The sequence below is a fragment of the Donghicola sp. genome, from assembly GCF_025210255.1.
Lineage (GTDB): Bacteria > Pseudomonadota > Alphaproteobacteria > Rhodobacterales > Rhodobacteraceae > Donghicola > Donghicola eburneus.
Genome location: NZ_JAOARZ010000030.1, coordinates 1 through 52,031, shown reverse-complemented (window position 1 = coordinate 52,031; position 52,031 = coordinate 1). Strand labels below are relative to the sequence as shown.

The 52,031-nt window shown below is 59.5% G+C and carries 44 protein-coding genes, 3 tRNA genes, 1 pseudogene and 1 riboswitch; of the genes and pseudogenes, 16 read left to right on the top strand and 32 right to left on the bottom strand.

Annotation, left to right across the window (positions count from 1 at the left end; genetic code table 11):
* Window positions 1–142 precede the first annotated feature (142 nt).
* Together N4A58_RS15105 and N4A58_RS15100 are read left to right on the top strand one after the other, a co-directional pair.
* Window positions 143–1,474, top strand: a complete 1,332-nt coding sequence (locus N4A58_RS15105) for a hypothetical protein (protein ID WP_293711002.1) — start codon at window positions 143–145, stop codon at window positions 1,472–1,474.
* Window positions 1,475–1,854: 380 nt separating this feature from the next.
* A complete protein-coding gene (locus tag N4A58_RS15100) occupies window positions 1,855–2,415 on the top strand; it encodes a recombinase family protein (RefSeq protein WP_293711000.1) in 561 nt (186 codons plus the stop codon).
* A gap of 15 nt (window positions 2,416–2,430) precedes the next feature.
* On the opposite strand, the gene N4A58_RS15095 is transcribed toward N4A58_RS15100, so the two are convergent.
* The 3 genes from N4A58_RS15095 to N4A58_RS15085 form a co-directional block, all read right to left on the bottom strand.
* A complete protein-coding gene (locus N4A58_RS15095) occupies window positions 2,431–2,979 on the bottom strand; it encodes a hypothetical protein (protein ID WP_293710999.1) in 549 nt (182 codons plus the stop codon).
* Window positions 2,972–3,250, bottom strand: a complete 279-nt coding sequence (locus N4A58_RS15090) for a hypothetical protein (protein WP_293710997.1) — start codon at window positions 3,248–3,250, stop codon at window positions 2,972–2,974. The genes N4A58_RS15095 and N4A58_RS15090 overlap by 8 nt, the downstream gene beginning before the upstream one ends.
* 868 nt (window positions 3,251–4,118) lie before the next feature.
* A tRNA-Arg gene (locus N4A58_RS15085) sits at window positions 4,119–4,195 on the bottom strand.
* Between the two features lie 110 nt (window positions 4,196–4,305).
* Between N4A58_RS15085 and N4A58_RS15080 the strand changes: the two genes are divergently transcribed.
* The 3 genes from N4A58_RS15080 (at window position 4,306) to N4A58_RS15070 (ending at window position 8,670) form a co-directional block, all read left to right on the top strand.
* Complete coding sequence (locus N4A58_RS15080) at window positions 4,306–5,331, top strand: LacI family DNA-binding transcriptional regulator (RefSeq protein WP_072708573.1); 1,026 nt, start codon at window positions 4,306–4,308, stop codon at window positions 5,329–5,331.
* Window positions 5,332–5,723: 392 nt separating this feature from the next.
* A complete protein-coding gene (locus N4A58_RS15075) occupies window positions 5,724–7,115 on the top strand; it encodes a VOC family protein (protein ID WP_293710994.1) in 1,392 nt (463 codons plus the stop codon).
* 46 nt (window positions 7,116–7,161) lie between these two features.
* Entirely contained in the window at window positions 7,162–8,670 is a 1,509-nt protein-coding gene (locus N4A58_RS15070) for an aldehyde dehydrogenase family protein (protein ID WP_293710992.1), read from the top strand.
* 107 nt (window positions 8,671–8,777) lie between these two features.
* Here the strand turns inward: N4A58_RS15070 and N4A58_RS15065 are convergent.
* Window positions 8,778–8,853 (bottom strand) — tRNA-Lys (locus N4A58_RS15065).
* A 148-nt stretch (window positions 8,854–9,001) separates the two neighbouring features.
* Window positions 9,002–9,077: transfer RNA gene (locus tag N4A58_RS15060), tRNA-Lys, on the bottom strand.
* Between the two features lie 109 nt (window positions 9,078–9,186).
* Between N4A58_RS15060 and dapF the strand changes: the two genes are divergently transcribed.
* The 5 genes from dapF (at window position 9,187) to N4A58_RS15035 (ending at window position 14,406) form a co-directional block, all read left to right on the top strand.
* Entirely contained in the window at window positions 9,187–10,029 is an 843-nt protein-coding gene (dapF, locus tag N4A58_RS15055; protein WP_293710990.1) for a diaminopimelate epimerase, read from the top strand.
* Window positions 10,022–11,284, top strand: a complete 1,263-nt coding sequence (gene mtaB, locus N4A58_RS15050; RefSeq protein ID WP_293710988.1) for a tRNA (N(6)-L-threonylcarbamoyladenosine(37)-C(2))-methylthiotransferase MtaB — start codon at window positions 10,022–10,024, stop codon at window positions 11,282–11,284. The genes dapF and mtaB overlap by 8 nt, the downstream gene beginning before the upstream one ends.
* A 348-nt stretch (window positions 11,285–11,632) precedes the next feature.
* A complete protein-coding gene (gene petA / locus N4A58_RS15045) occupies window positions 11,633–12,196 on the top strand; it encodes a ubiquinol-cytochrome c reductase iron-sulfur subunit (protein WP_293710986.1) in 564 nt (187 codons plus the stop codon).
* An 18-nt stretch (window positions 12,197–12,214) separates the two neighbouring features.
* Complete coding sequence (locus N4A58_RS15040) at window positions 12,215–13,543, top strand: cytochrome b N-terminal domain-containing protein (RefSeq protein WP_293710984.1); 1,329 nt, start codon at window positions 12,215–12,217, stop codon at window positions 13,541–13,543.
* Between the two features lie 14 nt (window positions 13,544–13,557).
* Window positions 13,558–14,406: a cytochrome c1 gene (locus tag N4A58_RS15035; protein WP_293710982.1), complete on the top strand. Its 849-nt coding sequence runs from the start codon at window positions 13,558–13,560 to the stop codon at window positions 14,404–14,406.
* 128 nt (window positions 14,407–14,534) lie between these two features.
* Here N4A58_RS15035 and rpiB read toward each other — a convergent pair whose 3' ends face one another.
* The 4 genes from rpiB to N4A58_RS15015 all read right to left on the bottom strand — a co-directional run bounded on the left by rpiB (window position 14,535) and on the right by N4A58_RS15015 (window position 18,274).
* Complete coding sequence (rpiB, locus tag N4A58_RS15030; RefSeq protein WP_293710980.1) at window positions 14,535–14,984, bottom strand: ribose 5-phosphate isomerase B; 450 nt, start codon at window positions 14,982–14,984, stop codon at window positions 14,535–14,537.
* Between the two features lie 125 nt (window positions 14,985–15,109).
* Window positions 15,110–15,799 carry an ATP-binding cassette domain-containing protein gene (locus N4A58_RS15025; protein ID WP_293710978.1) on the bottom strand — a complete coding sequence of 230 codons (690 nt, stop codon included), beginning with the start codon at window positions 15,797–15,799 and terminating at the stop codon, window positions 15,110–15,112.
* On the bottom strand, window positions 15,786–17,309 hold the full coding sequence (locus N4A58_RS15020) for a thiamine/thiamine pyrophosphate ABC transporter permease ThiP (RefSeq protein ID WP_293710976.1): 1,524 nt from the start codon (window positions 17,307–17,309) through the stop codon (window positions 15,786–15,788). The genes N4A58_RS15025 and N4A58_RS15020 overlap by 14 nt, the downstream gene beginning before the upstream one ends.
* Window positions 17,285–18,274 (bottom strand): thiamine ABC transporter substrate binding subunit, encoded by a 990-nt coding sequence (locus N4A58_RS15015; RefSeq protein ID WP_293710974.1) that lies wholly within the window; start codon window positions 18,272–18,274, stop codon window positions 17,285–17,287. The genes N4A58_RS15020 and N4A58_RS15015 overlap by 25 nt, the downstream gene beginning before the upstream one ends.
* Before the next feature lie 44 nt (window positions 18,275–18,318).
* A riboswitch (TPP riboswitch) is annotated at window positions 18,319–18,421 on the bottom strand.
* A gap of 96 nt (window positions 18,422–18,517) precedes the next feature.
* Here N4A58_RS15015 and aroC point away from each other — a divergent pair.
* Window positions 18,518–19,618, top strand: coding sequence for a chorismate synthase (gene aroC / locus N4A58_RS15010; protein WP_293710972.1), 1,101 nt, complete (start codon window positions 18,518–18,520; stop codon window positions 19,616–19,618).
* Between the two features lie 65 nt (window positions 19,619–19,683).
* Here the strand turns inward: aroC and N4A58_RS15005 are convergent, their stop codons facing one another.
* From N4A58_RS15005 to ade, 4 genes are all read right to left on the bottom strand, one after another.
* Window positions 19,684–20,577 carry a DMT family transporter gene (locus N4A58_RS15005; protein ID WP_293710970.1) on the bottom strand — a complete coding sequence of 298 codons (894 nt, stop codon included), beginning with the start codon at window positions 20,575–20,577 and terminating at the stop codon, window positions 19,684–19,686.
* 169 nt (window positions 20,578–20,746) lie between these two features.
* Entirely contained in the window at window positions 20,747–21,034 is a 288-nt protein-coding gene (locus tag N4A58_RS15000) for an HU family DNA-binding protein (protein WP_072708604.1), read from the bottom strand.
* A 138-nt stretch (window positions 21,035–21,172) separates the two neighbouring features.
* Window positions 21,173–22,651 (bottom strand): AMP nucleosidase, encoded by a 1,479-nt coding sequence (locus N4A58_RS14995; protein ID WP_293710968.1) that lies wholly within the window; start codon window positions 22,649–22,651, stop codon window positions 21,173–21,175.
* Window positions 22,652–22,658: 7 nt separating this feature from the next.
* Window positions 22,659–24,464, bottom strand: coding sequence for an adenine deaminase (gene ade, locus N4A58_RS14990; RefSeq protein WP_293710966.1), 1,806 nt, complete (start codon window positions 24,462–24,464; stop codon window positions 22,659–22,661).
* A gap of 133 nt (window positions 24,465–24,597) precedes the next feature.
* Between ade and N4A58_RS14985 the strand changes: the two are divergent.
* Both N4A58_RS14985 and N4A58_RS14980 read left to right on the top strand, forming a co-directional pair.
* Window positions 24,598–25,428, top strand: a pseudogene (locus N4A58_RS14985) (SDR family oxidoreductase); the annotation flags it as partial.
* A 36-nt stretch (window positions 25,429–25,464) separates the two neighbouring features.
* Complete coding sequence (locus N4A58_RS14980) at window positions 25,465–25,821, top strand: nuclear transport factor 2 family protein (protein ID WP_293711005.1); 357 nt, start codon at window positions 25,465–25,467, stop codon at window positions 25,819–25,821.
* Here N4A58_RS14980 and dxs read toward each other — a convergent pair.
* The 5 genes from dxs to N4A58_RS14955 all read right to left on the bottom strand — a co-directional run bounded on the left by dxs (window position 25,818) and on the right by N4A58_RS14955 (window position 30,221).
* Complete coding sequence (gene dxs, locus N4A58_RS14975) at window positions 25,818–27,743, bottom strand: 1-deoxy-D-xylulose-5-phosphate synthase (protein WP_293710964.1); 1,926 nt, start codon at window positions 27,741–27,743, stop codon at window positions 25,818–25,820. The genes N4A58_RS14980 and dxs overlap by 4 nt on opposite strands.
* Before the next feature lie 25 nt (window positions 27,744–27,768).
* Window positions 27,769–28,644, bottom strand: a complete 876-nt coding sequence (locus N4A58_RS14970; protein WP_293710962.1) for a polyprenyl synthetase family protein — start codon at window positions 28,642–28,644, stop codon at window positions 27,769–27,771.
* Window positions 28,645–28,650: 6 nt separating this feature from the next.
* Window positions 28,651–28,896, bottom strand: a complete 246-nt coding sequence (locus N4A58_RS14965) for an exodeoxyribonuclease VII small subunit (RefSeq protein ID WP_293710960.1) — start codon at window positions 28,894–28,896, stop codon at window positions 28,651–28,653.
* A 114-nt stretch (window positions 28,897–29,010) separates the two neighbouring features.
* Window positions 29,011–29,712, bottom strand: coding sequence for a response regulator (locus N4A58_RS14960; protein WP_072708617.1), 702 nt, complete (start codon window positions 29,710–29,712; stop codon window positions 29,011–29,013).
* Window positions 29,709–30,221, bottom strand: a complete 513-nt coding sequence (locus N4A58_RS14955; RefSeq protein WP_072708619.1) for a MarR family transcriptional regulator — start codon at window positions 30,219–30,221, stop codon at window positions 29,709–29,711. The genes N4A58_RS14960 and N4A58_RS14955 overlap by 4 nt, the downstream gene beginning before the upstream one ends.
* A 165-nt stretch (window positions 30,222–30,386) precedes the next feature.
* On the opposite strand from N4A58_RS14955, the gene N4A58_RS14950 reads away from it, so the two are divergent.
* Both N4A58_RS14950 and mnmH read left to right on the top strand, forming a co-directional pair.
* Entirely contained in the window at window positions 30,387–31,256 is an 870-nt protein-coding gene (locus N4A58_RS14950; protein ID WP_293710957.1) for a branched-chain amino acid aminotransferase, read from the top strand.
* 119 nt (window positions 31,257–31,375) lie between these two features.
* Window positions 31,376–32,428 carry a tRNA 2-selenouridine(34) synthase MnmH gene (mnmH, locus tag N4A58_RS14945; RefSeq protein WP_293710955.1) on the top strand — a complete coding sequence of 351 codons (1,053 nt, stop codon included), beginning with the start codon at window positions 31,376–31,378 and terminating at the stop codon, window positions 32,426–32,428.
* Here mnmH and selD read toward each other — a convergent pair.
* From selD to N4A58_RS14890, 11 genes are all read right to left on the bottom strand, one after another.
* Window positions 32,415–34,565: a selenide, water dikinase SelD gene (gene selD, locus N4A58_RS14940; RefSeq protein ID WP_293710953.1), complete on the bottom strand. Its 2,151-nt coding sequence runs from the start codon at window positions 34,563–34,565 to the stop codon at window positions 32,415–32,417. The two genes, mnmH and selD, sit on opposite strands and share 14 nt — an antisense overlap.
* 3 nt (window positions 34,566–34,568) lie before the next feature.
* A complete protein-coding gene (locus N4A58_RS14935; RefSeq protein ID WP_072708628.1) occupies window positions 34,569–34,958 on the bottom strand; it encodes a Na+/H+ antiporter subunit G in 390 nt (129 codons plus the stop codon).
* Between the two features lie 6 nt (window positions 34,959–34,964).
* Complete coding sequence (locus tag N4A58_RS14930) at window positions 34,965–35,237, bottom strand: K+/H+ antiporter subunit F (protein ID WP_177218583.1); 273 nt, start codon at window positions 35,235–35,237, stop codon at window positions 34,965–34,967.
* Entirely contained in the window at window positions 35,234–35,725 is a 492-nt protein-coding gene (locus tag N4A58_RS14925; RefSeq protein WP_293710950.1) for a Na+/H+ antiporter subunit E, read from the bottom strand. Before N4A58_RS14925 ends, N4A58_RS14930 begins: the two co-directional genes overlap by 4 nt.
* Window positions 35,725–37,371, bottom strand: coding sequence for a monovalent cation/H+ antiporter subunit D (locus N4A58_RS14920; protein ID WP_293710948.1), 1,647 nt, complete (start codon window positions 37,369–37,371; stop codon window positions 35,725–35,727). The genes N4A58_RS14925 and N4A58_RS14920 overlap by 1 nt, the downstream gene beginning before the upstream one ends.
* Window positions 37,368–37,718, bottom strand: a complete 351-nt coding sequence (locus N4A58_RS14915; RefSeq protein WP_072709401.1) for a Na+/H+ antiporter subunit C — start codon at window positions 37,716–37,718, stop codon at window positions 37,368–37,370. The genes N4A58_RS14920 and N4A58_RS14915 overlap by 4 nt, the downstream gene beginning before the upstream one ends.
* 8 nt (window positions 37,719–37,726) lie before the next feature.
* Entirely contained in the window at window positions 37,727–40,582 is a 2,856-nt protein-coding gene (locus tag N4A58_RS14910) for a monovalent cation/H+ antiporter subunit A (RefSeq protein WP_293710946.1), read from the bottom strand.
* A 128-nt stretch (window positions 40,583–40,710) separates the two neighbouring features.
* Complete coding sequence (locus N4A58_RS14905; RefSeq protein WP_293710944.1) at window positions 40,711–44,769, bottom strand: translocation/assembly module TamB domain-containing protein; 4,059 nt, start codon at window positions 44,767–44,769, stop codon at window positions 40,711–40,713.
* A complete protein-coding gene (locus N4A58_RS14900; RefSeq protein WP_293710942.1) occupies window positions 44,766–46,505 on the bottom strand; it encodes an autotransporter assembly complex family protein in 1,740 nt (579 codons plus the stop codon). Before N4A58_RS14900 ends, N4A58_RS14905 begins: the two co-directional genes overlap by 4 nt.
* 298 nt (window positions 46,506–46,803) lie before the next feature.
* On the bottom strand, window positions 46,804–47,424 hold the full coding sequence (locus N4A58_RS14895; RefSeq protein ID WP_293710940.1) for a response regulator transcription factor: 621 nt from the start codon (window positions 47,422–47,424) through the stop codon (window positions 46,804–46,806).
* Between the two features lie 462 nt (window positions 47,425–47,886).
* Window positions 47,887–48,816, bottom strand: a complete 930-nt coding sequence (locus tag N4A58_RS14890) for a DMT family transporter (RefSeq protein WP_293710938.1) — start codon at window positions 48,814–48,816, stop codon at window positions 47,887–47,889.
* 266 nt (window positions 48,817–49,082) lie between these two features.
* Between N4A58_RS14890 and N4A58_RS14885 the strand changes: the two genes are divergently transcribed.
* Complete coding sequence (locus N4A58_RS14885; protein ID WP_293710936.1) at window positions 49,083–49,679, top strand: outer membrane beta-barrel protein; 597 nt, start codon at window positions 49,083–49,085, stop codon at window positions 49,677–49,679.
* A gap of 127 nt (window positions 49,680–49,806) precedes the next feature.
* Here N4A58_RS14885 and msrA read toward each other — a convergent pair whose 3' ends face one another.
* The 3 genes from msrA to queG all read right to left on the bottom strand — a co-directional run bounded on the left by msrA (window position 49,807) and on the right by queG (window position 51,924).
* Complete coding sequence (gene msrA / locus N4A58_RS14880; protein ID WP_072708653.1) at window positions 49,807–50,316, bottom strand: peptide-methionine (S)-S-oxide reductase MsrA; 510 nt, start codon at window positions 50,314–50,316, stop codon at window positions 49,807–49,809.
* A gap of 5 nt (window positions 50,317–50,321) precedes the next feature.
* The gene (gene msrB, locus N4A58_RS14875) at window positions 50,322–50,768 is read right to left on the bottom strand and encodes a peptide-methionine (R)-S-oxide reductase MsrB (RefSeq protein ID WP_293710933.1); all 447 of its coding nucleotides are present in this window, start codon (window positions 50,766–50,768) and stop codon (window positions 50,322–50,324) included.
* 124 nt (window positions 50,769–50,892) lie between these two features.
* On the bottom strand, window positions 50,893–51,924 hold the full coding sequence (queG, locus tag N4A58_RS14870) for a tRNA epoxyqueuosine(34) reductase QueG (RefSeq protein WP_293710931.1): 1,032 nt from the start codon (window positions 51,922–51,924) through the stop codon (window positions 50,893–50,895).
* Window positions 51,925–52,031: the final 107 nt, after the last annotated feature.

Genomic DNA, 52,031 nt, shown 5'->3' with positions numbered 1-52,031 from the left:
CGGCGTCATATGGGTCTACGGCCTCGGCGACGACAGCGTCATCGCATTTACCCCGTTCGGGATCGAAAACCTGAAAGAACTCATCGAAATGGATCAAGACCGCGCGCATTGACGGCCCCACGGCCTACGCCGAATGCTTACCATGAACCTGAAAGCAACACCTGAACAACTTCGAGCAGCAAGGATGATCCGAGGCCAGATGAGGCCCAACAGCGAAGATGCATTTAGCCTATGTGTAGCGGTTGAGGAAATCACCAGAACCGAGCGCAACCATGTTAAGAACACAGCCCTCCGAGCGCCCACCAAAAAGCGCCTAAGGACCGCCAGACAGGCCATCGGAGCCTTCCTTGCGGAATTGCTGCTTGGCAGTACTCAGACGGCCTCTATGGGCTTCTCGTACTGTCCTAGCGCCCACCAACATCGGAAAGATTCGCTGCTCGACGACACTACCTTCCGGCAGATTAAGGACATCTGGCCGAAGTTAGGCTGGCTCGACATCCAAACAGGATTCAATGATGCCTTTGCGTCTGGGAGTGAGCGAATGTCGAGCCGTGGCTTTTGTGCCCGCTTTCGCCCAACTTCTAAATTGATTGAGTTCTGCCGTTCTTTCGGGATCTGCTCCAATTCGATTTGGGACCACTTTTCCCCTGACCGCCGTTCAATCCCACCTATCGCTGTTAAGAAGGGCAAAACACGCGACCAGTACGGAAGAGTAAGCCGTGGCAGCATGCCCCTGCCGCCCAGCGACAAGCTCGACACTGAGACTGACAGGGTCGAAAGCGTCAACGAGTTCATCTCAGCCTTCGATATCGCCCCTTTCCCAACTCCAACATTCACTAGGATCTTCAATAATGGGGATCAGCCGAACTTCGACTATGACATGGGAGGCAGGTTGTACGATCGCGTTCCTAACAGCTACCAAAGCCAAAGCAGCGAACTTCGACAAACGATCACTATCGAAGGGGAAGCAACTGTCGAGATAGACATCTCTGCAAGCCACTTCAGGATCTTCTCAGGGCTCCGTGGGCAACCTCTAGAGGCCAATATTGATCCATACTGCATCGACGGCTTAAACAGAGCCGTAGCGAAGCGCACAGTGAACTTGATGTTGACGCAGCAACGCCCACTCGAACGATGGCCGATGGGCTTCAGAAAGGAGATGGCAGAGGCTGGGATACCCTTACCCAAGAGCATGACTGCCTCGAAAGCCTCCCAGATCATGATCGATGCCTACCCCGTACTGACGGAGGTGTCCGTCGCTAACTTGGACTGGTCTAAGCTACAGCACATCGAGTCAGAGATACTTTTCTCCGCGATGGAGAGGCTTCGAGAGGCTTCGGATACGCCTGCTCTCCCTGTCCATGACAGCCTAATAGTCCCAGCATCGAAAGCGGCGATAGTAGAAGAAACCCTTCGAGATTGCTTCAAAGCACGTGCGAATGCTGAACCAAGACTGAAGCGAGAATGCAGCTAGGGACTGGGATACCCTTAGACCTATCCTTGATTAGTGGTTTCACCACCGCTGACCAAAGGAGACCCTCTAAGCACGACCTAGAGCATAACGTTGGGAGTTAAGGAACTTGGAGCCAAGAAGGAGCGGTGTTCGATCACTGAGCAACGTTCCTTCGAAAAGACAATAATAAGAACAAGCTCATTCCCCCTTTTTTTGAAGTCGCCTCTCCAGACCCCACCCCCCTTCCGACGAGAACCCAATTCTCAACCTGCCAATAGGCCTTGGTCTAGTGGCGTACCAATCAGGGTGCCGGAATAGGCTGTAAATGAAGTCGGTTTCGACTTTTGGCAGGTTCTCTGCCGCAAGCCCTTAGAGATCAATGGCAGATTGGAGAAGCAGCCATGCTCGTTGGATACGCACGCACATCAACACTAGAACAGAAGCACGGCCTAGAGGCGCAGAGAGAAGCACTGAGGGCCGCTGGTTGCAGCAAAGTCTTCGCAGAGCAAGTAAGCTCTATCGCAACTAGAGAAGCTCTCAACGAAGCTATGAGCTTCTGCAGGGAGGGAGACACATTTGTCGTTGCCAAATTGGATCGCCTCGCAAGATCCGTGCGCCACCTTGGCGAACTCATCGACAGCTTCACAGAACGCGACATAGGATTACGCGTCCTTGACCTAGGGTTGGACACGATGACAGCCACTGGAAAACTTATGTTAAATGTGCTCGGTTCAGTAGCTCAGTTCGAACGCGAAATGATGCTGGAACGACAGCGCGAGGGGATCGTCAAAGCGAGACTGGCAGGAAAGTACAAGGGCAGACATCCGTCAGCACGCCTGAATGCAATAGAAATAAATCGACTTCTGTCGGAGGGGAAAACGAAGAAAGAAATCGCGCTTAGGCTACAGATTTCAGAGAGATCGGTTTATCGCTACGCCCAATCAGCCAATCAGAAGCAATAGAGCCGAGAGTGTTTGTCAGGCTGGGCGCTCAACAAGAATAATATCTCGTTTGCTTCCATCTTTATGAGTTTCACGAGAGTGCTTGGCACCGGGTGTCGTAATCAAGACAAAGGTGGCAAACGCCTTTTTATCGTAGTCCTCAACACCATCAAGGGCTTCGAGGGCGAGCCGAACAAGAGCTATCAGAGTCAGAGCATCCCACCGCGTTGGGCGAAAGAGCGGATCATAGTCCGCCCTTTTGCGGTTATCCTGCATTTGAACGAACTGATGCGCAAAGTCCTTCACAGCAGGAGGGAAGTTTATCTTTACAACTTTCTTGCAAGCCGTCTTACAACTTCCATGATCCAACCCTCGGTAGATCTCGACCCATGCCCTATTCGACCTCCCCTTAACGGGCTCTCCAATTAGAGAATTTGCCAAGGTACGCGCTAAGCCATGGAAAATCGCATAATAACTGCAACTTATCGACTTGCGTATCGCCGTCTGCGACGGCTCTTCATCATCGCTGTTTGCCAAGAGTTCAGCAGTCCGAAGATATCCCTCGGCAAGATCAGTGTCAGGCATGTGCGGGTTGAGAAATCTCTGGCGTTATCACAGGGAAGAATTCACTGAGTGTGGAGGCACGGTCCGCAATCTTGCGCTGTACAAGGCTGGGCAGTCCAAAGAAACCACGCGCAAAGTTTTCAGGCGGGACCTCGGTGCCGACCATTATAACAATCCGCAGCTCACCAGCATCTTCATCGATTTCAATAGATTTCAGCGTGACGTCAGAAAAGTCGAATCGCTCTTCGAGCAAGGCAACCAAGGCGTCTTGCAACTCCTTCGGAAATTCCATTTTTTTCTCCCTCTCTCGAAACACTACACCCAAAAGAACATTTTGAAAGCAAAAAGCTATCTTTTGGGATAACGCTTACTATCGGTATAGAGCGCTATCAATTGGTTAAATTACCACACTTAGGCATTGAGTCATCTTGACCACGAGTGTGTATCATGTTGATTTGAACGTGGGCGCCCGTCACCACCTCTGCCCGCACCAAAAGCATCGAAGGCGATGACCAATGGTGTGTTATCGGGGAGCAGAGCCCTGCTCTGCGATCTAGCTAGAGAGGTGTCACATGACCCATTACTGCTCTTGGCCTAAGCCGGTGAGAGTTCGCTCTTACGTCCGGTACCGGCACGGGCGGTGGGAGACCGTAGTTTCCCATTGTCGCTCGTACCCTTCGTAAAGCCGTTGCAGCGGCCATAAGAAGTTCAAATAGTTAGCATTGGTGGCGGGCGTCTATCCTCTATTATCAAAATACACAACTCGATTTTTCAACCAAAAGTTTGCGAATTTTTCAAAAAAAGAGTTGGAGCCAACCGCTTCCTGTGAACCTTTGTACAGCAGATCAGACAGTTACGTCGATCTCACGGTACGGTTATATATTATACTTATTTTGACAGAAATTGTTCCCGATTGGGGATAGATACACACTTTCGTGCACTCCCTCGGCGCACATCAGAATACTTCACCATCACAGCAAACCCACGCACTTGCAGGAGCTTCCAATCGACGAAGCGCATCTGACCACCCCAAACAACTCTAACAATTAGCAGCCAAGCAAAGCAGCCATAAAACGTGTGGGGTGAGCGTGTGGGGAACACCAAGGCTGACCAATGTTTTTAATATTAAAAATCAATATCTTAAATAAAATCAAGTGTGATGGCGACCCCGACAGGATTCGAACCTGTAACCTGCCCCTTAGGAGGGGGCTGCTCTATCCAGTTGAGCCACGGGGCCACGCGGGCCTCTTGTGGCTAAAACAAATGTCCAGCGCAACCCTAATGGTTCGTACTGGACACTCGGGCCGGTTGGGACAAAGATGGAAATAAGCAATAGACGGAACGGCCATGACCAATACCCCGACGCGCCCGCTTACTCTGCGTGATGTTTCCGAAGCCTCGGGCGTCTCCGAAATGACAGTCAGCCGCGTTCTCAGGAACCGCGGCGACGTGTCAGAGGCAACCCGCGAACGGGTCCTCAAGGCGGCGCGTGAACTGGGCTATGTCCCGAACAAGATTGCCGGAGCGTTGGCTAGCCAGCGCGTTAATCTGGTGGGCGTCGTGATTCCGAGCCTGTCGAACATGGTCTTTCCAAACGTGATGACTGGCATCAACGAGGTCCTGAGCAAGACTGACTTGCAGCCCGTTGTGGGCGTGACCGATTACAATCCAGAGACCGAAGAGCGCGTTTTGTACGAGATGCTTTCTTGGCGGCCGTCGGGCGTCATCATCGCAGGTCTTGAACATTCGGATGCCGCACGTGCGATGATGGTCGCTGCGGGCATTCCTATTGTTGAGATCATGGATGTGGATGGCAAATGCGTCGACAGCATGGTTGGTATTTCTCATCGCCGTGCGGGCCGCGAGATGGCACAGGCGATCATCAAGCAAGGCTACAAGCGCATCGGCTTCCTTGGCACAAAGATGCCGATGGATCACCGTGCCCGCAAACGCTTCGAAGGATTCACAGAGGCGCTCGCTAAAGCAGGTATCGAGATCGCAGATCAGGAGTTCTACTCTGGCGGGTCTGCATTGCTCAAAGGGCGCGAACTGACCCAAGAGTTGCTCGAACGCACGCCAGATCTGGACTTCATCTATTACTCGAACGACATGATCGGCGCAGGCGGCATGCTGTGGCTACTGGAGCAAGGGATCGACATCCCGGGTCAGATCGGCCTCGCTGGCTTTAATGGGGTCGAGCTGTTGGACGGTCTGCCGCGCCAACTGGCGACGATGGATGCCTGCCGCAAAGAGATCGGCCAAAAAGCTGCTGAAATCATCGCAGCAAGAAACGACGCAGATTCTCCAGATCCCGAAAGAATCGTGGAGCTGACACCGCGCATCGCCTTCGGAGATACATTGAAGCGGTACTAGGTAGCCCTCTAGTTGCCGTTAACGTAAGGTAACGTAACGTAAGCTTACGTGTTTTGTGTCTAAGGTATTATAGACTTAGGGTAGTTGATTGTATACAACCATCCCAACGACAGCGTGTTGTGCTGTCGAGTATGAGTTCCAAGTTTTTTGGTATCGAGTGCTCGTTTAAAGAAGCAGAGCGGCTTCAGTGAAATTGGGAATGGCCTGGCGCATCGCGTCGGGTCATTTTCTTTTCGGACCTCCTTTTTTTCTCTTCAAAACAGACCGTGACTTTGTCGCGCAAAGGCTTGATCATTCCGCTTGGGAATAACGTCGAGCCAAGGCGTCACAACATTTCCTCGTCACATCATGTAAGGTCATTGCAATTCGCTTGCCACATTGAGGTCATCCAGATGTCAGAACCAGAATTCACCCATCCCGACGACATCCGTAGCCGCTTTTCCGCAGCAATGTCAGAGATGTATCGGACCGAAGTCCCAGCTTACGGCACCCTCATGCAGATCGTTGCAGACGTGAATGCCGATGTGCTGGACGGCAACACTACATTGCGCGCAGATCTTGAGGAAACAGATCAGCTGTCTCGTATTTCCGAGGAACGGCACGGAGCGATCCGGCTCGGCACAGCCGAGGAACTTAAAACGATCCGGCGGCTTTTCGCTATCATGGGCATGCACCCTGTCGGGTACTACGACCTGACCGAAGCTGGCGTCCCCGTGCACTCAACTGCGTTCCGCCCCGTAGGCGAGACAGCCCTGCGCCGCAATCCGTTTCGAGTCTTTACCTCACTCTTGCGACTCGACTTGATAGCGGACGAAGCTCTTCGTGATACTGCCCGCATGGTGCTGGACGCGCGGCAGATTTACACCCCACGGTGCCTAGAGCTCATTGAACGGGCGGAAAAGCAAGGTGGGCTGACCGATGCAGAGGCGGATGCCTTTGTCGCCGAAGCGCTCGAAACCTTTCGCTGGCACCCCGAAGCCAACGTCAACGCGGACCTCTACAAACGGCTTCACGACGCCCACCGACTAATCGCGGACGTGGTGTCCTTTCGCGGGCCGCACATCAACCATCTGACCCCGCGCACACTGGATATCGACCGCGTCCAACAGTTGATGCCCGATCACGGCATCGCCCCCAAAGCCGTCGTCGAGGGCCCACCGCGCCGCGACTGCCCGGTTCTCTTGCGCCAGACAAGTTTCAAGGCGCTGTCAGAGGCGGTCAGTTTCGACGGGGTCGAAGGGTCCCACACCGCCCGCTTTGGCGAAATAGAGGCGCGCGGTCAGGCACTGACCCCCAAGGGCCGCGCCCTGTACGACCATCTGCTTACAGCGACGCGCGCCAGATGCCTTCCAGCAGCAGATGGCTCTAACGCGGCAGAGTATATGTCGACCCTAAGCGCGACGTTTTCGGACTTTCCGGACGATCTGACCGAGATCCGCGCGGCCGGTTTGGGGTATTTTGAATGGTCGCTCACCGACAAAGGAGCGGCCGCCACCGGACAACTGACCGAGACAGACGCAGACAGCCTACTGGCGGCTGGCTACCTGCGCATCGACCCAATCATCTACGAAGATTTCCTACCCGTCAGCGCCGCTGGCATCTTCCAGTCAAATCTCGGCGACGAGTCTGCACAGGAATTCGCCGCAAGCCCCAATCAACAGCGCTTCGAAGCCGATTTGGGCCAGCCCGTGCTTAACGAATTTGATCACTATCAGCAGATCGAAGACCAATCGCGCATTCGCTGCATTTCCATCCTGACCACAGGCGCCGCCGCCGCAGAGTGACGCGCCTCCTTCGCCCGACCGAAGGGCACAACAGAAGAGAGTAAGAATGACCCTTTCCAACGCTGCTGCAGAGATTCTGTCGAAACTCGGCGTAGACGAGGCCGCCTATACCAGCGGCACGCTCGCCAGCTACAGCCCAGTCACTGGCGAGCAGACAGGCGCTCTGCCCGAAGCAACCATCGATAGCGCCAACGCCGCGATCGCGACTGCCAAACAGGCCTTCAAGGCGTGGCGCGTCACCCCCGGCCCGCAACGCGGCGAACTGGTTCGCCTGTTTGGCGAGGAACTGCGCGCCGCCAAAGAGGACCTTGGTCGTCTGGTTTCCATCGAGGCAGGCAAGATCCCGTCCGAGGGCCTTGGCGAAGTGCAAGAGATGATCGACATCTGCGATTTTGCGGTCGGCCTGTCGCGCCAGCTCTACGGCCTGACCATAGCTACAGAACGCCCTGGCCACCGGATGATGGAGCAGTGGCACCCCTTGGGTGTAGTCGGTGTCATTTCAGCCTTTAACTTCCCCGTGGCGGTCTGGTCTTGGAACACCGCGCTGGCACTAGTCTGCGGCAATTCGGTCGTCTGGAAACCGTCAGAAAAATCGCCTCTGACGGCGCTGGCATGCGATGCCATTCTGAAGCGTGCCATCGCTCGCTTTGGTGACGCACCCGAAGGCTTGGCCCAAGTTCTGATCGGCGGCGCTGATGTGGGGAACGCTCTGGTCGAAAGCCCCGACGTCGCTTTGGTTTCTGCCACCGGCTCGACCCGCATGGGCCGCATCGTCGCACCAAAAGTCGCCGCACGGTTCGGTCGCTGCATCCTAGAGCTTGGCGGGAACAACGGCGGGATCGTCTGCCCTTCGGCTGATCTGGACATGACCCTGCGTGCGGTCGCGTTCGGTGCGATGGGGACCGCTGGCCAGCGCTGCACCACCCAGCGCCGTCTGTTCGTCCACGCGGACGTCTATGATGATCTCGTCCCCGGATTGATCAAAGCCTACGAATCCGTCAGTGTCGGCAATCCGCTGGAAACCGACTCTCTGGTCGGTCCGCTGATCGACAAAGCGGCCTTCGAGAATATGGAAAAGGCTCTGGCCGACGCAAAGGCTGCGGGCGGCACTGTACACGGTGGGGGCCGCGTCGATACGGGCGCAGAAAATGCCTACTACGCGCGCCCTGCGATTGTCGAAATGCCCTCTCAGTGCGGCCCGATGTTGGAAGAGACGTTCGCGCCGATTCTCTACATCGTGAAGTACACCGACTTTGAAGAAGCGATCGAGGCGCACAACGCCGTCGCGGCGGGTCTGTCCTCCAGCATCTTCACCACCGACCTACGAGAATCAGAACTGTTCCTCTCGGCGGCTGGCAGCGATTGCGGCATTGCCAACGTGAACATCGGCACATCTGGCGCCGAGATCGGCGGAGCCTTTGGGGGTGAGAAGGAGACTGGCGGGGGCCGCGAATCCGGATCGGACGCGTGGAGGGGGTACATGCGCCGTGCCACGAACACGATCAACTACTCACGCGAACTACCACTGGCGCAAGGCGTCAAGTTCGACATCTGATGACTTAGAGGGCGCCTTCGGGCGCCCTGTTCCTTCTGTCAGGCCGACGAAGCATTCAGAATCAGAACACGCTAAAACGCGACCAAATATTCATATTTTCTGGTAAGTGGTGAGCCGTGCAGGATTCGAACCTGCGACCCACTGATTAAAAGTCAGTTGCTCTACCAACTGAGCTAACGGCCCACTTGAGGCGTTCCTCTAAGGGGTCACGGCAAGGCGGTCAATAGAAGAATCCGAAAAAGCTGACTCTTTTTCCTGAGCGCCTGAAGCCAACGCCAAGACGCAGTAACCTCGTTGAAAGAAACGGGAAAACAGCGATGAATTGGATAAGTGGTGAGCCGTGCAGGATTCGAACCTGCGACCCACTGATTAAAAGTCAGTTGCTCTACCAACTGAGCTAACGGCCCACTTAGGGAGCCTCCTCTATGGGTTTGCGGGACAGCGGTCAATAGAGAATTGCAAACTTTTTGTGTCACCCGCTGGATTCATCTGGACGGCAGGCGTATATGCCCCGCCATGCAGACACAGACCGCTTCTTCCGGCCTGCCCTTCATGAAAATGCACGGGCTAGGCAACGACTTCGTAGTGATCAATGGAACCGACGTCCCCAGTGGACTGTCGGATTCGCTGGTCTCCGCGATTGCCCACCGCAATACGGGCGTCGGTTTCGACCAGTTGGCCGTGATCGAGGAGTCGGATCGCGCCGACGCGCGTTTGGTCTTTTATAATGCCGATGGCTCCTTGTCGGCGACTTGCGGGAACGCCACCCGCTGCATCGCCCGCCATCTGATGGACACCCGCCGGGTAGACCGTCTGGTGCTAGAGACCGAGCACGGCCTCTTGCCCTGCGAGGATGCAGGCAACGGCCTGACCCGTGTAAACATGGGCGCGCCGCTGCTGGCGTGGAACGAAGTGCCCATTGCGCAGGACATCGACACTTTGCACTTGCCCATCGACGGCGACCCCGTCGCGACCGGCATGGGCAACCCGCACTGCACATTCTTTGTCGATGATGCCGAGGCTGTGGACCTGACGACCTTTGGCCCTGCCCACGAACATCATCCGATGTTCCCAGAGCGCACCAATGTTCAGGTCGCGCACCTGATCGGCCCTGACCACCTGCGGATGCGGGTATGGGAGCGTGGCACCGGCATCACCATGGCGTCCGGTTCGTCCAGCTGTGCGACCGCTGTGGCTGCTGCCCGCCGTGGCATCACAGGCCGCAAGGTCCGCATCAGCCTCGAGATTGGTGATCTGGTCATCGTCTGGCGCGACGACGGCGTCTGGATGGAGGGGCCGACCGCCCATGTGTTCAGCGGCACCTTTACCCCGGCATTCCTAGAGGCTCACAATGGTTGATGCGCCCAAGTTCACCACTTTGGGCTGTCGTCTGAACGCCTATGAAACCCACGCGATGGAAGAGCTGAGCCAGCAGGCCGGGCTGTCCAACACCCATGTGGTGAACACCTGCGCCGTCACTTCCGAAGCGGTCCGCAAAGCCCGTCAGGAAATCCGCCGTATCCGCCGCGAAAACCCCGACGCCAAGATCATCGTCACCGGCTGCGCCGCGCAGACCGAACCAGAGACCTTTGCCGAAATGGAAGAGGTCGACCACATCATCGGCAATACCGAAAAGATGCAGGCGGAAACGTGGCAGGGCTTGGCCAAGGGCCCGAATTTCATCGGCGAGACCGAGCGCGTGCAGGTCGACGACATCATGTCCGTCACCGAAACCGCTGGCCACCTGATCGACGGCTTCGGCACCCGCAGCCGCGCCTATGTACAGGTCCAGAACGGCTGCGATCACCGCTGCACCTTCTGCATTATCCCCTTTGGTCGTGGCAATTCGCGGTCCGTCCCTGCGGGCGTCGTGGTGGATCAGATCAAGCGGTTGGTTCAGCGCGGCTACAACGAGGTCGTTCTGACTGGCGTGGACCTGACCAGCTGGGGCGCAGACCTGCCCGCCACCCCAAAGCTGGGCGATCTGGTGCTTCGCATTCTGAAACTGGTGCCCGACCTGCCCCGTTTGCGAATCTCTTCGATCGATTCCATCGAGGTCGACGAGGCCCTGATGCAGGCCATCGCGACAGAACCCCGCCTGATGCCCCACCTGCACCTGTCGCTGCAGCACGGCGACGACCTGATCCTAAAGCGCATGAAGCGCCGCCACCTGCGCGACGACGCCATTCGCTTTGCCGAAGAGGCGATCAAACTGCGACCCGAAATGACCTTTGGCGCGGACATCATTGCGGGCTTTCCCACGGAAACCGACGCGCACTTCGAAAACTCGCTAAAGCTGGTGGACGAGTGTCACCTGACTTGGCTGCACGTCTTCCCCTACTCGCCCCGCCCCGGCACTCCTGCCGCACGGATGCCTCAAGTGAACGGCAAAGCCATCAAGGAACGGGCCGCGCGCTTGCGTGATGCCGGCGAGCGCCGCGTACAGATGCACCTTTCGTCGCAAGTCGGACGGGACCATTCGATTTTGCTGGAAAATCCCCGCATGGGCCGGACCGAGCAATTCACCGAAGTTCTGTTCGATACCGATCAGCCCGAAAGCCAGATCGTCCGTGCGAAAATCCAAGGTATCTCTGGCGGACAGCTGTTGGCCTAACCTGCACGGAAGTCTTGGCTTTTCTGTCAGAATCAGTTGGCCAGCAATACCGAAGACACTGCCGAAACCAGACGCCAAACTGATTCTCCACGCACGGCCATTGAATGCACCTCTGCGCTGATAGGCTGTGGTGTTCTGACGCATTACTGTTGATTTGCGGCGACTCGGACCATTTTCCCGACCGTCATGCTGCAGATGCGCTCGAATGTCCGCTGGACGGATGCAAACCCTCTCGTTAAATAGCGCGTGATGACAAGGGCTGCGGCAATCCGTGGCCCAAATCTGTATCGGTTCGGCTTTGCTCTGGCATTCTTTGGAGTTCGGTCGACAAGAGAATGGAGAAACCTCGTGTCCCACGCAGAAGATCACGAAGGCACCCGCAGAGATTTCCTCTACTACGCCACAGCTGGCGCAGGTGCGGTGACTGCAGGTGCCGCAATTTGGCCCCTCGTCAATCAGATGAACCCCTCGGCAGACGTGAAAGCGCTGTCGTCGATCCGTGTGGACGTGAGCGCACTGGAAGTCGGATCGCAGATGACCGTGCTGTGGCAGGGTAAGCCTGTTTTCATCCGTCGTCGTACCGAAGCCGAGATCGAAGCAGCCCGTGCCGTCGAAGTGAGCGAGCTGATCGACCCCGTTGCGCGCAACGCAAACGACGCTGGCGATGTGCCCGCGACCGACGAAAACCGCGCGATGGACGAAAACGGCGAATGGCTGGTTCAGATGGGTGTCTGCACCCACCTCGGCTGTGTGCCTCTGGGTGACGGCGCAGGTGACTTCGGTGGCTGGTTCTGCCCCTGCCACGGTTCGCACTACGACACCGCTGGCCGTATCCGCAAAGGACCCGCGCCGCAGAACCTGCACATCCCCGTTGCCGAGTTCGTGGACGATGCCACGATCAAACTGGGTTAAGGGAGAGGAGATTTAACTATGTCGGGTATCCCACACGACCATTACGAGCCGAAGTCCGGCTTCACCAAAGCGGTCAACAGCCGTCTGCCGATCATCGGCCTGCTGTATGACACTCTGATGATCCCCACCCCAAAGAACCTGAACTGGATGTGGATCTGGGGCATCATTCTGACGTTCTGCCTGGCTCTGCAGATCATTACCGGCGTTGTTCTGGTGATGCACTACACCCCCCACGTCGACATGGCGTTCGCTTCGATCGAGCACATCATGCGTGACGTGAATGGCGGGCACTTTATCCGCTACCTGCACATGAACGGCGCATCGCTGTTCTTCGTTGCTGTTTACCTGCACATCTTCCGTGGTCTGTTCTACGGCTCTTACAAGGCGCCCCGTGAAATCACATGGATCATCGGCATGCTGATCTACCTGCTGATGATGGGTACCGCGTTCATGGGCTACGTTCTGCCTTGGGGCCAGATGTCGTTCCACGGTACCGCAGTTATCACCGGTCTGTTCGGCGCGATTCCCTTTGTTGGCGAAGCGATCCAGACATGGCTGCTGGGTGCATCGGCTGTTGGTCAGCCCGCGCTGAACCGCTTCTTCTCGCTGCACTACCTGCTGCCCTTCCTGATCGCAGGTCTGGTTGTGGTCCACATCTGGGCCTTCCACTCGACCGGCAACAACAACCCCACTGGTGTTGAAGTTCGCCGCACCTCGAAAGCCGAAGCAGAGAAAGACACCCTGCCCTTCTGGCCCTACTTCGTGATCAAGGACCTGTTCGCTCTGGCAGTTGTTCTGGCCGTGTTCATTGCAGTTGTTGGCTTCATGCCCAACTACCTTGGCCACCCCGACAACTACATCGAAGCTAACCCGCTGGCGACTCCGTCGCACATCGTTCCCGAATGGTACTTCCTGCCCTTCTACGCGATCCTACGTGCGTTTGACTCGGAAGTCTGGGTTGTTCAGTTCGCAAGCTGGATCTCGTTCGGCATCATCGACGCAAAGTTCTTTGGTGTTCTGGCGATGTTCGGTGCGATCGCTGTCATGGCGCTGGCGCCTTGGCTGGACACCTCGAGCGTTCGTTCGGGCCGCTATCGCCCTGCCTTCAAATGGTGGTTCCGCCTGCTCTGCGTCGACTTCATGGTTCTGATGTGGGCCGGTGCAATGCCCGCCGAAGGTATCTACCCCTACATCTCGCTGCTGGGTGCAACCTACTGGTTCGCATACTTCCTGGTAGTTCTGCCGCTGCTTGGCATCTTCGAGAAGCCCGAGACCCCGGTCGCGACCATCGAAGACGACTTCAAAGCGCATTACGGCAAGTCGGCTGACGCCACCCCTGCCGAGTAAGAAAGGTGACCCAAATGATTAGGAAACTGACCCTTACTGCGATCGCTGCTCTCGGCCTGTCGGCCGGGGGTGCGCTGGCAGCAGGCGGCGAAGCCCACGTCGAAGACTTCGACTTCTCTTTCGAAGGTCCCTTCGGCTCCTACGATCAGAACCAGCTGCAGCGCGGCCTGAAGATCTACACCGAGGTTTGCTCAGCGTGCCACGGTCTGCGTTACGTACCGCTGCGCACTCTGGGTGATGAAACCGGCCCCGGCCTTCCCGAAGATCAGGTTCGTGCCTACGCGTCGGAAATCGAAGTCTTTGACGCATCGATCGACGACTTCCGTCCTGCGACCCCTGCAGACAAGTTTCCTGCGAACGACGCTGTAGACGCACCTGACCTGTCCCTGATGGCCAAAGGTCGCGCTGGCTTCCATGGTCCTCTGGGTCTGGGTATCAACCAGATCGTCAAGGGCATGGGTGGCGCCGAATACATCGCGTCGTTGCTGGCTGGCTACGAAGAAGCCCCTGAATGTGCCCCCGAGGACTTCACCGGCTACTACAACACTGTGTTCACCGCAGGTGGCTACCCCGAGCAGTGCCTTGACGAAGAAGGTCATCACACTGTCCCCGGCAGCTGGATCGGCATGGCGCCCCCGCTGATGGGCGAAGATGTTGAGTTTGACGACGGTCACTCGAACGAGCTGCACCACGAAGTTCAGGACGTTGCCGCGTTCCTGATGTGGACCGCAGAACCCAAGATGATGCAGCGCAAGACCGCAGGTCTGACCGGTGTGATCTTCCTCGCGGTTCTGGCAGTTCTACTGTACCTGACCAACAAGCGCATCTGGGCCCCCATCAAGTACGGCCGCAAAGACGACTAATCGTCTGATGCACGAATTAAAGAGCCCCGTCAGAGCAATCTGGCGGGGCTTTTTCTTTGGGTGCGGCGCGCCAAGGAAAAAGGCCGGCGCTTTCGCACCGGCCTCTTCAAACAATCAACAGGGAAGGATCAGTCTTCCATGGCCTTGATCATGTCCACACGCAGCCCATGACGGCCGCCCTCGAACTCGGTCGACAAGAACGCGTCGACAATCTCTAGCGCCAGCCCTTGGCCAACCACGCGCGCGCCCATCGACAGGATTTGCGCGTCATTGTGCGCGCGGATCATCTTGGCCGAGAAGGTCTCGTTGCAGACACCGCAGCGGATGCCCTTAACTTTGTTCGCAGCCATCATGATGCCCTGACCGGTGCCGCACAGGATAATTCCAAGCTCGCAATCACCAGACGCAATCTTCTGCGCCGCGGCCTCACCCATCGAGGGGTAGTGCACGCTGTCCGTCGTGGTCGGACCGATGTCTACGGCCTCGTACCCTTGCTCTTCGATGTGCTTGGCAATGGCCTGACGCAGCTCGATCGCGGCGTGGTCGCTGGACAGGACGATACGTTTCTTGGCGGTCATGGGCAGATCTCTCGCTCGAAATTAGGGGGCGCAGGCAAGGCATGCCTGACGCTCTGGTTCTCCATTAGGCGGAACGGGGCTTCTTGGCAAATGGCCGTCGTGCCGCATAGGGCAGTTCAAACCGCTTATAGGCCCAGATAGTCGCGCAGTGCCGCATCTGGATGAGCAAAGACCTGTTCCGTGGGTCGGGGTGCCTGCGCGATGCCCTGGTCAACCATAACAATTGCTTGGGCAAAGCGGCGCGCATCTTCGGGGTCGTGGGTCACCATCAATACGGTGGCACCAACTTCTTCGGCGATCTGGTGCACCAAGGCCAGCATTTCCGACCGCAAACCGGGACCGAGCGCTGCGAAGGGTTCGTCGAGCAGCCAGAGCGGCCTGTCTTGCAACAAAAGCCGCGCCAGCGCGACGCGGCTTTGTTGTCCACCCGACAGCTGCGCGGGTTTACGATTGTTGAGCCCCTCCAGCCCCACGCGCACGAGAGCGTTCTCGACGCGCGAGCGCTCTGCCTCTATCAACCGCTTCTGGCTCAGCGCCAATCCGACGTTCTGTGCGGCAGTTAGGTGTGGAAAGAGATTTTGGTCCTGAAACAACATTGCAATTGGCCGCTTGCCAGGCGCCAAGCCATCCAGTCGCGCATTCGCCCACAGCACTCGACCAGACGCCTCGACAAATCCAGAAATGGCCCCCAACAGGGTCGACTTTCCCCCGCCCGAGGGACCGATGATAGCCACTCGGGTGCCTGCAGGCACACTCCAGTCCGCGCGCAGGCCAAAGTCACCTTGCACAATGTTCAGTTGCTCAAGCGTCAGCATTGGCGCGTCCTCCGCGGTCAAAAATCCAGAACAGCCCGAAGCTCAGGATCAGCAGCAATAGCGCCGCGCCCGCCGCCTGTTCCATCCGGTAAGCGCCCATCAGGCGGTACATTTGCAATGGCAAGGTTGCAGTATCGGGGTTCGCGAACAGTGTGATGACCCCCAAATCCCCCATAGCGAGAGCACCTGTTAAGCCTGCCGCAAACCCCAAGGGGCGCCCAAGGCGTGGCAACATCACCCATCTCAGACGCGCCCACCCGCATAGATCAAGGCTATCAGCAAGCCGTCCATGCTCTGCCTCGATCTGCGCCGCTGCAGGGCGCAGAATGCGCAGAGCAAAGGGCAGCGCCATCACAGCATTAACGCCCGCAGTGACTGGCAGCGCCACATCCCACGGCGCAATGAACGGATTTATCATCAAGTACAAGCCTGTGCCCAACACAAGTGGGGAACTGGCGATCCCAAGAAGCGCAACCAGCTCCACCCACTTCCGACGGGACAGCGCGAGCGGCAGCGCCAAAGCCAAGGTCACAACGACCGCCCCGATCGACACAGAGACAGAGTAAACCGCCGCCTGCCACACCGAAGCTGGCAAACTGAACAAAGCCCCCGCGCCGCGCAGGCCGATCGCGGCCAACGGCAACAACAGAAAGAGCGCGACCAGCGCAATCCAGAACCCGTCCACAATGCGGCTCCCATCCCATCGCGGAACCATACGGTCCAATCCGCCAAAGCCAGCCTCAGGCAGCGTCACTTTCATGGCAATCAAAGCCGCCCCACCGGCCAACACCAGCTGCACCACAGCCAATTGCGCGGCCTTGCCAATGTCGAAATCAAAGCGGAACGCCTGATAGATCGCCAACTCGACCGTCGTCGCCTTGGGCCCTCCACCCAAGGTCAGCGCTACCGCGAAAGACGACAGGCAGATCACGAAAATGACCATCGCTGCCCCCGGTGCAATCCGGCGCAGCATTGGCCATTCGATCAGCCGAAACATCGTCCAAGGGCGCAGGTTCAACGTGGCAGCCAGACGGAACCGCTCGGCCGGAATGTCCTGCCATCCTTGCAACAACAGGCGCGTTGCCAAAGGCAGGTTGAAAAACACATGGGCCAAGAGCATGCCGTGCAGCCCGTAAATCTTGACCGCAGGCAGCCCAAACAGCCCCAGCACGTCAGACAGCCACCCCTGCTGCCCGAACACGGCCAGCAACCCCAGGATCGCCACGATCACCGGCAGAATGAACGGAGCCCCTAGCAAAGCCACCAGCGCCGCGCGACCGCGAAACCGGCGCCGCGCCAACGCCCGGGCCACAGGCACCGCCAGCCCAACAGACAGCACTGCCGACAGGGCGGCCTGCCACAGAGTGAACCAAACCGCATCCCACGACCGGCTATCCAAGGGGGACAGACCTCCGGCCCGCCAGATGACGGCGGCCAGAGGCAAGAGCACCGCCGCACCCACCAGCGCAGCGGCAATGAGGGGGATCAGCCCCCGAAGGCGGTCAGCCATTCCTCGAGCGCGGCATCGCGCAGGGCAGCGGCTTCGTCTTCTGAGTAGAAGATCGCCTGATCCGGCATGGGCAGTTCACGGAAGCCATCGGGCCACTGATCCCGCGGCAGCGCCGACGGGTAAGACCAGTTGGCGGTCGGGATCATCTTCTGGAACTCTTCACTCAGGACATAGGCCAAGAACTGATCCGCCAGCTCGGGCTGCTGGGTCGTCGCAGTTTTCGCCACCAGCTCGGCCATGAAGTAGTGACCCTCGGGGAAGATCGCGGCCTCTTTGGTCGTGTCGCCCTCGGCGATGATGTGGTAGGCGGGCGAGGTCGTGTAGCTCATCACCATGTCCGCTTCGCCATCGGTGAACAGACCATAAGATTCGGACCAGCCTTTGGTCACGGTCAGCACTTTGGGCGCGAGCTTGGCCCATGCCTTAGGCGCGTCGTCGCCGTAGATCGACTTGACCCACAGGAGGGTTGCCAGACCCGAAATCGAGCTGCGCGGGTCCTGAAGCACCACTTTGAACGCGTCATCGGGGGCGTTCACCAATTCCTCGAACGAGGCGGGCGGGTTCGCCATTTTCTCGTTGTTGTAAACGAACGCGGTGTAGCCCCAGTTGAAGGGGAAGAACGTGTCGTCGCTCCACTCAATCGGCAGGGTCAGACCGGACAGATCCTGACCATGAGGCGCGAACAGGCCGCTCTCGCGGGCCTGTTTGCTGACGTCGGTGTTCAGGCCGATCACCACGTCCGCGCGGTTGCGCTCGCCTTCTAGCAGCAGGCGGGGCAGCACGTCGCCGGCCTGATACTGGACGTCACAGGCGCAAATCGCCTCGAAACCCTGTTCGATGCTGGGACCGGGGCCCCATTCGCTGGTGAAATAGTCTGGGGCATAGATCGTCAGCACGGGCTTGTCTTCGGCGGCTGCCGAAGTGGCTGCGATCAGACCCGTTGCAAATACAAGCGCCTTGTTCATGGGGCGTCTCCTACTGTTACGGGCGGAGACGGTTTGGACCTGTGAACCAGAAAACCAACCTTCCCTCCGCCGGTTCTAACCGGTTCAGGTTCAACGGGTTCGCGATGACGCATCTCAGGCTGTTTCCAGCCACCCCGAGGTGCCCCCACACCTAGAGCGGCGCGGGGCATGATGCAAGGGCCGCGCTTGCCACTGGCGCAGGCGTCCTTTATCGAACGTCCCCAAGCAACAGGAGCCAGCCCAATGAGCTTGAATACCTTTGGTCACATCTTCCGCGTCACCACTTGGGGTGAGAGCCACGGACCTGCCTTGGGCGCAACGGTGGACGGGGTCCCGCCGAACGTCGAGATCACGCCCGAGATGCTGCAGGTCTGGCTGGACAAGCGTAAGCCCGGTCAGAACAAGTTCACCACCCAGCGCCGCGAGCCGGACGAGGTGGAGATCCTGTCGGGTGTTTTCGAGGGCAAGACCACCGGCACGCCGGTCCAACTGATGATCCGCAACACGGACCAGCGGTCCAAGGACTATGGCGATATCGTCGAGAAGTTCCGCCCCGGTCACGCTGACATCACCTACTGGCAGAAATACGGCATCCGCGATTATCGCGGCGGCGGTCGTTCATCCGCCCGTGAAACGGCGGCCCGCGTGGCGGCAGGTGGCTTGGCCCGCGCCGCGCTGGACAAGCTGGTGCCCGGCATCGAGATCAAAGGCTATATGACCCAGATGGGACCACACGGTATTGATCGTGCGCGATTCGACTGGGATCAGATTGAGCAAAACCCCTTCTGGACGCCGGACGCTGTGGCGGCGGATGATTGGGCCGAGTATCTGGACGGTCTGCGGAAATCGGGCGAGAGCGTCGGCGCTGTGATCGAAGTGGTCGCGCGGGGCGTTCCTGCGGGACTGGGTGCTCCGATCTATGGCAAGCTCGACACCGATCTGGCGGCTGCGATGATGAGCATCAACGCCGTGAAAGCGGTCGAGATCGGCGAAGGCATGGCCGCAGCGTCGCTGACCGGCAGTGCCAATGCGGACGAGATTTACATGGGGCCGAATGGACCAGAGTATAGCTCGAACCACGCGGGCGGTATTTTGGGCGGGATTTCGACCGGTCAGGATGTGGTTGTACGCTTTGCGGTAAAGCCGACCTCCTCGATCCTGACAACGCGCAAGACCATCACCAAAGCGGGCGAGCCGGCCGAGATCATCACCAAGGGCCGTCATGACCCATGCGTTGGTATCCGTGCGGTGCCCGTGGGCGAGGCGATGATGGCGTGTGTCATCCTTGACCACCTGCTGCTGCACCGTGGCCACGTTGGCGTGAACCAAGGGAAAATCGGCTAAGCGCCGGGGCTCTGCCCCGGACCCCGGAGTATTTTGGCAAAGATGAAATGAGGGCGCCCTAGCTGTTACGCGGGGCGCTTTTCTGTTTGCGGGGCCTCTTTGGAGAGTTGGACGGCGAGGATGCCTGCCGCGATGATTGCGACGCCGACTATATCGAGGGTACCGATGGTTTCGCCAAGCAGGAGCGCGGCGATTGCGACCCCGAAGAAGGGGTTCAGGAAGTGGAAGGTCGCGGCGCGCACGGCTCCGATCCGCTCGACCAGCCAGAACCAGACCAAAGTGGCCAGAAGTCCCGGAATGAGAGTTGTGTACAGGAAGGCGAGCGTCAGGCGCGGGGTAAGTGTGACGTCCAGCGTCGGGAATTCGTAGATCATCGCGAACGGCAGCAGCGCGATGGAGCCGACCATCATTTGCAGACCGACAACCATCAGGCGGTTGCCTCCGGCCGAGGCGACACGCACTGACAACGTCGCGGCGGAGAGGGACGCCACGCCAATCGCACAGAGCAGCAGACCGAAAGGATCGGCGCCTGCCTGCACACGCGTTCCCATGATCAAGGCGGCCCCTGCGATGCCTGCAATCAGGCCGATCCAGCCAATTGGGCGGACAGTTTGGCCAAAGAATGAGACGCCCACAAGTGCGACCCAGAGCGGCATGGTCGAGGCAACAATGGACGCAAGAGAGGCTTCGACCGTCTGCATTGCGATGAAATTCAAACCCAAATACAAAGCGTTCTGGCAAAGACCAAAGATCACTGTCGCCCGCCACTGGGCCGCAGACAGGCGGGCGCGCTGCCCAAGCGCATAGGCAATCACGATGCCGATCACACCAGACACCAAAAACCGTAGGGACAGGGCCGTCAGTGGGGGCGCTTCGGCGACAATCATCCGCGCAGAGGTAAAGGCCGAGGACCACATCAGTCCAAAGGCCAGTCCGGCCAGCATCGCGCGAATATCCATGGGGTCTCTCCGGGTTGGTCGTCGGCGAACCCTGCCAGAGACATTTGCGCGGCGCCAGCGAAAGCTGCGTCATGTCAGCCATGCAGCGGACGCAAGAAAGCCCAGCAAAAAGAAAAGGGCCCCTGCAGTGGCAGAGACCCTTTGAAACCTTGCGGAACCCGCAAAAAGATCAGCCGTTGACGCTGTCTTTCAGTGCCTTGGCAACAGTCACTTTGACGACCTTGTCGGCCTCTTTTTTGATCTGCTCGCCGGTGGCGGGGTTACGCACCATACGCTCGGGGCGCTCGCGGCAGTAGAATTTGCCAACGCCAGGCAGGGTTACCGAACCACCCTCTGCAACTTCGCGAGTAATGATCGCGGTCACTGCGTCCAGTGCCTGCGCAGCTGCTTTCTTTTCTGCCCCCATCTCCTCGGCCAGAGCCGCAACCAGTTGGGTTTTCGTCATAGGCTTTGCCATTTCTGGTCTCCGTATATTTTTATTCCCAGTCGTCGCTGGGTACGTGTTGGGGCATCTAACGCGAAATATCAGGACAAGACAATCTGAATGGCCTTTTTTTCAAGGCCACATTGCAGATTTTTGCGGATTTATCACAGTTCAGAGAAAGGCTGTTTCCTCAAATGACCGTAGTTTACGGGAATGGATACGCTCTAGCGGCATCTCACTCAGCCTTTCCATTGCCCGAATGCCAATCAATAGGTGACGTGCAACCTGAGTTTTATAGAAGTCACTCGCCATACCAGGCAATTTCAGCTCTCCGTGGAGCGGTTTGTCCGACACACAGAGCAGCGTTCCGTAGGGCACGCGGAAGCGGAAGCCATTGGCAGCGATGGTCGCACTTTCCATGTCGAGCGCGATGGCACGCGACTGGGACAGTCGTTGAACCGGCCCCGACTGATCGCGAAGCTCCCAGTTACGATTGTCGATGGTCGCAACTGTTCCGGTACGCATGATGCGCTTCAGCTCGTAGCCTTCGAGTTCCGAAACCTCTTCTACCGCATCTTCTAACGCAATCTGGATTTCAGCCAGTGCAGGGATCGGGACCCAGACCGGCAAATCTGCATCCAGAACATGATCTTCGCGCAAATAGGCGTGCGCCAGCACGAAGTCACCCAAGGCCTGCGTGTTCCGCAACCCAGCGCAGTGACCCACCATCACCCAAGCGTGCGGGCGCAGGACGGCAATATGATCGGTGGCCGTTTTAGCGTTGGACGGGCCGACACCAATATTTACCAAAGTGATACCGCTGCCGTCCGCCTTCTTCAGATGGTAGGTGGGCATCTGAGGCATCTTTTTGGGTGTTTCCAGTTCTTGGTCCGCCTCGGTGATTTCTACATTTCCGGTAGAGACAAAGGAGGTGTAGCCGCTGGCCTTGTTTGCCAGCATCTGCCGCGCGTAGGCTTCGAACTCTTCGACGTAGAACTGATAGTTTGTAAACAGAACGTGGTTCTGGAAATGCGCTGGGTCGGTGGCCGTATAGTGGGCCAGACGCGCCAACGAATAGTCGACGCGCTGTGCGGTGAACGGGGCCAAGGGGCGCGCACCATCGGGATAGGTGAACCCTTCACCATTCACGATGGCATCGTGAGTAATGTTCAGGTCCGGCACGTCGAACACATCTCGCAGGGGGAAAGTTGCCGCGCCATCCTGAGGGATCACGATCTCTTCGTCGCCAAGGACGGCAAAGTGAATCGGCATGGGCGTCTGCGAGGGACCAATAGCGACCGGCTGGTCATGATGCTCAATCAACAGGCCAATCTGCTGCTCAAGGTAGTTCGAGAATAGATCGGGCCGCGTGATGGTCGTGGCATAGGTGCCTGGCTCGACCACGTGACCAAAACTCAGACGGCTGTCCAGCTTGGCAAAGGTCGAAGTGACAAAGCGGATCTCGGGGTAGTAGGCTCGATACCGCGACCGATGCTCAGCCCCTTCGATCAACTCTTGAAAGCGGTCATGCAGATAGCCTGTCGCCTCGTCATAGAGTTCACGCAAGCGCGCCACGGCGGCCTTCGCGTCGGTGAAGTATTCGTGGCCCCGAATTTCGGGGGTCTCAATCGGTAGTTCGGGCTTGTTCATTTATGGATTAGCTTTCTTCAAACAGGTCCGTGATTTCGAATTTGGTGACATCTACAAGCCCCAAATCGCTGATGCGCAGGGCGGGGATCACGACCAGCGCCAGCAGCGAATGCTGCATGAACGCGTTGTTCAGGGTGCAGCCGCAAGCCTGCATGGCGTGCCCTAGGGCGGTTGCTTTGGCCGCCACGGTCGCGGCGTTGTCGTCGGACATAAGGCCCGCGATCGGCAGTTCAACCAGCGCCTTCTCCTCGCCATCGGCGAACAGGGTCACGCCGCCGCCAACCTCGGCCAGTCGGTTCGCGGCCCGTGCCATCATCTCTCGGTCTGTTCCGACCACGATCATGTGGTGGCTGTCATGCGCCACGGTCGAGGCCATCGCCATCGGTTTGTCGTAGCCGAAGCCGCTGACGAACCCGTTCGTCACGCCACCGGTCGCGCGGTGCCGTTCCACCAACGCGATCTGGCAGATGTCCTGCGCGGGATCGCCCTGCACCAAGCCATCGGTGACGGCTAGTTCAGCTGTCAGCGCCTTGGTCGGGGCTTGGTTTTCGACGACACCGATGACCTTGGCGGTGACGGTGTTTTTACCCTCGGGCGCGGCGATCTCGAAGTCCGCCGCCACGCGGTCCTGATCCAGATGCACGGTGTTCCGCGCGGAATCGGGCCAGTCGAAATGAGGGCAATCGACCAGACATTCGCCCCCTTCGGCGATCAGCTGACCACGGGCATAGACTTGTTCAATCGGCAGGGTTTTCAGATCCGAGGTCAGGATCACATCGGCGCGGCGGCCGGGGGCAATCGACCCCAATTCCCGCTCCAACCCGAAATGGGTGGCGGTGTTGATCGTCGCCATCTGGATCGCGATAAGCGGGTCGCAACCGCATTCAATCGCATGGCGCACCACGCGGTTCATATGGCCATCATTCACCAAGGTCCCCGCGTTGCAGTCATCCGTGCATAGGATGAAGTTGCGCGGGTCCAGCCCCTTTTCGGTGACCGCAGTGATCTGCGTCTCCACATCATACCAAGCGGACCCAAGCCGCATCATGTGGCGCATCCCCTGACGAGTGCGGGAAATGGCATCCTCTTCGCAGGTACCTTCGTGGTCATCAGCCGGACCGCCCGCCGCATAGGCGTGGAAGGCAGGCCCTCGGTCGGGGCTGGCATAGTGGCCGCCCACCGTTTTACCCGCGCGCTGGGTCGCCGCGATCTCGGCCAGCATCTTGGGGTCGGCGTTGATCACACCGGGGAAGTTCATCATCTCTCCCAGCCCGATGATCCCCGGCCATGCCATCGCCTCTACCACATCCTCGGGGGTGATTTCCTGCCCGGTCGTCTCTAGGCCCGGCGCCGAGGGAGCACAGCTTGGCATCTGGGTAAAGATGTTCACGGGCTGCATCAGCGCCTCGTCATGCATCATCTTCACGCCGTCCAGACACAAAACATTCGCGATCTCGTGCGGATCGGTGAACATGGTCGTCGTGCCATGAGGGATCACAGCGCGGGCAAACTCCGCCGGTGTCAGCATCCCCGATTCAATGTGCATATGCGCGTCGCATAGCCCGGGCATGATATAGCGCCCCGCCACATCGACGACCTCGGTGCCTTCGCCGATGCAATGGCTGGCGTCCGGCCCGCAATAGGCGAAGCGTCCATCCTTGATCGCAATGTCAGTGTTACCAATCACTTCGCGGGTGTGGACATTCACCCACCGCCCATTTTTCAAAACCAGATCAGCCGGCGCACGCCCCGCGGCGACGGCCACCAGATTGGCCGCAACGTCCGGCCAGGATTTAAAAGCAGCTTGTGTCATGTACCGAGTGTGACCAATTTCGTTAGCGCCGCAAGTGGGCGTTGCTCAGAATACGGGCAGAATGCACATTTTCAGATCACAGACTTACGACAGTTGTCTTGAAAAGCGGCACGGCCGCGCCCAAACATGAGGCATGACAAAGACTTTGCTTTCCTTTGGCCACGGTTACTCGGCCCAAGCACTCGACCGCCTGCTCGTCCCTCAGGGCTGGCGCGTCTATGGCACCACCCGCTCGCCCGAGAACTTCGCAGAGCTAGAGGTGCGTGGCGTGATCCCCCTGCTCTGGGGCAGCGACGAAGTGCGCGCGGCCTTAGAGGAATGCAGCCATATTCTGGTCTCGACCGGTCCCAAAGACGCGGGCGATCCGGTGCTTGCACTCTATCGTGACACCATCGCGCGGCGGGCCAGCGAACTGGAGTGGGTCGGCTATCTGTCCACCACCGGCGTCTACGGCCACCACGATGGCGGCTGGGTGACAGAGGACGCGCCCCTGATCCCCGCCACCCCGCGTGGCATGTCCCGCAAGAACGCTGAACAAGCGTGGGGCAGCATCGACGGACTACCTCTGCATATCTTCCGCCTCGCTGGCATTTATGGCCCCGGTCGCGGCCCCTTCGAAAAGGTCCGCACAGGCAAAGCCCGCCGGATCATCAAAAAGGGACAGGTCTTCAGCCGCATCCACGTGGACGACATCGCGCAGGTCTTGGCAGCCAGCATCGCACAGCCCAACCCCGGCCGCGTCTATAACGTCTGTGACAATGACCCTGCCCCGCCGCAGGACGTCATCGCCTACGCCGCCGAACTGCTCGGGATGCCCCTGCCCCCCGCCGTCGCGTTCGAGGACGCGGACATGACCCCCATGGCCCGCAGCTTCTACGCCGAGAGCAAGCGCGTGGATAACACCCGCATCAAAGAAGAACTCGGCGTCGAACTCGCCTATCCCGACTACCGCGCAGGACTACAGAAATCGCTATCGGTCGAGGATCCGTGCAGTTCGGTCCTGAGTTTTCTGGAGCGCTACAACAACGCCTTCTACGCGCGCGACATCGACGCGTTGAAGGACTGCTATACCGAGGATCAGGTGCGGTTCTGGGACAATCACGCCGGAAACGACAGTGACGAGCTACCTGCCCATCTGACGGCTGTTCAGGCGTTCTTCAACAACGGGACGATTGAACAACTAGCGATCGACAACCCGCAGGTCTGGTTCCACGGAGATACCGCGACGCTGTCGGCAACCCTGCGCTACGGGTCTGCACCGAAACCGGGCGTGCGCAGTACGTTCTGTCTGAAGATGCAAAAGGGATCGTGGCGGGCGTTTCACGTCCACCACTCGTTTGATCCGAACGAAGCTTAGGCCCGTTTTCCCAGCGTCTCGACGCCCATGACTTCCAGCACTTTGGCCTCAATGTCTTCGGCGTTGAGGCCAGCGACCGCGTACATGTCGCGAGGGTTCGCCTGGTCAATAAAGATATCAGGCAGAACCATGCTGCGGAATTTGAAGCCGCGGTCGAATACGCCCTCTTCAGCCAACAGATGCGAGACATGGCTGGCAAACCCGCCAATCGCGCCCTCTTCGACGGTGATCAGGGCATCGTGGGTCTCCACCAGCTTCAGGATCAGGTCGCGGTCCAGCGGCTTGGCAAAGCGCGCATCGGCCACTGTCGGGCTGATGCCCCGCGCGTCCAGCGCTTCGCAGGCTTGCATGACCTCTTGCAGACGAGTGCCAAAAGACAGGATCGCGACGCCCTTGCCCTCGCGGATCATGCGGCCCTTGCCGATTTCTAGAATCTCGCCGCGCTCGGGCATCTCGACGCCCGTGCCCTCCCCACGAGGATAGCGGAAGCTGATCGGACCCTGATCATAGGCCGCTGCGGTGGCGACCATGTGGACCAGTTCGGCTTCGTCCGCCGCCGCCATGACGACGAAATCGGGCAAGTTGGCCAGGAACGCGGTGTCGAACGCGCCAGCATGGGTCGCGCCATCGGCACCCACCAGACCCGCGCGGTCGATGGCGAAACGGACAGGCAGGCGCTGGATCGCCACATCGTGAACCACTTGGTCATAGCCACGCTGCAGGAACGTCGAATAGAGAGCGCAGAACGGACGCAAACCGCCCGCCGCCAAACCTGCGGCAAAGGTTACAGCGTGCTGTTCAGCGATACCCACGTCAAAGCAGCGGCTGGGATAGCGGTCCTGAAACTGCTTCAGGCCAGTGCCATCAGGCATCGCAGCAGTGACGGCACAGACCTTGGTGTCGCGCGCGGCCTCGTCCAACAGTGCCTTGGAAAACACGCCGGTATAGCTTGGCGCGTTCGAGGGGGTTTTCTTCTGCTTGCCGGTGACCACATCGAATTTCGACACACCGTGACCTTTGTCAGCGGCAGCCTCGGCGGGGGCATAACCCTTGCCCTTCTGGGTCAGGACGTGGATCAGGATCGGGCCTGTTGCGCGGTCATGGACGGTGCGCAGAACAGGCAGCAGCTGGTCCATGTCGTGGCCATCAATGGGGCCAACATAGCTAAAGCCCAAAGCCTCGAACAAAGTGCCGCCCGTCGCCATGCCCTTCAGCATGTCTTTGGCACGCTTGGCGCTCTCACGGAAGGGTTCAGGCAGGAAGCCGACCGCGCCCTTGGCGACCTCTTTCAAGTCATGGAAGGGACGCTCGGCATAGAGTTTCGACAGATAGGACGACATCGCGCCCACGGGAGGCGCAATCGACATCTCGTTGTCATTAAGAATAACGATCAGACGCTTTTTCAGGTGGCCGGCGTTGTTCATCGCCTCATAAGCCATGCCTGCGCTGATCGAACCATCCCCGATCACAGCGATGCCGTCACCCAAGCCTTCGGGGCAGTTGCCTCCCAGATCACGCGCCACGCTAAAGCCCAAAGCAGCACTGATCGAGGTGCTGGAATGCGCCGCGCCAAAGGGGTCATAGGGGCTTTCTGAACGCTTGGTAAATCCAGACAAACCGCCCTTTTGGCGCAGCGTGCGGATACGATCGCGGCGGCCGGTCAGGATTTTGTGAGGGTAGGACTGGTGGCTTACGTCCCAGATGATCTTGTCCTTGGGCGTGTCCCAGATCGCGTGCAGCGCGACGGTCAACTCGACGACGCCGAGCCCCGCACCAAGATGCCCGCCGGTTTCAGAGACCGCGCTAATCGTCTCGGCCCGCACTTCGCGCGCCAACTGTTTCAGCTGTGCATCCGACAGGCCCTTCATGTCCGAAGGGGTCGTGATCTGGTCCAGCAATGGCGTCTCGGGACGGTTCGACATAAGGGCGCGCCTCCTTGGGGGCGTTTCAGCTTTCGCGGGAGATAACGAAACGGGCTGCTTCCCGCAAGCTTTCGGCCTGTTTTCCATAAGGAGATAGAGCGTCGCAGGCCTGCGTCACCAGATCGGTTGCGCGTTGGCGTGCGCCATCCAGCCCTAGCAAGGACACGAAGGTCGCTTTGCCCGCCTCAGCATCCTTTTGCAGGCGCTTGCCAGCCTTGGCCTCGTCCCCAGTTTCATCAAGTATGTCGTCAGCGATCTGGAACGCAAGGCCGAGCGCCTTGGCGTAGGTCCCAAGCGGGGTCACGTCGGCCTGCGCCAGACGGGCACCAGCCTCGGCGGACCACTGGATCAGGGCGCCGGTTTTGCCATCTTGCAGCTTGGTGATCTGTTCAAGGTTCAGCGGCGTGTCGGCGGTTTCGGCGGCGATATCGAGCGCCTGACCGTAGACCATCCCCTGAGCACCCGAAGCACGAGCAAGTGTCAGACAAAGATCCGCACGCGCCTCGGCAGGGCCAACGGCGGGGTCGGCGCACAGTTCAAACGCCAGTGTTTGCAGGGCGTCACCGGCCAGAACGGCGGTCGCCTCGTCCCACTTGATATGAACTGTGGGCTGACCACGGCGCAGGTCGTCATCGTCCATGCAGGGCAAATCGTCATGGACCAGAGAATAGGCGTGCAGCGCCTCGATCGCGCAGGCGGGCAAGATCGCACGGGCGGGATCGATGTCGTGCAGACGCGCCCCTTCGAGAACCAAGAACCCGCGCAGGCGCTTGCCGCCGTTCAGAACCGCGTGCGCCATGGCCTGATGCACAGGCTCGCTCGGCAGGCCCGCAAAGATACGGTCAAACTCGGACTGGATCGCGGATTTCGCCCGCGCCTGCCCATCTAGAAACTGCTGCATCGGGGATCAGAGACCTTCGGCGGCCTTCAGACCCGTGGGGTTGCCGTCGCCGTCCAAGGTGATCTGCGCGACCTTTTCCTCTGCGGCCTTCAGCTTGGCTTCGCAATGCTTCTTCAGCTCTGCGCCGCGCTGGTACAGGGTGATCGATTCTTCCAGCGGGACCTGACCGTTTTCCAGCTGACCGACGACCTTTTCTAATTCGGTCATGGCGGCTTCGAAGCTGAGTTCGTTGACAGGTGTATCGGTGGTCATCGGAAGGCCCCTATAAATTTCCGGTTCAGCCGCACGCGGCGGCTGTCTTTGTAAAATCACATTCCCTGAGATGGGTCGAGTCCCGCGCCCTGTCCAGTCCAAACCAGAGCAGAGTTAATCCGGCGCGAGCATGTATCCTGCCCCGCGCACAGTCTGCAGGTAGCGCGGCTGCTTGGGGTCTTCTTCCAGCTTGCGGCGCAGGCGGGTAATCTGGACGTCCACAGCGCGTTCCTGTGCCTGACCTTTGTCGCGACCCAGTTCCTCGACCAGCTTTGTACGGGTCAAAGCCTCGCCCGGTTGGGCAGCGAAAATCCGCATTAGCTGCGCCTCGGTCGCGGTCAGACGCACGGGCGTGTCGCCCTGCCACATCTCGCCGCGGTCGATGTCATAGCGCACGGGCCCCAGTTGCAGCAGCTTAGGTGCGGCATCGGTTTCCACAGGCTCGGGCATCCGGCGCAGAATGGCGTTCATGCGCAGCAGCAGCTCTTTGGGCTCGAACGGTTTGGGCAGGTAGTCATCCGCGCCCGCCTCGAGGCCCGCGATCCGATCCTCGGTCTCGCCCTTGGCCGTCAGCAGCAGGATCGGCGTCATCCGATCCTCGCGCAGGGATTTCGTCATGCTGACGCCATCCTCGCCGGGCATCATCACGTCCATCACGATCAAGTCGAAATCAAGCCCACCAAGGATGCGGCGCGCATGAGCAGCATCGCGGGCGGTCGTCACGAGAAAGCCATTTCGTGCCAGAAACTTCTGAAGCAAACCCCGAATACGCTCGTCATCATCGACAATCAGGATGTGGGGCGCTGGTTCGCTCATGAATTCTCCTCCCGCAGCGACAGGTATTGGCGTCGCATGTCGGGGTCCATCATAGCCTCGAGAACAGTACGAAAGCCAGCCACAGCTTCGGGACCCGCCGCACGGTAGGCTGCGCGCATACGCGCACGCTGCGCATCGGACAGCCTTTGCTCCAACCCCTCGCCTTCGGGCGTCAGATAGAGATGCCGCTCGCGCTTGTCTTTCTCGCCCACACGCGACTCAACAAGCCCGTCGGCAATCAAGGTCCGCAGCACGCGGTTCAACGATTGCTTGGTCACGCCGAGGGTGTTCAACAGATTGTTAACAGTGGTCCCGGGGCTTCGGTTAATAAAGTGAATGGCGCGGTGGTGGGCCCGCCCATACTCCATCCCGCTCAGGATTCGGTCCGGATCTGCCGTAAACCCGCGATAAGCAAAGAACATTGCCTCGATGCCTTTGCGCAGTTGCTCATCGGTCAGAAACAGAAGGCTCTCGCCACTGTGTAAACCGGGATGTCCTCGCTCTTCCATCGGGGTCCCCTCGCTTGGTCGTTTGCCCTTCGTTTTTAAGTCAGCCTTGTTGACATTCCAAGAGCAGACTGTTAGCGAATCCTCGAATTTGCGCAACTTTATGTCCCCACCGGACCAAACTGGCGCAACTTTCGCAAATTTCGTGATGAAAGAAGGATGCCGAAGATGGCTGGCGCATATGATGATCGTGACGGGAAAATCTGGCTGGACGGCCAGCTTGTGGAATGGCGTGATGCGAACGTCCACATTCTGAGCCACGCCCTGCACTATGCGTCCTCGGTGTTCGAGGGCGAGCGCTGCTACAACGGCAAAATCTTCAAATCGATCGAGCACTCGGAGCGCCTGCTTGCGTCCGGCGGCTTGCTCGACATGCCGATCCCCTACACCGTTGAGCAGATCGAAGAAGCCAAGAAAGCGGTTCTCGAAGCGAACGGCCTGACCGACGCTTATGTGCGAGTTGTTGCGTGGCGCGGCGCGGGCGAAGACATGGGTGTCGCGTCCTCAAAGAACCCTGTGCGCATGGCAGTTGCCGCTTGGGAATGGGGTGCCTACTATGGCGACGCCAAAATGCAGGGCGCGAAACTCGACATCGCCAAGTGGAAGCGCCCCTCGCCTGAAACCATCCCCACCGCTGCCAAGGCGGCCGGTCTATACATGATCTGCACCATGTCCAAGCACGCGGCCGAGGCCAAAGGCTGCTCGGATGCGCTGTTCATGGACTACCGTGGCTACGTGGCCGAAGCGACCGGCGCGAACATCTTCTTCGTCAAGGACGGCGAAGTACACACACCGATCCCGGACGCGATCCTGAACGGCATCACCCGCCAGACCGTCATCGACATGCTCAAAGCCAAGGGCATCACCGTGCACGAACGCCGCATTATGCTCGAAGAACTGGCCGATTTCGAACAGTGCTGGCTGACCGGCACGGCTGCCGAAGTGACCCCCGTGGGCCAGATCGGTGACTACACATTCACCGTTGGTGACATCACACGCAACATCGCCGAAGAGTACGAAGCTCTGGTGCGTAGCTAATCCGTCATGGCCCCACGGCCATGACAGCGCCCGCCAAGCCTGCCCTTGCGGCAGAGCGCGGCGGGCGCTTTTCGTTTCTGGGCTAGCCCCCGCCCGCAAAACCACTAGATTGCACCGCCATGAAGCTGACCCTGAACGCCCTCACCGACCTGCGCGACCTGCCGTATGACACGATCATCGACGCCCGCGCCCCTGCCGAATTCGCCGAGGATCACCTGCCCGGCGCAATCAACCTACCCGTCCTTGATGACGAAGAGCGGGCCCGCGTCGGCACAATCTACAAGCAGGTCAGCCCTTTTGACGCACGCAAGATCGGGGGCGCACTGGTCGCCAAAAACGTCGCCCGCCATCTTGAGGAAACGCTTCACGATTACCAAGGCGGCTGGCGCCCGCTGGTCTATTGCTGGCGTGGCGGTCAGCGCTCTGGCTCGTTCGCGACAATCCTGTCGCAGGTCGGATGGCGCGTCGGTCTGATTGATGGGGGCTACAAAAGCTACCGTCGTTTGATCGTCAGAAGCATGCATGACGAGCCGATCCCCCACAAATTCATCTTGATCGATGGCCCCACGGGCACCGCAAAAACGGATATTTTGACGCATCTAAAGTCCGCCGGCGCTCAGGTCATCGACCTCGAAGGCATCTACGCTCACCGTGGATCGCTGCTTGGTGCCGTTGGCCACCCCCAACCCAGCCAAAAGAAGGCCGAGGGCGAACTGGCCATGCAGCTCGCGCACCTTGATCCCTCAAAACCCGTGTATGTCGAGGCCGAGTCCAGCCGCATTGGCGACCGCCTCGTGCCCCCATCGGTCTGGACCGCCATGTGTGCAGCCCCGCGGATTCGTATCGACGCCAGCATTCCCGCCCGCGCCGAATATCTGACCCGTGCCTATGCCGATCTAATCGACGACCCAGAGGCACTGATGGCACGGATGGAGCCCCTTCGGAGCTTCCAAAGCCGCGAGCTGGTCGACCACTGGATGGAGCTGGCCAAGGTTGGCGCCTTTAGCACGCTCGCGGCTGAGTTGATGGAGCAGCACTACGACAGCCGCTACGAAAAATCAGCAAACCGCTATCCGCACACCCTGCTGGGCCGGATTCACCTTGGCGATGCGATCGACACAGCAGCACTAGACCGCGCCGCTGAGAAATGCCTGAGCCTTAGCGCAGAGTAAACCGCGCAGGTCCCGCGACGCATTCCCCAATCACTGCGGGCTGTGCGCCGGTGGCCTTCAATACTGCGATCAAGGCTGGCACATCGCTCTGTGGTACCGCAGCTAGGAACCCGCCCGCCGTCTGGGGGTCGTACAGGATCTCGGCCTCTGGGTGGATCAGTCCATCAATTGGCGCCGCAGTCCTGTTCAGATCATGCAGGCTCGATTTCTGCCCCCGCGCCAGCAACTCCCGCGCGCCAGAATAGGCGGGCACTGCAGACAGGTCGATCACCGCGCCGCACCTGCTTGCCTCTAGCATCTCGCCCAAATGTCCCCCCAAACCAAAACCGGTCACGTCGGTCAAAGCATGCACACCATGCAGCGCGTTTGCCTCTGCCGTACGGGGTTCGACCTGCGCCCTGAGCAGCGCGGCCACATCGCGCCCATCAGCCGCCAGCTGCATCTCGGCCGCCATGATCACCCCCGAGCCCAACGGCCGCGTCAGAATCAGCGCATCGCCAACCTGGGCCCCTGCCTTGGTCCGCGCAGGACCATCGAGAATGCCGGTCAACGTCAAACCCAGAGACAGTTCCGCCCCCAATGTCGTATGCCCGCCCGCCAACGCCGCACCGCATTCCGCCAGAGCGCCGGTGATGCCTTCCATCACCTCGGCCAGCCGCCGCTCTTGCAGGCGCGGGGACATTCGCGGAAGCGTCAGGTTGACCAAGGCCGTTTGGGGCCGCGCGCCCATGGCAAAGATGTCGCCCAAAGCATGGATGGTCGTGATACGGGCAAAGACCTTTGGGTCCTCCCAAAACGCGCGCAGATGGTCAGTGGTGATCACTTGAGTGACCTCGCCCATCTGGACAATTGCCGCGTCATCCCCTGGCCCCGTGACCAAATCGGGATGGCTGGTCGGCGTCACATTCGCCAAGGCCGCGCGCAAGGGGCCCGCGGCGACCTTGGCTCCGCAGCCGCCACACAGGGGTTTTCCGCCACCCAACTCCTCTCGCACGCCATCCGCGACCTGCGCAGGCACAGCAAGGCCTGCCATCGGCTTCAAATCGCGGAACATGTTCATGAATTTCTGGTCAATGTGGTCCTTCCATTTCCACATCAAGGCACCTTGCGGCCCAAACCCGCCCTTGTCCGCCAAAGCCCGCTTATCCCCCAGCGAGATCAGCTTCAGAAACGTCTTCTGCGGGCGAAACGCTTTTACCTGACCGGCCCCCAAGGCCGCCTTCAGGTTATTTAGAAGTATGGGCGCGGCGCGGACCGCGTAGACCCCTGCTTTGGGCCGCGGACTGGGGTCCTGATGGCAGCAATCACCACAAGCGAAGACTTTTGGATCACTTGTCCGCAGGTGCGCATCCACACGAATAAAGCCCCACTCCAATGCCAATCCAGTCTGAGCCAGCCAGTCATGCGGGCGCGCGCCAGCCGCGCCTACAGTCATGTTCGCAGGAACGCGCGTGTCGTCGTCTAGCAGAACACAGTCGGATTGCACCTGAGCGATGTTCGCCTGTTCGTGCAATGCAACGCCCCAACGCTCTAGCTCTTTGCGTAGGATGCGTTGATGACGATCAGACTGCTCGGCAAGAACCGTCCCACGCTCGATCAAGGATACTCGCCCTCGGGAGCCCAAGGCATGGGACATCGCCATCGACAGCTCGACACCGGCCAAACCGCCCCCGATGACCGCTACATCGCCACCGCCTTGTTTCAAGAAATCCGCCCACTCGGCCGAGTAGCGTCCCAAAGGTTTCGCTGCGACGCCGTGTTCGGAAAACCCCGGAATCGCAGGCATGTCAGAGGTGATCCCCACATCGACAGAGGCGACATCATACGGCACCGCGCCATAGCCTTCGACCGTGACGACCTGTTCAGAGAGGTCCATTGCCACCGCCCGCCCTTGGATCAGACGCGCGCCCGCGAACCGCGCCAAGCGCACCAGATCAATATCCAGCTCTTCGCGTGAGTAATGGCCCGCAATATGCCCGGGCAGCATACCGGTATAGGGCGCTGCCGCCTGCGGGTCGATCACTGTCAGCCGAACGCCCGGAAGCGGGTTCATCCCCCACATCCGCAGCACCAAGGCATGGGCATGCCCCCCGCCAACAAAAGCCAGATCGCGGGTGTCAGGCAGCGATGTCAGCAAGGATCAGCCCTCTTGGGTTTTCTCCGGCTCGGGGCTCCACTCGGGACGCTCCAAGGTGGCCCAGTTCGTGTCACCATTCGGCTCGGGCAGCTCTTCCTCAAGCTCGTGACGGTGCAGATAGGCCTTGGAAATGAAATTGGCGGTAATCGGCGCGGTGATAAACAGGAAAAGCGTGATCAGCAGTTCGTGCAACGAGCCATGTTCTTCGAAGGCAAAGGAATAGATCACCGACGCGATCAGAACGCCGCCAACCCCAAGCGTGGTCGCTTTGGTTGGGGCGTGCAGACGCGCCATGGGGTGATCCAGCTTGATCAGGCCAAAGCTGCCTACAAGGCCAAAGAAACCAGCAATGACCAAACAGGCCGCGATAATGATTTCTACAACCATATCCAATGCCCCTTATTCGATGATGTTGCCGCGCAGCATAAAGCGCGCGTAGGCCACGGTGCCCACAAAACCCAGCATCGCAACGACCATGGCCGCCTCGAAAAAGATTTCGGTGCCTTGCTGGATGCCCTGCAGAACCAGAATGGCGATGGCGTTGATCACCATCGTATCCAGCGCCAGAACGCGATCCCCAACCCCAGGGGCAAAGATCACGCGATAGAGAGTCAGCAGCAGGCCGAGGCCAAAGCAAATGAAGGCGAAGTCGAGAGCGTAAGAAATGATCATTCGAAAATCTCCTTCAGGCGAGCTTCGTAGCGGGATTTGATGTCGTCACGTATGGCATCCGGATCGGGCGCGTCCAAACAATGAACGAGCAGCGCGCTGCCCTGAGCAGACACATCAGCAGTCACTGTACCGGGCGTCATGGTGATGGTGCCCGCAAGAACCGTGATCGCTTCGGGCGTTTTCAGATCCAGCGGAACCGTAACCCAAGCGGGCTTGCGCGCTGCGTTGGATTTGAACAGCACGATCAGCGCCACGTCGATGTTCGATTTGACGATATCATACAGGACGATCAGCACGTAGGCCGCAATTTTGATCGGATGCTTCAGAACGGGACGATCCGGCCAGTAAGCTGCTGTGATGATCGGGATAAAGATACCCAAGATCAGGCCCACAATGAACACGCCCGGACCGGCAGTGTTATCGAGCAGCATCCAGACCAGTGTTAGCAGAGCCGTCAGATAGGGGTGTGGAAAGATACGTTTCAGCATCAGTGGGACTCCCCTGCGTGGCCGTCAGTGGCCTCTTGCGGATGATCGGTGCCATGTTCGCCGCCCTCGGTCTGAAGCAAATGCTCGTCCACAGGCGCGTGACCGCTGCCATCCTTTTCGTGCGCCATGCTCTCTTCCATCGTGTTGTTGATGACGGCAGAGATATAGGCATCCGTGTCATAGAGTTGCTCTGCGGTGGCGATGGCAAAGCGGTGCATCGGCCCCGCCAGAACAGTCATCGCAACGATCCCAGCCATCAGGGTCCCAATGGCGACAAAGGCCAAGGGCTGACGGGGATGCTCATAAGCAGGCGCGTCGGTTTCGGGCAGGCCATAGCCCTTCCAGAACACCAGCGAACCGGCGCGACCAAAGCCCATGATCGCGATCAACGAGGTGATCAAGATCGCGCCCCAAAGCCACCAGTTGCCCACAGCAGCATCAAGGATCAGCAGCTTACCCAAGAAGCCGGACAGCGGCGGCATCCCCGCCATCGCAATCGCGGCGGCAAAGTAGAACGCGGCGACCAATCCATTTTGCGGCATGGGGCGATCTTCGCGGATGGTGTCCTGCCACTGTGGGCGGCGGGAGACGACCAAATCGACGATCAGGAACAGCGCGGCAGTCGCCAACGTCGAATGCACCACGTAGTAAATCGCGGCAGCGGTCGCTTCGGGAGTGAACAGCGCGATCGCGATCAGCAGGGTACCGACCGAACCGATGGCAGCGTAAGCCACCATCTTGGACAGCGATTTGGCCCCCAGAATACCGATCATGCCAACAGCAAGCGAAATAACGATCACAGGCAAGAGCCAGACATCATAGCTGCCTGCGATCGCAGGCGAGTCCTGCGGGAAGGCCAGCGTGAACATGCGCAAAATTGCGTAGGCGCCAACCTTGGTCATGATCGCGAACAGGGCAGCAACCGGCGCCGGGCCTGCGGCATAGCTTTCAGGCAGCCAGAAGTGCAGTGGCAGGATCGCAGCTTTGACCGCGAAGACCATCAGCGCCATGACCACACCGACGCGCAAGAGCGCTGTATGCTCAGGCTCCAGCACAGCAATGCGGGCTGCCATGTCTGCCATGTTCAGCGTGCCGGTGACGTTATACAGCGTCCCCAGAGCAAACAGGAACAGGGTCGATCCCAGCAGGTTGTAAATCACGTATTGCGTACCTGCCTGCAGACGGCGCGTCCCCCCGCCAAAGGTCATCAGACCATAGCTGGCGATCAGCAATATCTCGAAGAAGACGAACAGGTTGAACGCGTCGCCCGTCATAAAGGCGCCGATCACGCCCATCAGCTGGAACTGGAAAAGCGCGTGGAAATGCTTGCCGCGTTTGTCCCAGTCGGACCCGATGGCATACAGCATGACGCAGATTGCCAACACAGCCGTCAGCAGCACCATCAACGCAGACAGACGGTCCAGCATGATGACAATGCCAAAGGGCGCAGGCCAAGCCCCCAACTCGTAAACCCAGATGTCCCCGCTTTGGGCATAGACAAACAGGCCAAGCGCGTTGATCAGCAGCAACGATAGTCCAACCAGCGAGAAGACCCGCTGCAGCGCCACTTGATGGCGAACGGACAGAACAATGAATGCGCCGAGAAGGGTCGGCAGCAGGATCGGCGTAATGATCCAGTGGCTCATGCCCGGTCCTCCGATGCGTCGTCGTCTTGCATGTCGATTTTGTCATGGCCGCCCGACAGATACGCCGCAAGGGCGATCATCAGAACCACAGCGGTCATGCCGAAACCGATCACGATGGCAGTCAGAACCAGCGCCTGCGGCAGCGGGTCCGTGTAAGTGTAGTCTCCGTATCCTTGTAGCACGGGCGGCGCGCCCACGATCAAGCGGCCGGTCGAGAACAGGTAGATGTTTACAGCATAGGATAGGAAAGAGGTTCCCAGAATGACCGGGAACGTCCGGAAGCGCAGGATCAGATAGATCCCTGCTGCAGTCAGCACACCAATGGCGCTCGCGACAAGAAACTCGATGGTCATAGTTAGTGATCCTCGCTCTTGGGCAGGCGCGATGGGTTGATGTCCATCGGGTATTCATCAGGCACATCACCGCGGCGGTAGGCCAGACGCGACAGGCTTTCCAGGGTCAGCATGACAGCGCCAACAACCGCGAGGAACACCCCAAGGTCAAAGCCCATGGCCGTCGCCAGCTCGAACTTCTCCAGCGGCGGGAACTGGAAGTACCCGTAATCACTGGTCAGGAACGGCATGTTGTTAAAGAACGCCCCAATGCCCGTGATCGCTGCGATGATCACACCGCTCGCGATTGTGGCGTGGTAGGGATAGCGCTGACGCTGGTCAGCCCAGTCATAGCCTGATGCCATGTACTGCATCAGCAGCGCAATCGCGACGACCAGACCGGCGACGAAGCCGCCCCCTGGATCATTGTGACCCCGCAAGAAGATGTAGACGCCCACCATGATCGCGATTGGCAGCAGCAGACGGGTCGCGACCACCATCATTAGCGGGTGCTCGTCGCCCGCGACGGGATGGTTCGGCTTACGCTCCAGCAAGCTCAGGCGCACTTTGGACCCCAAGAGCCCTTCGGTCACGCCATAGATGATCAGAGCGGCAATCCCCAGAACGGTGATCTCGCCAAAGGTATCAAAGCCACGGAAGTCCACGAGGATGACGTTCACCACGTTATCCCCGCCACCCAGATCGTGGCTGTTGGCCAGATGGTATTCCGCGATCGAGGGCATCGCAAAGTCGGTCAGCATCACGGTATAGGCCAACGCGGCGACTGCCACGCCAACACCGCCCGCGATGATCAGATCGCGTGCCTTGCGCGCTGTGCTGCTCTCACGCGGCGTGAATTCCGGCAGGAAGTTCAGCGCCAGCAGCAGCAAGACGATGGTCACAACCTCGACCGACAACTGGGTCAAGGCAAGGTCAGGCGCGGACAGGTAGTTAAACGACAGCGAAATCACGACGCCAATGATCCCCAGCACGACCAGCGCCAGCAGGCGATGACGGTGATAGAAGACAGTGACGCCTGTACCAACGATCAGCGCAAACCACGCAATGATCGGAATGATGTCAGCTTGCATCGGCTCGCGCAGCAGGCTCACACCTTGGCCACCGGTAAAGGCATGCCACGAGGCCAGCACCGCAAAGATAAAGAAGATCGCCGCATAGCGGGTCAGTTTGCCATCATGCAGCGTTCCGGTGATCCAAGCCGCAGCGGACGATACAGCGCCCACGATAGCATCAAAGATAACCTTGGCATCGGGACGGGGCGCCGCATGCCACAGTCCGTTGGCTGGACGGTACAGCGCCAACAGCACCAGACCACCCAGAACAGCGATTCCCGACATGTAGAGTGCAGGTGTCACGCCATGCCACAACTTCAGATGCGCATGGGGATGCGCACCATTGCCCATCACAGACGCAGCGGTCGTATCGACCAGCGGACCCACCAATGCTTGGCTAAAGAGACCAATCATCACCACTAGGATGGCAAGGAACGCAGGCGACAGCCACATGCCGAACGGCGGATCATGAGGCTTGTGCGGATAGTCATCACGCACAGGGCCGAACCAAGTGTGGATCAGCAGGCGGAACGAGTACGCCACAGAGAACAGCGCACCCAAAGTCGCCAGAGCAGGCACCAGCCAGTGATTGTCCCCCAGATAGGTGTGCGCAGCAGCCTCGAGCATCATTTCCTTGGACAAGAAGCCGTTGAAGGGCGGAATGCCTGCCATGGACAGGGACGCCACGGCCGAGATGATGAACGTAATCGGCATCAAGTGCCGCAAGCCGCCCAATCGGGTGATGTCGCGCGTATGCGCCTCGTGATCCACGATACCGGCTGTCATAAAGAGCGAAGCTTTGAAGGTCGCGTGGTTGATGATGTGGAACACCGCGCCGATCACAGCCGCTTCGGTGCTAAAGCCCAGCAGCATGGTGATCAGGCCCAGATGGCTGACGGTCGAGTAGGCCAACAGCCCCTTCAGGTCATTCTGGAAGATGCCGATCAGCGCGCCCAAGACCATTGTGATCAGACCCGCCAGCGTGACGATCCAGAACCATTCCGCGGTGCCGGACATCACGGGATAGAGGCGCGCCATCAAGAACAGGCCCGCTTTCACCATGGTCGCTGAGTGCAGATAGGCCGACACAGGCGTCGGCGCAGCCATCGCGCGCGGCAGCCAGAAGTGGAAGGGGAATTGCGCAGACTTGGTGAACGCACCCAACAGGATCAGGAGCAGCGCCGGAACGTACAGCGGGTCCGCTTGGATCAGATCGCGCTTTTCCAACAGCTCGGTCAGCTCGTAGGTGCCCGCGATATTCCCCAGCATCAGCATGCCGCCGATTAGGGCCAAACCGCCCATGCCGGTCACAGTCAGAGCCATCCGTGCGCCTTGGCGCCCTTCGGGCAAGTGCTTCCAATAGCCGATCAGCAGGAAGGACGACAGCGAGGTCAACTCCCAGAAAACCAGCAAAAGCAGGATATTATCCGACAGGACAATCCCCACCATCGCGCCTTGGAACAGCAGGAGGTAGGTGTAGAAGTTCCCCATCGGGTCTTTCGTGGACAGATAGAACCGAGCGTACAGGATGATCAAACACCCGATACCCAGGATCAGCGTCCCGAAAAGCAGCCCCAAACCATCAAGGTAGAAACTAGCGTTAAGACCAAGCGCAGGCATCCATTCGACCGAGGCCGTGATCACTTCGCCCCGCAGCACGGCGGGAGCATGGACCAACAGGCCAATCAATGCGGACAGAGAGATAATACCCGTCCAGGTCGAACAGGTATTCCGCCCCGCCTGGATCATCAGGCCGGGCAGCAAAGCGCCAATGAAGGGTAGAGCAGCGATCAGAAAGAGTGACACCGGGGCTGGACCCTCAATTAGTTGCAGTTAGCAGTTTGGTTAGCAGGGTACCCGCCTGCCTTCAATCTAAACGGAAACTATTCGTATCACTCTAAACGTCAAATTTACTGACCAGCGTTATCAAAAGATTAATAATCCCGCTCAAAGAAAATCCCGACGCTACTCTGGCCATCGTTATCCACACCACCGCGCGCCGTAACTGACGGACTGATATCGATATTCAGGTTCAACTCCGTCTGCCCCGTCGCCCCAACGGTGACATCGGTGTAGACGTTGTCTGAGATGTACTTGCCCGCCCGCAGCGCCGCATTGCCCTGTTCATCCGTGGTCACATCCAGATCATCCAGATCAAAGCCCTGACGCAATCTAGAGACGATCCCCTCGCCGCCGCGCCCAGCCAGAACCGCCACCGCATTTGCGAGTTGCAGCGCCTGAAAGGCAGACAGGCGACTCATGTCACGACCGAACAGCAGCTGTGCCAGAACCTCGTCCTCGGGCAATTCGGGAGAAGAGCTAAAGGACACCTCGGGCGACGATGCTTCGCCATCTACGATGATATAGGTCATCACATCGCCTTGCTCGGTCTCGACCACCAGTCGGATTACAGGAACCAAGGCCCCTTCGAGGCTGATATACCCTTCGTCAAAGTCAAAGCGTTGCCCCAGCAGCAGCAAGCGCCCGCGCACCAAATCGAAACGACCAATCGGGATGATATCCGCTGTCGTGCCGGTCAGACGGATTTGCCCCCCAAGCTCGGCATCCAGCCCACGACCACGGACAAAGATACGCGATGGCGCGCTGATCGTGACGTCCAGCGGAATGGCGATGCCGGGGCCTTCGTCTGCGGCTTCTGGGGTCGCTGTCGTCGACAGCCCTGCTTTGTCCAAGGTCCGGCGCACGTCAGCTGGCGTCCCGAGATGCTCAATATCCGGAATACTGCCCGCTGCGCCCGCGCCCGTTTCGGGAATACGCAGTTCAGCTTCGCTCAGAGTAATGTCCCCAGACAGGCGTCCACCATCCAGAGCAGGACCCCGGAACCGCAAATCGCCGCCCAAAGTTGCCTCGTACAGACCCGGATCGACCAAGGTCAGTTCCACGATCGAGACATTGGCATCAACGTTGTAATTGCCGGTTAGCCCTACGGTGCCGCTCACCCCAATGCTGCCTCCCTGACTGCTGCTTGCGTTCAGGTCCAAGCGCACTTGATTGCCACCAAGGGTCGCGGTGCCGCCGATATCATTCAGCGTAATGCCCGACGACGGCTCGGAAAACAGCCCGTCCGACAGGGTCACGGTCCCGCTCAGCGCATCCAGTCCCGCAGGGCCCCGTAGCGCCAGATCGAACCGCGCGTCTCCCGACACGCGGCGCGGTGCGATCATCGGATTGGCCAGTCCCAAGGGGACACCGCCGGTTGCCGTCAGGTCCAGATTTCCGTTGCTCAGGATCGCGCCATCCACATTCGTCGTCATCCCCGCAGGACCGGTCAGCGTGGCATCAATCGTCGTGGTGTCAGCGTCGCCACCCACTTGGGCATTCACCGTAACAGGGCCAGAGAAGTCACCGTTGATCCGCCCCACATCAGGGACACGTGCATCCGCGGTTAGGGATTTGCCCTCTTCGGTCAGGGACCCGCTCGCTGTCAGGTTAAGGTTACCAGCATCCAGCGACAGACGCTCGATGGTGATGTTGCTCCCGTCACGGATGACGTGGGTGTCCAGATCGAACCGCCCCGCCAGAACGCCGTTGATATGCGGGTCCCCCAGATCAAGGCCGCTGCCCGATCCGGTCACCGTCACATCCGCCGCGGTCGCAGACACCGTGCCATCCACATCGAGTTGCGCAGCCCCGCGCAACTGACGACCCGCAAGTCCAGAGAACCGCGAGGCATCCCGCACATTCGCCGTCAGATCGACTGTGGCAATCTGCGTTTCCATATCCACTGACACATCGCCCGAGGCCCCGTAGTCCGCCCCCTGCAAGCGCAGCGGGTCCAGCATCAAGGGATTGCCATCGGCGTAATCAAACGAAGTTTGGAAACTGACCTCCTGCCCCAAAGCCTGCGCCAGCGCAGCATCTTGAGGTCTCAAACCCCTCAGCGCCGCATCGATCGACCCACGCACGGCTTCGACAATGCCGTTCTCGCCTTGCGCGTAGCTTCCAGACCCCTTGATCAGCGCCTCGGCCACCGCCCCCAGCGGATGGTTCACGCCGCTCAGGTCTGTCTTGATGTTCCAGCGTCCATCTCCAGCGCTCAGGTCGATTTTGCCTCCCGACATTGCCAATTGGTCCTCGCCCAAGGGGATCACCAATCCGCTCGGTCCGCTCAGAACACCGTCCACTAACAGGGATTTCAGGATTGCGCCCGACAGAACAATGTCACCGTCCAAAGCTGCTCGGCCAGAACCGCCCCGACCCAACCGGCTGAAATCTTTGACAAAGGTATTAAACTCGAAATTTGTCTCCGCGCTACCGATAGTGCCATTGGCCTGCACCCGCGCGCCGTCCGTGTTCGCCAGCAGTTCGTCGATCGTCAGGCCCGTTTCATCGCGGCGTGCCACGACCGACAGACTGCCATCGCCGCCCACCAGACCGTCCAGCATCTCTTGGCCAATCTCCAGCGCCCGCGTGTCCCCCGTCGCCCGCAGGTCAAAGGCACCGGACAAGGGCACAACCGTCCCCGACACCGCAAACTCGGCTGCGCCATCCAGGTCCAAGCCCGCCATCTCTCGCGCTTTGGACAGATCATCCGCAGTCACGTTCAGGTCGAGCTTGGTGTCATATCCGCTCTCCAGACCATCAATCGTCGCAGACCCCGTGGCCACAAAGGCCAGCGCATTGATCGCCAAATCGCTCAGATCCAAGGGCTGTCCCTCGACAGCGGTCAAGCTGACAGCACCCGTTACCTGTGGCCCCAACAGCGCCTGAAGCGCCGCGTCGGCCATTTGCAGGTCCGTCGTCTCGAAATCAAAGCGGGCCGTCACGGTCTGGGGCATACTCTCGCCCGCCGGTGTGATCTGTCCTCGGCCTGTCAGAACTGCTTTGGGCAGGGTCACAGCCGCTTGGCTGAGGCCGTTCAGCACCACCTCGCCCTGCCAATCCGCGCTCGACGCGGCATCGTGGTTCACATCGAGCGTCACACTTTCAACAGTGACAGCCTCGGCCAAGGTCAGGGGCGATCCATCCGGTGCCCGCAAGGAACCTTCGAGTTCAATGCTCTGGGGCAGACCCGAGGGCCCGATCACAGCCGCGCCCTGTACATTGGCGGCGCGCGCCTCGATCAACAGATTATCGAGCGTGAGCGTGCCATCATCCGCCTTGGCCGCCGAAGCGACAACCCGCGCGTCATCCCCCAGCAAATCGTGGTATAGCGGCTCGACCAAGGGGCGCAGATCGCCCCCCAGATCGACGTCCAATGCCTGTCCGCGCAGGGTCACCTGCCCGCCCAAACGCAGCGAACTGTCGGTCCGCAGCGCAATATCCACCGTTAGATCGTCTGCAGGCCCCTCGCCTTCGATCCGCAGATCAATGCTTGGGTTTTGCGGAATACCCGCCAAAGTCGCTACGATCCCGCCCGCATCCTCTGACGCGGCCACCAAAATAGAGGCCGTATTTTCACCGGGATCATAGGCCAGATCGACTTCGAACTGACCGTTCGGGCCGTCCGTACGTTCCGCATTTAGGGAAACAGTGCCCGCGCCATCGGCCAGTTGTGCCGACCCACTCAGGGTCATAACCGCGTCCTGACCAATCACATCGGCGCCCAAAGCCGCACGATCCACCTGCAATGTTTCGACAGTTACCGACACAGGCAGATCCGGCAGAGAAAACGCTGTCGCCTCGGGTGCGGGAACATCAACCTCGTTCGAGATCGGTTTGCGCGGCATCGAGATGCTCTCGGCGGACAGCTCGTTCACCTCGATCCGGCCCCGCAGCAGGGCCGCGCGGCTCCAATCCAGCGCCAGTCCTGTCGCATCCAGCCAAACGCCCTGATCGTCCGCGATGGTCAAACGGTCGATGGTCGCGCGGGAGCTAAGCGCGCCCTCGAACCCTTCGATCCGAACCTCGCGTCCTGCTCCGGACAAAGTGTCCTGCAACAGCCGCTCTAGGTAGCCTTGGCCGTCGTCATCCTGCGCCACTGCCCCAACGGGCAGCAACAGCACCAAAAATGCTGCAAATATCCGTCTCAAAACGCCTGTCCGATCCCGATATAGATTTCGTATTCACGGCCAATGTCATCACCGCTCATTGGCGTCGCAACGTCCAGTCTCAAGGGGCCGATAGGTGTGTTGTACCGCACGCCGAGACCTGCACCCGCGTGGTCCTCGCCCTCGGTGTCCAGCCCCAGCTCGCCACCGACAAAGCCATAATCGACAAAGCCAACCGCGCTGATCGCGTCCGTGATGCCCTGACGCAGCTCCAAGGACGCCCCTAGGAAGCTCGCCCCGCCGCCGTCATTATAGCCCAGCGATTGGTAGTTCTGGCCGCGGACGGTGCCGCCGCCCCCCGAATAGAACTGGAAGTCCGCGGGAACATCCTCGGCCTTGGCTCCCTCGATAAAGCCAAGCTGACCGCGCAGGGCAAACACCGTCGTTTCGGTCGCGCTGAAATACGTCCGCGCATCAAAAGTCGATCGGATGCCCTCTGGCGTGTCGTTCAGCCCGTAAAACGGCATGACTTCACCGCTCAGGTAATATCCGCCCGTCGCGTCGCTGCCGCCTTCGCGCTTGTCATAAGTGGCCGAGACTGGGAACAGCAGTTGGCTGTAGCTGATCTCGCCATCGCTGTCCTCAATAGTGGCGCGGCGGAACGCGACACCGTATTGCACGGTCAGATCATCGCTCGCACGGCGCAGGATACCGACATCGGTCCGGAACTGGTCGCTGTTATACTCTGGCTCGTTCATGCGCTCCAACGCGGTCTGCACGAACAAGATATTGCGCGGGTCAAAGGTCGCCGGACGTTCGAAACGGGTGGTCAGGTTTACATCCTCGCCCCCAGTGGTTCCGCCGATCCCTGCGACCTCGACGTCAAACCGCAGCTTTTCCGCGCCACCAAGGATGTTGCGGTGCATCCAGAAGCTGGACAGCGTCACCCCCTCGTCCGAGATCAGTTCCGCCCCGAACCCAAAGCGTCGTGGCTTGGCTTCGACCACATTCACCGCAAAGTCGAGCGTATCGCCATCGCGGATCTCGTCCGCCTCGCGCATGGCAACGGCGCTGAACGCACCAGTATTGCGCAAGCGTGTCGACGCATCTGCGACCAAAGCGGGATCATAAATCTCGCCGCGCGGCAGACCCGCGATTGCGCGGATACGCTCTTCGCGCACATTCCGGTTGTTTTCGACGGCCAAACGGCCAAACCGCAGCTGCGGCCCCGTTGTAATTCCCAGTGACACATCCAGCGCTTCGGCAGGGTGATCTGCCACAATACGCTGTCCGGTCAGGTCTGCTTTGGCATAACCCACCTCGCGCCACGCATCCACGGCGTCCTGACCGGTGCTGCGGATCACGTCCAGACGCGCATCTTGGCCGCGCGCGAACTCTGCGGGCGGTTCGGTGCCGTCGGGCAACGGCCCCACCTCTGCCTCGCGGAACACAAAGCGCGGTCCGGTCTCGACAGTGATCTGGGCTGACTGAAATTCTGCTGGCAACCGGAACGGGTTCAGCTGGCTGGCCTCGTTGCCATCCAGCCGCACGCTGACGTTCGGTCCATAGTAGCCTTCTTCGTACAGAACACCCACGATGGTGTTGTACTCCGCCAAGGCCGCAGCGGCGTAATCTTGCGCCGTCACATCTTCGGTCTCGTTCGCCGCATAGAGGCGCGACGCAGTCCGCAGACGGTCTTCTAATGCGTCATCCCCGCCCGATACGGAGAGATCGATATCAATCGCAGGCCAAGCTGCGGTCGTGAAAAGCGCTGTCAAAACCGCGCTCGAAAATACTGAACGAAAAAGTCTATCCATCGGCCCACACCTAGTGCTCTGGGGCAGATTAGGCCAACGAAAAGAGCTTTGCACCAGCACTTCGTTGTAAGAGCGGTTTCCCGCTAGATTGCCTTGCCCCTCTTCGGGCCGCAGACTTTGCGTCGATCAGTCAACACCTACACATCCAACAACAGCCCGCCGGGTCTCGCCCGATCCGGCGCGGCGCATCATTGCATCCATGCCGTAACTGTCTGTGCGGTCATTACTTTCCCCCCTGATCTCGTGAGCGCCCAACTGTTTAGAACAGGCCGGACTCTTTCGCGATCAAGGCCGCTTGGGTCCGGTTATGGACGCCGATTTTGCGGTACAGGGTTTTGACGTGCAGCTTAACAGTGGGCTCACGAACGTCCAGATTGCGAGCAATCTCTTTGTTCGACAGGCCGCCGCTCAGACCTTCGAGAACCTGCATCTCACGACGCGACAGTTGCGACGCCAGCGGGTGGTTCTGCGCAGAGGCTTCGTCCTCTTGGGACATGAAATCGAGCGGTGCATACTGCTCGCCCATTGCCATGAAGCGTACCGCGTTAACGACGCTACGGGCCGACAAGGTCTTGGGCAGAAAGCCCGCTGCATTTTCCGCCAGTGCCTGCTCGGCCACATCGCGGCTGGCCACACCAGAGATCAGGGCAACGCGCTGGCCACCATTCATGGCTTTGACCTTTTTCAGACCTTCCAGCCCGTTCATCCCGGGCATGTTGAAGTCCAGCAGGACCAGATCGAAATCGCCTTCGTCTTCGATCAACTGAACCGCGCCATCCAGATCCTCGGCGGTGCGGGTCTCGATGTTGCCTTCCTGCTCGAGGTAAAGCTCTAGGGTATCCCGAAGCAGTTCGTGGTCGTCTGCAATAAGAATACGCATTGTTTGTTCCTTTTCATTGCCGACCTGCGCGTCCCGTAAAAGGGCAAAAACCGTTATCATTGCGCGGGTCAGAGTTTCGAAAAACCAGGAACCATATACTCTCAACCGATAGGCCCACTATGACATAATAAGTTGCCCTTAGGAACGTATTTCACCCAGTCGGGTCGCCCCACCATACCCCACCGCGACCGCCGAATTATCCACTGCGGATACAAAAGCATCCGGAATTAGACGTCCTTCGGGTCGTAGTAACGCCCTGAAAATCAAGTATATTTGAATTTAAGGATTTTCTTATCCGGATTGATCTACCCGACCGGTCAGGTTTTCCGCTAACATCCACAAACTTTGTTTTGCGCAGACGCAAACAAAAATGGGTCTCATTTTGCAAATATCGTTCGGAGTAGATTCGGATGTCTTGTAATTAAGGATTAAAACTTACGTATTGCGGATAATACCTAAGTATTATCCCTGCGGTGTCATGCCAGAACGGGCTTTGCCGCGCCGCAAACCCAGACGGTGCTCGCGCCAGATGATCAGGCCCCCAGCCGCGATCACCACGCACGATCCGATCAGCATTTGAACGGTCGGGATCTCGTCAAACAGGAAATACCCCATCCCCAGCGCCATGATGATCGCGCTGTAGTCAAACGGCGCGACCAGCGCCGCTCCGGCAAACCGGTAGGCCGAGGTCATCAGGATTTGCCCCAGCCCCCCTAGCAGCCCCGCCCCGATCAGCAGCCCCAGCGAAATCGGGTCTGGCATCACCCAACCAAAGGGCGCGGTCAGCAGAGACAGCCCCGTGGTTGTGACTGTGAACCAGAACACAATGGCTGTGGTGTTGTCGATCTCGACCAGACGGCGGATCTGGATTTGCGCCAGCGCCCGCGCCACAGCCGAGCACAACACCAACACAGCGCCCAAGGCCGCACCATCCGCAGCCGTATCCAGCGTCATGCGCGGCGACAGGACAATCATCACCCCGACCAGACCCAACAGCACCATGGAAAGTCGGAACGGCCCCACACGCTCTTTGAGCAGCAGTGCGGCAAAGACCACAGTCAGCAGCGGTGCCGCGAACCCGATCGCCGTCACTTCGGGCAAGGGCAGCAAGCCCAGCGCCAGAAAGTTCATGCCCATCGCGCTAGATCCGATCAATCCGCGCAGAACGTGGCCTATCGGGCTTTTCACTTTGATCCCGCTGCGCAGACTGCCGCTGATCCACAGCCACGTGAACAAAACCGGCATCGCAAACGCCGAGCGGAAAAACACCGCTTCGCCCGTCGGCACCACATCCGCTGTTGCTTTCACCATCGCCGCCATAGAGGTAAAGGCGACAACCGAGACAAGTTTGAGCGTAATGGCCTTAAAAGGCTGGTAAGTTTCGTAGGGCATGCCTTGGCAGTGCGCCTCTTTGACCCATCGGTCAAGCTTTTAGCCATGCGGCCACGGCAAACACGCTATTCCAAATCCCCGCGCCCCATGCCCGCCATCGGCATTTTTCGCCGACCCCGTGCACATGTTCCCGCCGATCCGGTCACGACTTCGCGCCTTACAAGTGATTTTCCTGTGATTGAACAATGCCTTATCCCACCACAGATAACCACCAACGCCGAACACCGGCGGATTTGTTTTGTTTAAAAGAAAGAAAGGTTGAGATCATGGCTATCAAAACCGCAGCTCTCACTTCGATCGTTGCCCTGTCGGCAGCACCTGTTCTGGCTGGCTCGCTGACCCCCCCGCCCACCGAACCCGCGCCCATCGTGGCACCCGAACCTGTCAGCGTTGATGGCAACTGGACCGGCTTCTACGGCGGTATCCAAGCGGGCGGCGGCAAAGTCGAAACCGACGAAGGCGCAATCGACATGGACGGCAACGGCGGTCTCGGCGGTGTGCACCTTGGCTATGACTATGACTTCGGCAAATACGTTCTGGGTGCAGGCATTGAATTCGACGCAGGCAACATCGAACTGGATGACGGCGACGAAACTCTGCAAGACGTCACCCGCCTGAAGCTGAAGGCTGGCTACGACATGGGCCAAGGCCTGCCCTATATCACCGCCGGTGCAGCGGGCGCCAACTTCGAAGAGGCTGGCTATAACGAAGGCGGCTTTGTCGGCCTAGGCTACGAGCACAAGGTCACCGACAATGTGACCGTCGGCGGCGAAGTCCTGCGCCACCGCTTTATCGATATGGACGACACCAACACAGACGCTGATGCGACCACCGCTCAGGTCCGGATGTCCTACCGCTTTTAACGAGTGAAACGGGTAAGTAACCCACATCCCCAGTAACCCAAGTACGAGTAGGCCCCCCGCTTCACCGCGGGGGGCTTTCGTTTGGGCCCTCGGACATAGAAAAACCGGCCCGGAGGCCGGCTTTCGTTCATTCCGCTGCGTCGCGCTTGGGCAACACCCAGTCGGGCCGCGGGAAATGACAGGTATAGCCGTTGGGGAACCGCTCCAGATAATCCTGATGCTCTGGCTCGGCCTCCCAGAAATCGCCGACCGGCTCCACCTCGGTCACAACAGTACCGGGCCAGATGCCGCTCGCGTTGACGTCCGCGATCGTATCCTCGGCCACGGCCTTCTGCGCGTCATCTACATAATAGATGGCGCTGCGATAGCTCATGCCCAGATCATTGCCCTGCCGGTTCAGCGTGGTCGGGTCGTGAATCTGAAAGAAAAACTCCAGCAGCTGCCGATAGCTGATCACAGCCGGATCAAACAGGATCTCGATCCCCTCGGCATGGGTGCCATGGTTGCGGTAGGTCGCATTAGGTACATCCCCACCGGTATAGCCGACGCGGGTGGACTCGACCCCGGGCAGCTTGCGGATCAGATCCTGCATCCCCCAGAAACAGCCGCCCGCCAGAACTGCGCGCTCTTGTGCCATATCTCTTACTCCTTCTCGACCAAGGGCACGAACTCGCCGTACCCCTCGGCCTCCATATCCTCGAGCGGGACAAACCGTAGCGCCGCCGAGTTGATGCAATACCGTAGCCCACCCTGATCGCGCGGACCATCATCGAACACGTGCCCCAAATGGCTATCACCATAGGTCGACCGCACTTCGGTCCGCACCATGCCGTGCGTGGTGTCACGCAATTCCTGAATGAACTCTTCGCTCACGGGGCGGGTAAAGCTCGGCCACCCACAGCCCGATTCATATTTGGCCGCGGACACGAACAGCGGCTCCCCGCTGACGATATCCACATAGAGGCCCTTTTGCTTGTTCCCCAGATAGCGCCCTGTGCCGGGCCGTTCCGTGCCGCTCTCTTGGGTCACGTAATAGGCGTCAGGCTCCAGCGCGGCGATCACATCGGGGTCACGGGTATACTTGGCCAACAGACCACTCCTCTTTGCTTGGATGTCCCTAATGTGGGGCGCCACAGGCCTTCGGCAAACCCCTATAACATTATCATGACGACGCAGTGAGACCTCTGGTATCCGCCACGAAACAAGGATAGAATCACCCTAGTTGTAAGGCAGCCCACCGCGCTGCATCGGCCACGCCCTCATCGGGGTCGGTTAACAGCGCGGTGGCCACCTCTTTCAGCGACGCATCCCCCGAATTCCCGATGGCATACAGCACGTTTCGAACAAAGCGGTCGCGCCCGATCCGTTTGATCGGACTGCCACTGAACCGCTCGCGAAACGCCGCATCGTCCAGCGCTGCCAACTCGCGCAACGGCGGCGCCACAGTCCCCTCGCGGGCCGCATAGCGCATGTCACTGGCCGCCACGGCAAACTTGTTCCACGGGCACGCGGCCAGACAATCATCACACCCGTAAATCCGGTTCCCCAAGCGCCTGCGCAGCGCCTCGTCCACGGGCCCCTTATGCTCGATGGTCAGGTACGAAATGCAACGCCGCGCATCCATCTGATAGGGCGCAACAAACGCATCCGTCGGACAGGCCCGCAAACACCGGTCGCAGCGCCCGCAATGGTCCACCTCGGGCTCGTCCACGGGCAAATCCAGCGTCGTAAACACCGACCCGATAAAGAACCAGTTCCCCATCTGCCGACTGACCAGATTGGTATGCTTGCCCTGCCAGCCCAAACCCGCCGCCTGCCCCAAAGGCTTCTCCGGCACCGGCGCCGTGTCCACAAATACCTTCACCTCGCCGCCACCCTCGGCAATCAGCCAGCGCGCCAAGCGCTTCAGCCGCTTCTTGACCAGATCATGGTAGTCCTTGCCCCGCGCATAGAAGGAAATTGCCCCGCGATCAGGCATCCCCACCACGTCCATCGGATTGTCCTCAGGCGTATAGCTTTCCCCCAGCACAATCACCGACCGCGCCTCGGGCCACAGCGCCGCAGGGTCCCCGCGCCACGACATCCGCTCTTCCATCCAGCCCATCTGGCCATGAAAGCCCTGCGCGACAAACGCCTCCAAACGCGCCGGAACCTCCGGCACGTCCCAAGGGCGACACACCCGAACCTCGGAAAAGCCCTCGGCCCGCGCCTGCGCCACCAATCGGGCTTTCAACGCGTCAGTCATTCATCTTGGTCCAATTACCCCGGGGGTGGGGGGGGCGGCGCCCCCCGGCCGCCCGCGAAGGAAATCCCCGACCCGGCAGTGGGGGGGCGCGGGCAGGCCCGGGGGGG

Excerpts from the sequence above, each read along its gene's own strand:
- mtaB (WP_293710988.1), top strand. The coding sequence starts at position 10,022 with ATGGTTGATGCGCCCAAGTTCACCACTTTGGGCTGTCGTCTGAACGCC.
- N4A58_RS15015 (WP_293710974.1), bottom strand. The coding sequence starts at position 18,274 with ATGAACAAGGCGCTTGTATTTGCAACGGGTCTGATCGCAGCCACTTCG.
- N4A58_RS15025 (WP_293710978.1), bottom strand. The coding sequence starts at position 15,799 with ATGCTGACGCTTGAGCAACTGAACATTGTGCAAGGTGACTTTGGCCTG.
- dxs (WP_293710964.1), bottom strand. The coding sequence starts at position 27,743 with ATGTCGAACCGTCCCGAGACGCCATTGCTGGACCAGATCACGACCCCT.
- N4A58_RS15000 (WP_072708604.1), bottom strand. The coding sequence starts at position 21,034 with ATGGCAAAGCCTATGACGAAAACCCAACTGGTTGCGGCTCTGGCCGAG.
- N4A58_RS15105 (WP_293711002.1), top strand. The coding sequence starts at position 143 with ATGAACCTGAAAGCAACACCTGAACAACTTCGAGCAGCAAGGATGATC.
- N4A58_RS14890 (WP_293710938.1), bottom strand. The coding sequence starts at position 48,816 with ATGCCCTACGAAACTTACCAGCCTTTTAAGGCCATTACGCTCAAACTT.
- N4A58_RS15100 (WP_293711000.1), top strand. The coding sequence starts at position 1,855 with ATGCTCGTTGGATACGCACGCACATCAACACTAGAACAGAAGCACGGC.
- N4A58_RS14955 (WP_072708619.1), bottom strand. The coding sequence starts at position 30,221 with ATGGAAGAGCGAGGACATCCCGGTTTACACAGTGGCGAGAGCCTTCTG.
- N4A58_RS14960 (WP_072708617.1), bottom strand. The coding sequence starts at position 29,712 with ATGAGCGAACCAGCGCCCCACATCCTGATTGTCGATGATGACGAGCGT.
- queG (WP_293710931.1), bottom strand. The coding sequence starts at position 51,924 with ATGACTGACGCGTTGAAAGCCCGATTGGTGGCGCAGGCGCGGGCCGAG.
- rpiB (WP_293710980.1), bottom strand. The coding sequence starts at position 14,984 with ATGACCGCCAAGAAACGTATCGTCCTGTCCAGCGACCACGCCGCGATC.
- N4A58_RS15075 (WP_293710994.1), top strand. The coding sequence starts at position 5,724 with ATGTCAGAACCAGAATTCACCCATCCCGACGACATCCGTAGCCGCTTT.
- N4A58_RS14995 (WP_293710968.1), bottom strand. The coding sequence starts at position 22,651 with ATGAACAAGCCCGAACTACCGATTGAGACCCCCGAAATTCGGGGCCAC.
- aroC (WP_293710972.1), top strand. The coding sequence starts at position 18,518 with ATGAGCTTGAATACCTTTGGTCACATCTTCCGCGTCACCACTTGGGGT.
- N4A58_RS14930 (WP_177218583.1), bottom strand. The coding sequence starts at position 35,237 with ATGATCATTTCTTACGCTCTCGACTTCGCCTTCATTTGCTTTGGCCTC.
- N4A58_RS14970 (WP_293710962.1), bottom strand. The coding sequence starts at position 28,644 with ATGCAGCAGTTTCTAGATGGGCAGGCGCGGGCGAAATCCGCGATCCAG.
- N4A58_RS15090 (WP_293710997.1), bottom strand. The coding sequence starts at position 3,250 with ATGGAATTTCCGAAGGAGTTGCAAGACGCCTTGGTTGCCTTGCTCGAA.
- mnmH (WP_293710955.1), top strand. The coding sequence starts at position 31,376 with ATGAAGCTGACCCTGAACGCCCTCACCGACCTGCGCGACCTGCCGTAT.
- N4A58_RS14965 (WP_293710960.1), bottom strand. The coding sequence starts at position 28,896 with ATGACCACCGATACACCTGTCAACGAACTCAGCTTCGAAGCCGCCATG.
- N4A58_RS14895 (WP_293710940.1), bottom strand. The coding sequence starts at position 47,424 with ATGCGTATTCTTATTGCAGACGACCACGAACTGCTTCGGGATACCCTA.
- N4A58_RS14925 (WP_293710950.1), bottom strand. The coding sequence starts at position 35,725 with ATGCTGAAACGTATCTTTCCACACCCCTATCTGACGGCTCTGCTAACA.
- ade (WP_293710966.1), bottom strand. The coding sequence starts at position 24,464 with ATGACACAAGCTGCTTTTAAATCCTGGCCGGACGTTGCGGCCAATCTG.
- N4A58_RS15005 (WP_293710970.1), bottom strand. The coding sequence starts at position 20,577 with ATGGATATTCGCGCGATGCTGGCCGGACTGGCCTTTGGACTGATGTGG.
- N4A58_RS15080 (WP_072708573.1), top strand. The coding sequence starts at position 4,306 with ATGACCAATACCCCGACGCGCCCGCTTACTCTGCGTGATGTTTCCGAA.
- msrA (WP_072708653.1), bottom strand. The coding sequence starts at position 50,316 with ATGGCACAAGAGCGCGCAGTTCTGGCGGGCGGCTGTTTCTGGGGGATG.
- N4A58_RS15040 (WP_293710984.1), top strand. The coding sequence starts at position 12,215 with ATGTCGGGTATCCCACACGACCATTACGAGCCGAAGTCCGGCTTCACC.
- N4A58_RS14950 (WP_293710957.1), top strand. The coding sequence starts at position 30,387 with ATGGCTGGCGCATATGATGATCGTGACGGGAAAATCTGGCTGGACGGC.
- N4A58_RS15020 (WP_293710976.1), bottom strand. The coding sequence starts at position 17,309 with ATGGCTGACCGCCTTCGGGGGCTGATCCCCCTCATTGCCGCTGCGCTG.
- N4A58_RS14920 (WP_293710948.1), bottom strand. The coding sequence starts at position 37,371 with ATGAGCCACTGGATCATTACGCCGATCCTGCTGCCGACCCTTCTCGGC.
- dapF (WP_293710990.1), top strand. The coding sequence starts at position 9,187 with ATGCAGACACAGACCGCTTCTTCCGGCCTGCCCTTCATGAAAATGCAC.
- N4A58_RS15095 (WP_293710999.1), bottom strand. The coding sequence starts at position 2,979 with ATGCCTGACACTGATCTTGCCGAGGGATATCTTCGGACTGCTGAACTC.
- N4A58_RS15070 (WP_293710992.1), top strand. The coding sequence starts at position 7,162 with ATGACCCTTTCCAACGCTGCTGCAGAGATTCTGTCGAAACTCGGCGTA.
- N4A58_RS15035 (WP_293710982.1), top strand. The coding sequence starts at position 13,558 with ATGATTAGGAAACTGACCCTTACTGCGATCGCTGCTCTCGGCCTGTCG.
- N4A58_RS14885 (WP_293710936.1), top strand. The coding sequence starts at position 49,083 with ATGGCTATCAAAACCGCAGCTCTCACTTCGATCGTTGCCCTGTCGGCA.